Origin of the sequence: Anabaena sp. 54, from assembly GCF_017355725.1 — a bacterium.
GTDB classification, from domain to species: Bacteria; Cyanobacteriota; Cyanobacteriia; order Cyanobacteriales; family Nostocaceae; genus Dolichospermum; species Dolichospermum heterosporum.
Genome location: NZ_JAAVWA010000014.1, coordinates 1 through 57,671 on the forward strand (window position 1 = coordinate 1; position 57,671 = coordinate 57,671).

At 39.9% G+C, this 57,671-nt stretch carries 45 protein-coding genes and 2 pseudogenes (1 of these 47 running past the window's edge); 22 read left to right on the plus strand and 25 right to left on the minus strand.

Going from position 1 to position 57,671, the window contains the following annotated elements; genetic code table 11:
- Positions 1 to 3,398, plus strand: a 3,398-nt coding sequence (locus HEQ36_RS14175) for a hypothetical protein (RefSeq protein ID WP_290707940.1), incomplete at its 5' end; no start/stop codon positions are given.
- 674 nt (positions 3,399 to 4,072) lie between these two features.
- Here the strand turns inward: HEQ36_RS14175 and HEQ36_RS14180 are convergent.
- Positions 4,073 to 5,245 carry an FAD-binding oxidoreductase gene (locus HEQ36_RS14180; protein WP_168636159.1) on the minus strand — a complete coding sequence of 391 codons (1,173 nt, stop codon included), beginning with the start codon at positions 5,243 to 5,245 and terminating at the stop codon, positions 4,073 to 4,075.
- 114 nt (positions 5,246 to 5,359) lie between these two features.
- The gene (locus tag HEQ36_RS26020) at positions 5,360 to 5,674 is read right to left on the minus strand and encodes a DUF4089 domain-containing protein (RefSeq protein WP_168636160.1); all 315 of its coding nucleotides are present in this window, start codon (positions 5,672 to 5,674) and stop codon (positions 5,360 to 5,362) included.
- A 549-nt stretch (positions 5,675 to 6,223) separates the two neighbouring features.
- On the opposite strand from HEQ36_RS26020, the gene moaA reads away from it, so the two are divergent.
- Positions 6,224 to 7,210, plus strand: coding sequence for a GTP 3',8-cyclase MoaA (gene moaA / locus HEQ36_RS14190; protein WP_168636210.1), 987 nt, complete (start codon positions 6,224 to 6,226; stop codon positions 7,208 to 7,210).
- Between the two features lie 74 nt (positions 7,211 to 7,284).
- On the opposite strand, the gene rpsD is transcribed toward moaA, so the two are convergent.
- A complete protein-coding gene (gene rpsD, locus HEQ36_RS14195; RefSeq protein WP_027401392.1) occupies positions 7,285 to 7,893 on the minus strand; it encodes a 30S ribosomal protein S4 in 609 nt (202 codons plus the stop codon).
- Between the two features lie 379 nt (positions 7,894 to 8,272).
- On the opposite strand from rpsD, the gene HEQ36_RS14200 reads away from it, so the two are divergent.
- Complete coding sequence (locus HEQ36_RS14200; RefSeq protein ID WP_053538821.1) at positions 8,273 to 8,824, plus strand: hypothetical protein; 552 nt, start codon at positions 8,273 to 8,275, stop codon at positions 8,822 to 8,824.
- 94 nt (positions 8,825 to 8,918) lie between these two features.
- Here the strand turns inward: HEQ36_RS14200 and hetR are convergent, their stop codons facing one another.
- The 3 genes from hetR to HEQ36_RS14215 all read right to left on the minus strand — a co-directional run bounded on the left by hetR (position 8,919) and on the right by HEQ36_RS14215 (position 14,297).
- Entirely contained in the window at positions 8,919 to 9,818 is a 900-nt protein-coding gene (hetR, locus tag HEQ36_RS14205) for a heterocyst differentiation master regulator HetR (protein ID WP_027401391.1), read from the minus strand.
- Positions 9,819 to 10,438: 620 nt separating this feature from the next.
- Positions 10,439 to 12,733 (minus strand): DMT family transporter, encoded by a 2,295-nt coding sequence (locus HEQ36_RS14210; RefSeq protein ID WP_168636161.1) that lies wholly within the window; start codon positions 12,731 to 12,733, stop codon positions 10,439 to 10,441.
- Between the two features lie 319 nt (positions 12,734 to 13,052).
- On the minus strand, positions 13,053 to 14,297 hold the full coding sequence (locus tag HEQ36_RS14215) for an inorganic phosphate transporter (protein ID WP_027400600.1): 1,245 nt from the start codon (positions 14,295 to 14,297) through the stop codon (positions 13,053 to 13,055).
- 136 nt (positions 14,298 to 14,433) lie between these two features.
- Here HEQ36_RS14215 and HEQ36_RS14220 point away from each other — a divergent pair, with 136 nt between their 5' ends.
- Entirely contained in the window at positions 14,434 to 15,495 is a 1,062-nt protein-coding gene (locus tag HEQ36_RS14220; protein WP_053538819.1) for a class I SAM-dependent methyltransferase, read from the plus strand.
- Positions 15,496 to 16,011: 516 nt separating this feature from the next.
- Here HEQ36_RS14220 and HEQ36_RS14225 read toward each other — a convergent pair.
- The 3 genes from HEQ36_RS14225 to queC all read right to left on the minus strand — a co-directional run bounded on the left by HEQ36_RS14225 (position 16,012) and on the right by queC (position 19,036).
- Positions 16,012 to 16,248, minus strand: coding sequence for a hypothetical protein (locus HEQ36_RS14225; RefSeq protein WP_027401389.1), 237 nt, complete (start codon positions 16,246 to 16,248; stop codon positions 16,012 to 16,014).
- Between the two features lie 107 nt (positions 16,249 to 16,355).
- Positions 16,356 to 18,098 carry an FAD-dependent oxidoreductase gene (locus HEQ36_RS14230; protein ID WP_168636162.1) on the minus strand — a complete coding sequence of 581 codons (1,743 nt, stop codon included), beginning with the start codon at positions 18,096 to 18,098 and terminating at the stop codon, positions 16,356 to 16,358.
- 221 nt (positions 18,099 to 18,319) lie between these two features.
- Positions 18,320 to 19,036 carry a 7-cyano-7-deazaguanine synthase QueC gene (gene queC, locus HEQ36_RS14235; protein ID WP_168636163.1) on the minus strand — a complete coding sequence of 239 codons (717 nt, stop codon included), beginning with the start codon at positions 19,034 to 19,036 and terminating at the stop codon, positions 18,320 to 18,322.
- Between the two features lie 14 nt (positions 19,037 to 19,050).
- Here queC and HEQ36_RS14240 point away from each other — a divergent pair, with 14 nt between their 5' ends.
- The 4 genes from HEQ36_RS14240 (at position 19,051) to HEQ36_RS14255 (ending at position 22,651) form a co-directional block, all read left to right on the plus strand.
- Positions 19,051 to 19,191, plus strand: a complete 141-nt coding sequence (locus tag HEQ36_RS14240; RefSeq protein WP_168636164.1) for a hypothetical protein — start codon at positions 19,051 to 19,053, stop codon at positions 19,189 to 19,191.
- Between the two features lie 418 nt (positions 19,192 to 19,609).
- Positions 19,610 to 20,692, plus strand: coding sequence for a Gfo/Idh/MocA family protein (locus tag HEQ36_RS14245; protein WP_053538816.1), 1,083 nt, complete (start codon positions 19,610 to 19,612; stop codon positions 20,690 to 20,692).
- A 316-nt stretch (positions 20,693 to 21,008) separates the two neighbouring features.
- The gene (locus HEQ36_RS14250; RefSeq protein WP_053538815.1) at positions 21,009 to 22,172 is read left to right on the plus strand and encodes a ParM/StbA family protein; all 1,164 of its coding nucleotides are present in this window, start codon (positions 21,009 to 21,011) and stop codon (positions 22,170 to 22,172) included.
- A 5-nt stretch (positions 22,173 to 22,177) separates the two neighbouring features.
- On the plus strand, positions 22,178 to 22,651 hold the full coding sequence (locus tag HEQ36_RS14255; RefSeq protein WP_053538814.1) for a hypothetical protein: 474 nt from the start codon (positions 22,178 to 22,180) through the stop codon (positions 22,649 to 22,651).
- Positions 22,652 to 22,807: 156 nt separating this feature from the next.
- Here the strand turns inward: HEQ36_RS14255 and HEQ36_RS14260 are convergent, their stop codons facing one another.
- The gene (locus HEQ36_RS14260) at positions 22,808 to 24,121 is read right to left on the minus strand and encodes a WD40 repeat domain-containing protein (RefSeq protein ID WP_053538813.1); all 1,314 of its coding nucleotides are present in this window, start codon (positions 24,119 to 24,121) and stop codon (positions 22,808 to 22,810) included.
- 148 nt (positions 24,122 to 24,269) lie between these two features.
- On the opposite strand from HEQ36_RS14260, the gene HEQ36_RS14265 reads away from it, so the two are divergent.
- Positions 24,270 to 24,587 carry a hypothetical protein gene (locus tag HEQ36_RS14265; RefSeq protein ID WP_168636165.1) on the plus strand — a complete coding sequence of 106 codons (318 nt, stop codon included), beginning with the start codon at positions 24,270 to 24,272 and terminating at the stop codon, positions 24,585 to 24,587.
- 410 nt (positions 24,588 to 24,997) lie between these two features.
- Here HEQ36_RS14265 and HEQ36_RS14270 read toward each other — a convergent pair whose 3' ends face one another.
- The 8 genes from HEQ36_RS14270 to HEQ36_RS14300 all read right to left on the minus strand — a co-directional run bounded on the left by HEQ36_RS14270 (position 24,998) and on the right by HEQ36_RS14300 (position 30,651).
- Positions 24,998 to 25,579, minus strand: coding sequence for a CPBP family intramembrane glutamic endopeptidase (locus HEQ36_RS14270; RefSeq protein WP_053538811.1), 582 nt, complete (start codon positions 25,577 to 25,579; stop codon positions 24,998 to 25,000).
- Positions 25,580 to 25,585: 6 nt separating this feature from the next.
- Positions 25,586 to 26,647, minus strand: coding sequence for a DUF3326 domain-containing protein (locus HEQ36_RS14275; RefSeq protein WP_168636211.1), 1,062 nt, complete (start codon positions 26,645 to 26,647; stop codon positions 25,586 to 25,588).
- 51 nt (positions 26,648 to 26,698) lie between these two features.
- Positions 26,699 to 26,869 (minus strand): hypothetical protein, encoded by a 171-nt coding sequence (locus tag HEQ36_RS14280; RefSeq protein WP_168467300.1) that lies wholly within the window; start codon positions 26,867 to 26,869, stop codon positions 26,699 to 26,701.
- A gap of 63 nt (positions 26,870 to 26,932) precedes the next feature.
- Positions 26,933 to 27,253, minus strand: coding sequence for a 2Fe-2S iron-sulfur cluster-binding protein (locus tag HEQ36_RS14285; RefSeq protein ID WP_053538810.1), 321 nt, complete (start codon positions 27,251 to 27,253; stop codon positions 26,933 to 26,935).
- Positions 27,254 to 28,247: 994 nt separating this feature from the next.
- Positions 28,248 to 28,523, minus strand: a complete 276-nt coding sequence (locus HEQ36_RS26025; protein ID WP_367272410.1) for a DUF3800 domain-containing protein — start codon at positions 28,521 to 28,523, stop codon at positions 28,248 to 28,250.
- A 146-nt stretch (positions 28,524 to 28,669) separates the two neighbouring features.
- On the minus strand, positions 28,670 to 28,984 hold the full coding sequence (locus tag HEQ36_RS14290) for a hypothetical protein (protein WP_168636166.1): 315 nt from the start codon (positions 28,982 to 28,984) through the stop codon (positions 28,670 to 28,672).
- A 228-nt stretch (positions 28,985 to 29,212) separates the two neighbouring features.
- Positions 29,213 to 29,449, minus strand: a complete 237-nt coding sequence (locus HEQ36_RS14295; RefSeq protein WP_168636167.1) for a hypothetical protein — start codon at positions 29,447 to 29,449, stop codon at positions 29,213 to 29,215.
- Positions 29,449 to 30,651 (minus strand): AAA family ATPase, encoded by a 1,203-nt coding sequence (locus HEQ36_RS14300; protein ID WP_168636168.1) that lies wholly within the window; start codon positions 30,649 to 30,651, stop codon positions 29,449 to 29,451. The genes HEQ36_RS14295 and HEQ36_RS14300 overlap by 1 nt, the downstream gene beginning before the upstream one ends.
- A gap of 304 nt (positions 30,652 to 30,955) precedes the next feature.
- Here HEQ36_RS14300 and mnmG point away from each other — a divergent pair, with 304 nt between their 5' ends.
- The 6 genes and pseudogenes from mnmG to HEQ36_RS14330 all read left to right on the plus strand — a co-directional run bounded on the left by mnmG (position 30,956) and on the right by HEQ36_RS14330 (position 39,981).
- Positions 30,956 to 32,869, plus strand: coding sequence for a tRNA uridine-5-carboxymethylaminomethyl(34) synthesis enzyme MnmG (mnmG, locus tag HEQ36_RS14305; protein ID WP_168636169.1), 1,914 nt, complete (start codon positions 30,956 to 30,958; stop codon positions 32,867 to 32,869).
- A gap of 143 nt (positions 32,870 to 33,012) precedes the next feature.
- A complete protein-coding gene (locus HEQ36_RS14310) occupies positions 33,013 to 33,156 on the plus strand; it encodes an excisionase family DNA-binding protein (RefSeq protein WP_233455482.1) in 144 nt (47 codons plus the stop codon).
- A 530-nt stretch (positions 33,157 to 33,686) separates the two neighbouring features.
- Positions 33,687 to 35,262 (plus strand): annotated as a pseudogene (locus HEQ36_RS14315) (group II intron reverse transcriptase/maturase).
- A 26-nt stretch (positions 35,263 to 35,288) separates the two neighbouring features.
- Positions 35,289 to 35,837 (plus strand): annotated as a pseudogene (locus HEQ36_RS14320) (IS607 family transposase); the annotation flags it as partial.
- 799 nt (positions 35,838 to 36,636) lie between these two features.
- On the plus strand, positions 36,637 to 37,896 hold the full coding sequence (locus HEQ36_RS14325; RefSeq protein WP_053538803.1) for a hypothetical protein: 1,260 nt from the start codon (positions 36,637 to 36,639) through the stop codon (positions 37,894 to 37,896).
- Between the two features lie 420 nt (positions 37,897 to 38,316).
- A complete protein-coding gene (locus HEQ36_RS14330) occupies positions 38,317 to 39,981 on the plus strand; it encodes an alpha/beta hydrolase (protein WP_168636324.1) in 1,665 nt (554 codons plus the stop codon).
- 398 nt (positions 39,982 to 40,379) lie between these two features.
- Here the strand turns inward: HEQ36_RS14330 and HEQ36_RS14335 are convergent, their stop codons facing one another.
- Positions 40,380 to 40,529 (minus strand): hypothetical protein, encoded by a 150-nt coding sequence (locus HEQ36_RS14335; RefSeq protein WP_199924414.1) that lies wholly within the window; start codon positions 40,527 to 40,529, stop codon positions 40,380 to 40,382.
- Between the two features lie 233 nt (positions 40,530 to 40,762).
- Between HEQ36_RS14335 and sbcC the strand changes: the two genes are divergently transcribed.
- On the plus strand, positions 40,763 to 43,789 hold the full coding sequence (gene sbcC / locus HEQ36_RS14340) for an exonuclease subunit SbcC (protein ID WP_168636325.1): 3,027 nt from the start codon (positions 40,763 to 40,765) through the stop codon (positions 43,787 to 43,789).
- Positions 43,790 to 43,845: 56 nt separating this feature from the next.
- Positions 43,846 to 44,526, plus strand: a complete 681-nt coding sequence (locus HEQ36_RS14345) for an HAD family hydrolase (RefSeq protein ID WP_027401373.1) — start codon at positions 43,846 to 43,848, stop codon at positions 44,524 to 44,526.
- A 390-nt stretch (positions 44,527 to 44,916) separates the two neighbouring features.
- Here the strand turns inward: HEQ36_RS14345 and HEQ36_RS14350 are convergent, their stop codons facing one another.
- Positions 44,917 to 45,540 (minus strand): CPP1-like family protein, encoded by a 624-nt coding sequence (locus HEQ36_RS14350; protein WP_027401372.1) that lies wholly within the window; start codon positions 45,538 to 45,540, stop codon positions 44,917 to 44,919.
- A gap of 751 nt (positions 45,541 to 46,291) precedes the next feature.
- Here HEQ36_RS14350 and HEQ36_RS14355 point away from each other — a divergent pair.
- Complete coding sequence (locus tag HEQ36_RS14355) at positions 46,292 to 46,990, plus strand: response regulator transcription factor (protein WP_053538799.1); 699 nt, start codon at positions 46,292 to 46,294, stop codon at positions 46,988 to 46,990.
- A 156-nt stretch (positions 46,991 to 47,146) separates the two neighbouring features.
- Here the strand turns inward: HEQ36_RS14355 and HEQ36_RS14360 are convergent, their stop codons facing one another.
- Complete coding sequence (locus tag HEQ36_RS14360; protein ID WP_027401370.1) at positions 47,147 to 47,341, minus strand: DUF2811 domain-containing protein; 195 nt, start codon at positions 47,339 to 47,341, stop codon at positions 47,147 to 47,149.
- Positions 47,342 to 48,213: 872 nt separating this feature from the next.
- On the opposite strand from HEQ36_RS14360, the gene HEQ36_RS14365 reads away from it, so the two are divergent.
- A complete protein-coding gene (locus HEQ36_RS14365; protein ID WP_290707947.1) occupies positions 48,214 to 48,945 on the plus strand; it encodes a TerC family protein in 732 nt (243 codons plus the stop codon).
- Positions 48,946 to 49,024: 79 nt separating this feature from the next.
- Here the strand turns inward: HEQ36_RS14365 and ndk are convergent, their stop codons facing one another.
- The gene (gene ndk, locus HEQ36_RS14370) at positions 49,025 to 49,474 is read right to left on the minus strand and encodes a nucleoside-diphosphate kinase (protein ID WP_027401368.1); all 450 of its coding nucleotides are present in this window, start codon (positions 49,472 to 49,474) and stop codon (positions 49,025 to 49,027) included.
- A gap of 311 nt (positions 49,475 to 49,785) precedes the next feature.
- Between ndk and speA the strand changes: the two genes are divergently transcribed.
- Entirely contained in the window at positions 49,786 to 51,801 is a 2,016-nt protein-coding gene (gene speA, locus HEQ36_RS14375; protein WP_168636327.1) for a biosynthetic arginine decarboxylase, read from the plus strand.
- Positions 51,802 to 51,920: 119 nt separating this feature from the next.
- Here the strand turns inward: speA and HEQ36_RS14380 are convergent, their stop codons facing one another.
- The 3 genes from HEQ36_RS14380 to HEQ36_RS14390 all read right to left on the minus strand — a co-directional run bounded on the left by HEQ36_RS14380 (position 51,921) and on the right by HEQ36_RS14390 (position 55,224).
- Positions 51,921 to 53,090 carry a sugar phosphate nucleotidyltransferase gene (locus tag HEQ36_RS14380; protein WP_039201385.1) on the minus strand — a complete coding sequence of 390 codons (1,170 nt, stop codon included), beginning with the start codon at positions 53,088 to 53,090 and terminating at the stop codon, positions 51,921 to 51,923.
- Between the two features lie 130 nt (positions 53,091 to 53,220).
- Positions 53,221 to 54,012: a segregation/condensation protein A gene (locus tag HEQ36_RS14385; protein WP_053538796.1), complete on the minus strand. Its 792-nt coding sequence runs from the start codon at positions 54,010 to 54,012 to the stop codon at positions 53,221 to 53,223.
- Between the two features lie 117 nt (positions 54,013 to 54,129).
- Complete coding sequence (locus HEQ36_RS14390; protein WP_053541235.1) at positions 54,130 to 55,224, minus strand: AI-2E family transporter; 1,095 nt, start codon at positions 55,222 to 55,224, stop codon at positions 54,130 to 54,132.
- A gap of 337 nt (positions 55,225 to 55,561) precedes the next feature.
- Here HEQ36_RS14390 and pdxH point away from each other — a divergent pair, with 337 nt between their 5' ends.
- Entirely contained in the window at positions 55,562 to 56,206 is a 645-nt protein-coding gene (gene pdxH, locus HEQ36_RS14395) for a pyridoxamine 5'-phosphate oxidase (protein ID WP_168636328.1), read from the plus strand.
- A gap of 682 nt (positions 56,207 to 56,888) precedes the next feature.
- Positions 56,889 to 57,671, plus strand: partial view of a glycosyltransferase gene (locus HEQ36_RS14400; RefSeq protein WP_168636329.1) — the 5' portion only. The gene runs 309 nt beyond the window's last position; 783 of the gene's 1,092 nt are visible here — the first part of the coding sequence; its start codon is at positions 56,889 to 56,891; its stop codon lies off the right edge, out of view.

Consider the following 57,671-nt stretch of genomic DNA (forward strand, 5'->3'; position numbering starts at 1 on the left):
CCAATGTGACTGGTTTAGATATGGCTGGAAGTATTACCTACAGCAATGCGGAAACTCTGAATATTAACTTAGGTTCAATTGCAGACAACTTCACCATTAACAGTACCCACACAAATCAAACCAATCTGAATACTAATGCGGGTGCTGATACAGTCCGCATTAAGACTATTAGTGGTGCAACAACAGTAAGTTTGGGTATAGAAAACGATAATATCCAGATTTATAACGACAGCAGCACGGTAGATAATATTGCTGCTTCATTAACAATTAGTGGGGATGCTGGGACTGATACCATCACTGTTAGTGATTCTGGAGATACCACCGCTAATATAGGCATATTAACTAACACCAGTGTGACTGGTTTAGATATGGCTGGAAGTATCACCTACAGCAATGCGGAAACTCTGAATATTAACTTAGGTTCAGTTGCAGACAACTTCACCATTAATAGTACCCACACTGGACAAACCACCCTGAATACCAACGCAGGTGCAGATACAATCCGCATTAAGACTATTAGTGGTGCAACCAACGTTTCCACTGGTACAGAAAACGATAATATCCAGATTTCTAACGACAGCAACACGGTAGATAATATTGCTGCTTCATTAACAATTAGTGGGGATGCTGAGACTGATACCATCACTGTTAATGATTCTAGTGATACCAACAATAATACAGGCATATTAACCAGCACCAATGTGACTGGTTTAGATATGGCTGGAAGTATTACCTACAGCAATGCGGAAACTCTGAATATTAACTTAGGTTCAGGTGCAGACAACTTCACCATTAACAGCACCCGCACTGGACAAACCAATCTGAATACTAATGCAGGTGCTGATACAGTTCGCATTAAGACTATTAGTGGTGCAACCAACGTCTCCACTGGTACAGAAAACGATAATATCCAGATTTCTAACGACAGCAACACGGTAGATAATATTGCTGCTTCATTAATAATTAGTGGGGATGCTGGAATTGATACCATCACTGTTAATGATTCTAGTGATACCGACAATAATACAGGCATATTAACCAGCACCAATGTGACTGGTTTAGATATGGCTGGAAGTATTACCTACAGCAATGCGGAAACTCTGAATATTAACTTAGGTTCAGGTGCAGACAATTTCACCATTAATAGTACCACTGCCAATGTCAGTAACTTAGTCATAATTAACGGTGGTGCTGGTAACGATAACCTGCAAGTAACAAACATCAACGGCTTGAATCAGCTAGTCGTAGTCGGGGGAATCGGAAATGACAACCTCACAGTTCAGCAATCTACCAACACCCACACAATCCTAGTAGGAGATGAAGCCACCATCCAATACACAGATAGTTGGCTGAGTCAAATTACCAGTAACAGTGGTAATGGCAACGACACCATTACACTAAACAGTGGCAAAAATACAGTCCTCGCAGGCGCAGGAACCGACACCATTACGACCAACAACGGCACAAACCGTAACATTCTTCTAGGAGACAACGGTATAGCCAAATTCAGTGCCGGGAACCTCACTCAAATTACTAGCACTGATAACGGTAGCGGTGGTCAAGATATCATCCAATTGAATGGAGGATTAGAAAACCTAGTCATCGGTGGGGCTGGCAGCGACACAATTACAAACGCTACACCAGGTAACAGGGGCAACAACGACAGCGATGTCATCTTCGGCGACGAAGCCGACCTCACCGTCACCAGCGACGGCTACGATATCACCTCCATTAACCCCAACAACGGTGGTAACGACACAGTACAAGCCCTAGACAATGCCCAAAAAGTAGTAGTAGGTGGCATAGGTGATGACAACATCACCACAGGTAAAGGCAACGACCTAATCACAGGAGGTAACGCCCGCATCCGTCGCATCTTCAACGGTGTTTGGAACTCCTTGATCACCTTCATCTCTGGTACAGGAACAGACAACGATATTCTCAGAGGAGGGGATGGTAACGACACAATCTATGGTCAAGCAGGAAATGACAGCCTCTACGGAGAAGCCGGAGACGATGTATTAAGCGGTGATGAAGGATCTGACTTTATTGATGGTGGTGCAGGAACAGACCGCATGAGTTACCAAAGCTCTACCAGTGGCGTAATCGTCAATATAGATAGCACCAAAGGCTATCAAGGTACGGATGGTATCACCTTTACCTCACTCACCCAGTCCACACCACTGGTTACCAACCTAGAACCAGTTTTTAACATAGCCGCTAACACAGCCCAAGACAGCTTTGGCAACCTTGACCAACTAGCCAACTTTGAAAACATCACCGGTTCAAACTATAACGATATCCTCATTGGTAATGCCCTTAATAACAAAATAGAAGGTTTGGCCGGAGACGACATTCTCATTGGTAACGCCGGCAATGACAGCTTAGAAGGCAACGAAGGCACTGATACCGTCAGCTACCGCCGCGACCCACTAGCAGTAATTGCTAACCTCACCACTGGCATTGCTACTGATGGCTTTGCCAATACCGACAGCCTCACCAACATTGAAAATTTAATTGGTAGTTCCTATAACGACGAATTGACAGGTAATACAGTCAAGAACCGGATTTACGGCGGTGCCGGCAATGACACGATTTTAGGTGGAGCAGGCAACGATGAACTCTATGGTGAAGATGGTAATGATACGATTACTACTGGCGCAGGTGATGACATTATCTATGCTGGTGAAGGGACTAACATCATTAATGCTGGTGACGGTAATAACACCATTTACGGTGGTAGTGGCAACGATACAATCACTACAGGCTCAGGTAATGACGTGATCTACGCCTTCGGGGGTGATAACATCATTAATGCTGGTAATGGACTAAACACAATTACTACTGGTGCTGGTAGTGATACCATCACATCTGGCAATGACAAGGACATCATTCAAGCTGGTGATGGCAACAATACGATTAATGCTGGCAATGGCGATAATGAGATTACTACTGGGGCTGGTAATGATAGAATTACCACTGGTATTGGTAAGGATATAATCTTCGCTGGTAATGGTTACAACTACATCACGACTGGGGATGGTAATAAAAATATTACTGGTGGTGATGGACGTGATGATATCTTTACTGGTAGCGGTGATGATGTTATTATTGCTGGCAATGGTGACAATAATATTAATGTCGGCAATGGTGCTAATAATATCAAGACTGGTTCTGGTATTGACAGTATCACTTCTGGAAGTGGTAATGATATAATTGATGCTGGTAATGGTAATAATACTGTTAATGCTGGTGATGGCAATAATACTGTCACTACTGGCTCTGGTAATGACAGAATTACCACTGGTTCTGGTAATGATACGATTTACTATGGCGACGGTATTGATGTGATTAATGCTGGTCTTGGTACTAATGTTATCAAAAAGTCGAAGTCATAAGTGAGTCGATAAGAGTAGGGATATTATTGTTCTGGTGGGCAATGCCCACCCTACATAGCGCTTGCTTGCTGAATAAAACTGAAACCTTTTATCCCACATTCAGCATGAGTAAATATACTCAAAATATTTTTCCCAGCAGGTTATTTTGTCAAAAAAAGAATTTCATAAAACAGCTAAAACCCAATCATAATAACCACTTCATGCTTTTTGCCATCTAGGTCGGTATTCAATGAATTTAATCTCAAACCAACTAATTTATTGACATTATTCTCAATAAGCTTGATTTGAGATTTAGATAGAGATGCGATGGCTGCGCCGCGCCGAAGGCATCGCCCTAGTATAGAATTGCGTGTCATTGTCTGAAAGCCTTGTTATCATTGGGTTATGGGGATAATTCCGAAAATTCAAAAAACACCTGCGGAATGTGGGATCTAAAAGTGCAAGAACAGGAAATAGCAACGTTTAGCGGAAATTTCCCGTCGTTTAGAAGTTATTCATCAACAACAACAATCACTAAGTAGTGAGACAGAATTAATTACACAATGTCATTGCGTAAGCGTTGCGTGGCGTTAGCCATATGGAACGAAGTGAAATGAAGCAATTCCAAGGGTTGTGATTGCTTCCCTTCGCTCGCAATGACTCTAAACTCATGAAATCAGATTCACAAAATACTATTAATCATGCCAACGGTGAGGAGACATCTGTTTAATTATCTCATCTTCATAACCAGATACAAACTTAGCAAACCGGACAGCTAAAGGAGGAACAAAAACAAAAGAACTAGTAAAACCAGAAAATAGATGCAGTCCTGAAAATTCAGAAATAGCACCAATTAAAGGTAATTTATCCTGAGTAAATGCGACTAAACAATGATGCCATATTCCTGGTACATTTCCTAAACTTGGTAATATTTTCGTGATGCTTTCTCGTAACCATTGTTCACTTGCTGCTGAGTTAATTTCTGCTTGCGGATTTACTAAAAATCGGCTAACTTGACCTAAGCGCAAACTACCGTCCAAAAATTGTACCACACCAGCATCTAAAATTGGTGGTAGTATTTCAGTATCTGGGTTATCCCATAATTCATCAATTTGAGTAGATTCTGCTTCTAATTGAAATCTTTGCAAATTTGCTGGTGATACTAAGGTATGTAATTTAATATCCAAAGGTGGTGTTTCAATGATTTCTGCATGAGAAAAATATATTTTCGCAGCAATACCCATTGATTTTAGTAATTGACGATTAATTCCCCCAGCACAAATAACAACATTATCACCATGAAAGGTAGTGGTATTTGTTTTCACACCTGTACATTTTTTAGAGGGTGTCGTGATTAATTCTAAAAAATTCCCAAATTCAATTTCTCCTCCTAAATTTACCATAGCTTGAATGTAAGCTTGAGTAATTTTTTCTGGGTGAACATGACCATGTTTAACAGTTAATGCACCAGATATTACTTCAGGATTTAATAAAGGTTCTAATTCACAAGCTTCTTGAATAGTAATTAACCGCGGAGAAATCAAAACTTCTTGATAGGATTGAAGGATAATTTCAGGATTCATATCCACAGGAATAGTCATTAATAAATCTAATTTCCGAAATTGAGTATCTGCATTTAATTCCTGTGATAAGATACGGTGACGGGTAATACCTTCCTTACATAATTGTTGTGTAATTGGTGTTTTTCCTGACCAAAAACTAATTCCACCATAACTATAACGAGTAGCATTTTGAGATATTTCATATTGTTCTAACAAAAGGACAGAAAATCCGATTTTTCTTAGTTCATAAGCAAGTGCAGCACCAGTAATTCCCGCACCAATAACAATCCAGTCGTAAGTTTTCATAATTTCGATATTTAAGATTTAAAATAAATTACACCACAATACAGTTAAGTTAAAAATGCTTTTTCTCTGTGTCCTCTGTGCCTCTGTGGTTTGTTTTAAAAAAGAGTTTTATTCCTAACAGAAACCTATTGAATTATACCATGTTTTTCTAAGGGACTTCCAACAGATAAATTGTCCCAAGAAATTTGTACATTTGTCGGGGCGGAAGGTTTTACGACTTGGAGGTGGGATGTTTTTTAAATTGGAAGTCCCTAAAATTGCTGCAACCCGTAAAATTAAAGCTTCATTATAATTGACGATTTCAGCGATATCTTTGATTTTCTCAAAATTGGCAATTACTCCATCTTTAGATTCTTCATCTATTGGTAAATCCAATAATAAAGACATTTGATGAACATATTCTTGAATCCAAAAATTATTATTTTCCATTTTTGTAAAGTAAGCATTGCTTACTAAAAAAATATATAATTATCCAAGATAAGTAATTGGACAAAAATATTTACAGTCATTGCGAGGGAAGGGAAGCAATCACAACCCTTGGAATTGCTTCATTTCACTTCGTTCCATATGGCTAACGCCACGCAACGCTTACTCAATGACATTGTGTAATTAATTCTGTCTCACTACTTAATTATATATTAAAATTGTATTTTATTTTTAACAATAAATAAGATATTAGATCCCCGACTTCTTAGAGAAGTCGGGGATCTGACTTTTGACTTTTGCAATGTTTACAAATCAAATAGCATTGCTAAGTAATTAGACAAAAATATTTACAGTCATTGCGAGCGAAGGGAAGCAATCACAACCCTTGCGATTGCTTCATTTCACTTCGTTCCATTCGCAATGACATTGTGTAATTAATTCTGTCTCACTACTTATATATTTGATTATAAATGGCTCATTTTATAATGAAGGCTCTATAATAAAATAGTTTGAATTATAACCCCTTTTTTCAATATGACAACTAGCGATATTATAACCAAGGTGGACTATCTCCGCATCAGTTTAATTGATCGCTGTAATTTTCGTTGTCAATACTGTATGCCATCAGGTGCAGAACTTGATTATATTATCAAGGAACAATTGTTAACTGATGAAGAACTGCTTACCCTCATTCAAGAAGTATTTATCCCTGTCGGTTTTACCCGCTTTCGCTTAACTGGTGGTGAACCTTTACTCCGTCCCCACTTAGTTGATTTAATTGAAAAAATTGCTCATCTTCCCCAAACCGAAGATTTAGCAATGACCACAAATGGGTTTTTACTCGCTCCTATTGCTCAAAGCCTCTATGATGCAGGTTTAAGAAGAATTAATATTAGTTTAGACTCTTTAGATCCACATATATTTGAAGAAATTAGCGGTAATCATGGGCGTGGACGTTGGCAACAAGTATGGCAAGGTATCCAAACTGCGTATAATGTAGGATTTGACCCATTGAAATTAAATGTGGTAGTAATTCCTGGTGTTAATGACCATGAAATTTTAGATCTAGCTGCTTTAACTATTGATAAACAATGGCACGTCCGATTTATTGAGTTTATGCCTATTGGTAATGAAGACTTGTTTGGCGATCGCGGTTGGGTATCTTCAGCCGATTTGCGTCAATCAATCCGTGAGCGTTGGGGATTGACAGAATCCCAAATTCGTGGTAACGGACCGGCTGATGTATTTCAAATTCCTGGGGCTAAAGGTACAATAGGATTTATTAGCCAAATGTCAGAATGTTTTTGCGATCGCTGTAATCGGATGCGTTTAAGTGCCGATGGTTGGCTACGTCCCTGCTTATTAAACGAAACAGGTCAAATTGACTTAAAAACTGCTTTACGTGCTGGCATTAGCACCACCGACTTACAATCACAAGTCAGACAAATTTTAAATATCAAATCAGAAATCAACTTTAAGCAACGCGACTCTGGTACTGTCGGCACATACACCCGTACCATGTCGCAAATTGGCGGTTAGTCATGAGTCAGTTGTTCGTTGTCAGTTGTTGCTTTTTTAATAACCACTGACCACTGACCACTGACCACTGACTATTACGCTTGACGTGAGTAGTATTCCACCACGAGTAGTTCATTAACTTGTAGTGCTACCCATTCCCGTTCAATTACACTATTGACCTTACCAGATAACTTGGTTTTATCAAACTCTAGATGACTAGGCAAGTTAGCTAAACCGGGATATTGCAAGTTAGCTTCCACCAACTTCTTAGAAGCTTCTCTGTTTCTCACAGCGACTTCTTCACCAGGACGGCATTGATAGCTGGCAATATTTACTGGTTTGCCATTAACAGTTACATGACCGTGATTTACCAATTGACGGGCGGCAGGGATTGTCGGAGCCATACCCATGCGGAAAACCGTATTGTCCAGGCGCATTTCTAACAATTGCAGCAACACCTGTCCTGTAGAACCAGCTACTCGTCTAGCTTTACGGACATAACGCAGCATTTGTTTTTCAGTTAAACCGTAGTTCATGCGGAGTTTTTGCTTTTCCTCTAAACGGATAGCATACTCAGAGCGCTTTTTACGGTTTTGACCATGTTGTCCAGGGGGATAAGCACGTCTAGCACTCTTGCGAGTTAAGCCTGGTAATTCGCCTAAACGACGGACAATTCTGAGGCGGGGTCCTCTATATCGGGACATGAGTTTCCTTAATTTAATCCTTCTAAAATTTTATTCAGACTTACCATTATGGCATAGTTCCCAAAAGCATAGACATTTTATGGCTAAATTGTCTTTTAAGTAGTGAGACAGAATTAATTACACAACGTCATTGCGAATGGAACGAAGTGAAATGAAGCAATCGCCAGGGTTGTGATTGCTTCCCTTCGCTCGCAATGACTGTAAATATTTTTGTCCAATTACTTATTTACCGCTAATATTCACAAGAAATCAATCCGTTGAATTCACCACTTTTCGGTGATTGCACTGACATTCCTTGATGGTAGAAAATTGGGACTAGATTCTACGGTAGCATAACCTTGGTGGAATCGAAAACGGTTATGTTAACAAGCGAAAAAAAATGAGTAACTTTGGGAACAAAAAAAACAATTATTCCTTCAGAGGATTTACAGCATCATTTATAACTATAGGTGGATTACTAATCGGTAGTTTACCTACTCTGGCTGTTACCGATTCCTACGAGAATGACTATCGAGTTTGTGCTGCCCAACTTTTGAGTGTGGGAGTTACAGCTACATCAGCATCTCAAAGTTGTGCTTCGGCAATTCGCCCACGAGAGTTATCCTCATGTGTAGCAAAAATTCATAAGCTTACACAAATCACACCTGTGGATGCCCTTTCTTCCTGTCGTCAGAGTCGCAGTCCACAGGATTTAGCAACCTGTGTAGTTAGCATTAGTAAAAGTTATCAGGGTTCAGAAAATCTAGCTACCTTAACATCCTGTGGTCGCAGTTTGTTACCAGTAACCTTTGCTGAGTGTGTAGTTGGTTTACGTCGGGAAATTGATTTGAGTCCTGTTCAAGCATTAACTACTTGTATTAGTGCCAGTGAAGGATCTAGTGGTTTTGGTGCCGTGTCTACAAAGCCATTGGGTTTTAACCCCAAGCCGTAGACTTTCGCCTTGACCCTCAACTCCCATGAGTAAATAGATTTACAACGTAGGGTTGGTAAATATGCCACCCTACGCAACATAAAAATTTTGTTTTCTATTCATCTTTATTACCAACAACCATCTGTAGGATCATCGGAACTCCGCCTTCTTTGTGATATTTATCACCCCAAGACCGAATAATTTCATCTAGTTCCTCCATTGCTGGCTCAATCCAATCAGGTGGAATATCCAATTCTTCCACAGCCCGCATTGTGTTTGGTTTGCGCTCCGCCCAATATTTCATCATGCGGAAATACCGAGCCGTGTCCTCGACCATTGTGTATGTACGTTCTTGGTCATCGGCTGGAGCATAGAACGGACGGGTGAGAGCATAAAAGGGCATTCCCCAGGGACAATCAATGCGTGTTACCGTTCCTGAATACAGTAGACGACGCTTAATATGTTCGGCTAATGCTTCACTCAAGGGCATCTGATGGCTAGGGGGTAGGTCTTCCTGCGATCGCTTATGAAGAAAGTCAATTAACTCCATAAATTCAAAGGAGGAGACTAACTTCGCATCAGGAAGATTGTCTGGGAGCTTTTGCTCAATTTGTTTTTTCTCTTCACTGGTCAAACTCGTACCGGGGACGCGGGATCTTCCTGGTATCCAAGGATACTTTTCCATCCAGACATAGGGAAGTTGGATCAGATAGCGCGGTTCTTGAGAACCCAGCATTTTTAGCAGTTTGCCTTCGGTTAAAGCAAGTCTTACTTCTTCAACAATGATTTTTACTCGTTTTGGCTCAAGGTGGTGCAAATGACCAGTCATTCGCAGATTTTGTCCTTGCTCTAGATAAGTCATGTAAATTGCACACTTGGCTGCTGTTGCGGCTGCATCTAAAAATGCTCCATGCCTATGGCCACTTGTACGCATGGCACTAAATGCCAGATAAAGCATGATCTGATCCATCGCACTAGGTCCAAGACGCTTGATCAGATCGATGTCGTTGGTCATATTCTACAGACGGATAAATGGCTTGTTTACAAGTGTGATATTGAAATCAAACTAAGAATTATACACCCAGTTGGATACAAATATTTTAAATCTAAACCTAAAATTGCTGTTTGACTCGGGAATTTTTAGGCGGTAAATACTGAGGGTGTAAATTGATGGTTTCTCACATCGGACTAACTAGCCCCTTCCCCTGGTAAACTCAAAGACTTTAGATACTCAGGGTGTTGGGATGCAGGGGTATAGGGTAAGACGGAGGAACGTTAGATTGATTTACATTTTGTATCTTAATAACCTATTATAACTGCCTATTCCTGAAATATCTACATATTTTCCAAGAATTTTTCCAGAAGTTTTTTGCTGATAACTTTATATAACAGGAGTCAGAAGTCAGGAGTCAGAGAAAAAAGAAAATTCCCCACTCCCCTCCCTACTCCCCCAGCCTCCTCAACTCCCCCAACTCCCCCAGCCTCCTCAACTCCCCCAACTCCCCCAACTCCCCCAACTCCCCCAACTCCCCCAACTCCCCCAACTCCCCCAACTCCCCCAACTCCCCCAACCTCCTCCACTCCCCCAACTCCCCCAACTCCCCCAGCCTCCTCCACTCCCCCAACTCCCCCTACTCATTTAGTAGGTTGTAGCTGATTAGGTGTTTTTTTCCAGCTAATACTTGCTGCACCCAGGGTCACTAAGATAACTCCTATAACTTGGACAATATTTAGGGATTCTTGCAGCATGATCCCGGCGAAAATTACGGTTAAAATCGGGACTGTAGCTCCAATTAAAGAGGAGAACGGAGAGCCTAGTTTACGAATGCCAAAATTATTGAATAAGTAACCGCACAAAGTTAAAACACCTAATATAAACGCACTTAATACCAGTTCAAGGATGTTATATGAACTAATTGCTACACTTAAATTACCGGGTAATGGAATTATTAAGCAGATAAGACTTAATAACAACATGGTGGTGAAGTTAATTAAAGTCAAAGATACAGGATGTAACTTGAGTTTAGTAGCACATATCCTGGTGAGAATGACGTAAATTGCAAAGGCGATTCCAGATAGAATGGCTGTGGTGCTTCCCAATGAGGTGTTATTCACCCCTGTAGACTGACTACCTAAAACTAATAATTCACCGCAAAAAATTGCTGCCATTGCTCCAGTCACTAGTGAATTAGGACGTTCCTGAAATAGAAACCAGGACAGAAACACGCTCATAACTGGATAGACAAAGAAGAGGGCGATCGCCATTCCTGTTGTTACTTCACCAATAGCAATGTAAATAAATACCTGTGATACAAATAATAAACAACCGCTAATTACTGACAAAAATAGAGCCTGTTTAGTTTTATTCTGAGTAGGCGTTGCATTTGCTCCCAATGAAGCAAATAAATTTTCTAATTCTTGCCAAATAGGAGGATGTAATATAGGTGATAAAAGTAACATTAATGGCACAACCACTAATAAGCGCAGCATCAAAATCAAGAAAATATTCCCCAATGTCGGAAAGATTAACTGCTGTGTTGGCAATCCTGCCAAGGGGTTAGAAGCTGTAAAGAAAATCGCTTTAATTGCTACGTTGTAAAGAGACGAAACCACTGTAGACAAAGCAATAAAAAGGAAACCTATCTGCAACTGTGACCAATTAGGAGATGTCCGGGATCTTTGTTGTCTGGGAGTTATTTGTTGTTGAGGTGTAATCGGTTGTTCAGGTGTTGTTGGTTGTCTAGGAGTTGTTTCCCGTCTTAATTTTGGTGTTGGCGGTCTTCCTGTGGGTAAATTAGGAGTTAAAACAGAAAGTGGTTCAGGTTTTGGATCTCCCAGGGATGGTGCTGTTAATACCTTAGAAGTCAAAATAGCGCCAAGTTCAGAATTTGGATCTTCCGATGGTGTATCTAGACTTACAAAAGAACTAGGTACAGATGCTTTATCTGCTGCTGATGTATCTGGATTTACGAAAGAACTGGGTTCAGGGGTTTTATTGTCCGGTATTACTGTTGGTAAATCTGGATTTACGAAAGAACTGGGTTCAGGGGTTTTATTGTCCGGTATTACTGTTGGTAAATCTGGATTTACAAAAGAACTGGGTTTGGAAGTGTTATCTATTGGTGAAGATAATATAACCGCATTGGCTGCTGATGTAGAATCACTGTGTGCTGATTCATGAGGAATAAAAGCAACTGGTTCAACCATGATTCTTTGTGGGGATTTTTCCGAAGAACCATTTTGATGAGTTATGGCTTCACCACGCAGATTATCAGATAGTTGTAAAACTGTAGGTGCGCCTCCTGTTGTTGTTTTGACGGAGTTAGCATCTCGATTTTTTTCTACTTCACTTCGCAGACGATTGACAAATTCTGCTAGTATGGCTTCCCCTTGCTGTTGTTGGCTATACATCCGTGATAACTGCTGGGAAAGATCACCTTGATAGTTTTTGAGTTCTTGTAATAGTGAATTAAAGGCAATAGTTACCGTCCCATCCAGACTGTCTAGCATATTAGTGACATTCTGTCCGATTTCATTAATAGCATTATTGTTTAACTGAGTATTTTGCAGCGCAGATGAATCAGAGGAGTTATGCTCTACGGATTGAGTAGCTAAAGTTTTTAGTGACGATTGTAATTGGGAAGATATATGTTTGGCTAGAACTTCTGCTAATTGACGGATTAACACTTGCTGTTCAGTGATTTGCCGCGATTGTTGTAGATTTTCTTTTTCCTCAATTAACCTTTGAATATCGCCAGATAAGCGATTTTTTTCAGTTTCTAGCCGTTTTACGTCTTCCTGCAACGACCTCAGCAGATTTTGTTGAAGATTTTCTAAATCTTCAACTACATCCCATAGAGCATTTTCTGCGGCTCTGGATAGCTCACCTCTAATGCGTGGGTTTTCTGGTCGCTTCTCAAATCGCCCCATCGGTTTCTAGCCTCTAACACCTTGATGATTAAGTTACTCGGCACTTTGCGCGAACAACACCTGTATTAAGTTTCCTGGAGAAAAGGCAGGAAACTGAACAATTTCACCGAACTTATCAATTTAATTAACTTATAAAAGCCTTACAAATGAATACCTAACTACAAGCATTAAATCCGTGCGGAATACCTATTGCTTGATAGTTGCCATCATGATCGCAAACTGCTGTAATTTATAGAAGGCGACAGGGAATAGGTTTTGGGAGATTCTACTTGTTACATAACATATTTTGTTTTTTCATGTCTACCTATCTAGTGCCAGTTTAGTGCCAGTTTAGTGCCATAATGGTAAAAATAGTGGCACTCAGGGCGACGCTGATGGGAATGGTAATTAACCAAGCGGCGGCGATATTTTGGATAGTGGCAAATTTTATTGATTTAATATTTTGTACCAGTCCAATCCCCACAACTCCACCGACAAGGGCATGGGAGGTAGAAACAGGTAAACCTAAGCGGGAGGCTAATAAGATAGTGATGGCTGTGGCTAGTTCGGCGCAAAATCCGCTACTAGGTTCTAAGGAAATAATATTTTCGCCAATGGTGGCAATAACTTTTTTACCCCAAACTGCTAATCCTGCCACAATGCCGATCGCACCGAGAACCAGAATCCACAAGGGGATGGTGAGTTCATCACTGGGAACTTTACCTTGTTGGTTGATGTAGGCAATTACTGCTAGAGGAGCGATCGCATTACCAACATCATTAGAACCGTGAGCAAAAGCCACAAAGCAAGCGCTCAAAACTTGAAATCTGGCAAATAAACCTTGAATTTTGTTTTCAATTTGACTATTTACCAATTGTCGCCAACTGATCAAGGTCAAGCTAATTACGGCGATTCCACCAATGAATAGGGTAATGTCGTGAGCGGGAACATTAAATTTTCCCTCTGTGAGTAAGAACTGGCTCAAGGGTTGAGTGATTGTCGGGAGAACGATAATACCAAATACACTCAATAGCAATGCACTTAACCAGGGAATCCATTCTTGTAGCTGGGAGAGAGGTTGGGGTTGGTTAAAAATCCATTGTTGAATCAAACTATACAAACTAGCGGCGATCGCTCCACTAATTATTGGTGTTAAAATCCAGCCTATGGTAATTAAACCAATGGATGACCAATCCATTGCTTCTACTCCCAATGCTACCCAACTAAAGCCAGCGATCGCTCCCACAATGGCATGAGACGAAGACACCGGTAAACCCCTAGCTGTGGCAATTTGTAGCCAGATCCCAGCCGTGAGCAGTACCGAAATCATCCCCATCACTAAAGTTTGTGGTATCGTCGCAAATAAAACCGGATTTGCAATTTTCGTGCCGAGGGTAGACGTTACCTCTTGTCCAAACAAGACAGCACCAAGAAACTCTAACACGCCAGCAATCATGATCGCCTGTTTGAGAGTAATAGCCCCAGAACCCACAGAAGTTCCCATCGCATTAGCAACATCATTTGCACCCAAATTCCAGGCGACATAGAAGACTAAAAGAGCGACTATCGCAGTTTGCAGTTCCATAAAATAAACCATTCACACCTGTTAACAGGTAAAAATTGTCATGAATGATTTACATTTTCCATTTTTTTGGCTATAAAAATCTGGACGAGCCATGAAACTCGACACAATCAACAAAACCTAATTTTATCTTTTATCTATGTTTGATATTTTCACAAAATCAAGCTACCAAGCCCTGCAATCAGGGAAGAATTACTTTGCTTTTGCTCACAAAACCGTAAGTTCACAGATCAAAAACCTAATTTATCCATCACTTCAGCCAAATATCAGTCCTTTATCCCAGAAATTGCTCACACAACTTCAAGACAATATGAACCAGTTATTGGCAAGAGACTGGGAAGATAGTCAAGCAGGTGTGTATCCACAAAATTTATTATTTGATAATTCTTGGGAAGATTTCTTCTGTTACTATCCATTAATATGCTTAGATTTACCAAATATCTGGGAACGAATTAAAAATCGGAGATATCAAGAATTTTCCCAGGAAATATCCACAGATAACTATCCCAGCTACTATGTACAGAACTTCCATTACCAAACAGATGGCTATTTGAGTGAACTGTCCGCCAATTTATATGACTTACAGGTGGAAATTCTGTTTGGTGGCTCAACTGATGCTATGAGAAGACGCATCCTCTGTCCTCTCAAATCCCAACTGACAGCATTTGACCATATTCCCCAAGAACAACTCCGAGTCATAGATATTGCTTGTGGTACTGGACGAACACTGAAGTTAATCAGAGCAGCTTTACCCGACGTATCTTTATTTGGTATAGATTTATCCCCAGCCTATTTGCGGAAAGCCAACGAACTATTATCCCAAATTCCTGGAGAATTACCGCAACTCGTACAAGGAAATGTCGAAGAGTTGCCTTATCGAGATAATTATTTTCATGGTACAACTTGTATTTTTCTGTTTCATGAGTTACCAGCGGCAGTTCGTCAAACTGTAATTGAAGAATGTTTTCGGGTCACAAAACCAGGAGGCATTTTTATTATCTGTGATTCTATTCAGGTAAATGATGTACCGGAGATGGAATTAGTTGTCAAAAACTTCTCAGAGACTTTTCATGAACCTTATTACAAGCATTACATTACAGATAACCTGGTAGAGCGTTTAGAAAAAGCGGGATTTGAGCAAATAGAAACCCAAGTTCACTTCGTAAGTAAATATTGGATTGCTCACAAGCCAAGTTACTAGAGATTCAGCATTCACAATGACGGTTGATAACTAAGAAAAGTTTTCTGTACCCTCACTTCGGGTAATTATTCCCACCTACTAACGCCCAATGTGTACTGGACGCGATTACCACAGGTGAGATTGGTGCGTGTATTAGTGACTTGGTCACCAATACACGCCAAGGGTTGAGCAATTACCGGATGTTTTGATGAAATATTGAACAATTTTCGAGAGATGAAGTGCTGTAACTGTCTATGTTTTTAGCAGAGAAATGGCAATACTGATAGCTTGCGTGATGACGCGAGAGCCATGCAACTGATTAAAGATATAGTGCTTGTAACTATCTATATCTGGTGTCAGTCAAAGAGAAATTCACAAACGATAAAATCAAACAAGTGTAGTGCTGTAACTGTCTATATCGTTTCAATTCAAGAAGTGGTATGTAGGATTTAAAAGATCCAATAATCCGGTAACATCATTTCTGGGTTGGCAGGTATTGCGCTCCAACGATTGAATAACAGAACTGAAATTGCCAACTTATCCATCTAATCCTCTACGACCACTACCTCGATGAGGATTGGGCTTTTCGGGTTGATTGGGGCTAGGTTTGGAGTTATCAGCCAGGTTGAAACTCTGGTTTAACACCAAAGGTGAAAGCTGGTAATCGGACTTAGCCATTGACAGAGCGGAAAAACGAGTCTGTACTGCTTCGCAGTTAAAAGCTAAGGAGCCAAATACCAGACTCGATACTAAAAGTGAAATGGCAGCACGCATAGTAGATGTCTATTTTAGAACTCTCTACTTCACTAATACTTAACTCTTATATGTCTATCCGGAAAATTTGCGAAAAAGTATTGTATTTTACTGAATAAATGTTCATTTTATACTTCTTCAATATATTCAACAAGTAACCAATTCCCAGACAAATTTGGCCGCCCCCAAATCTTGAGTATTTTTTCTGGGGGTAACGCTTGTAGTTGCTGATCTATATCAGGTATCAACGTCACAAGCTGCCAATTTGTTGTAGTAAAATTGGTTTCATTTGTAATATTAAATTGGTAATTTTGCTCACTTAGTCGTTGGAATTTGCCTGTAAAGCAGTTGAGGTTTAATTTATTATCTGGTCTCACCACAATACAAGGGCTGTTACCATCAGCAGGATAAGCTTCTGGATGGTCTAAATAATAAGTTTGCCAGTACAACCAATCGGGATGATTAGTTAATAAGTTAAACAGGGGAACAATTACGCTAGGTGCATCGTCATCTGTCAGTAATGCAGCCTGCAAACTCTTCACTGGTAAATCCCTGGGCTGACATTCTAGCATAATACAAAGAGAAGCTGCCATACCTGCCGCTTGTCCAATTCCCATGACTACTGGTTGAAGTCTAGTAGCGCCGTTAGCGATGTGAGAAACGGAAATGTTTTTTTCACAAACTAGCAAACCATCTGTGGTGGCAGGAACAAGAGCGCGATAGGGGATAGTGAAGGGTGTTCCTGTCCATCTTCCACCCCAACGGATAGATTTAGGTTGCAGTGAGAACTCTACACCAGGATAATGATGATCGTTGGCATAGTTACCGACGGCGATCGCATCATGAAATGGTAATGCGGTTTTACCGTTGGCTAAGGGCAGGATATTCCGTTCACAAACAGTTGTCAAGCCTACTAGACGGCGACTTTCCCGATAATAGGGATGGAGGGCAAAGGCGGAGTTAGGATGGGGAAACAGGTTTTCTGCTAATCCGTAACGCCTACCAAACTGACTTTGAATGTGATGGGCGAAATTCTGACTATGCCAATAACATTCTTGCATAAATTCGCGCTTTTTCTCCCCTACATCTAGCAACCGATTGGCATTTTGGCAGTAATCATTGCCCGCAATAGGCCAGTTAATCATAAATTGATTCGCTGGTAAGCGTCCATAGTTCAAAAATTTTTCTGAGCCATAGTTATCCCAAGCTCCTGTAAACTGGGATGGGTGATAGTTGGGGGCGGGGAGAATTTCTGGGGCGGTATTTTCTCCAAAGTCTTGCATGACTACTACCCAAGTTGGTGCTTGGAGTGGATAGGTTTGGGTCAGGGAGTTAAAATTAGTTGGTGCGCTTGGTTCTTGCCATTCTGATTGTAATTCCCAACCCCAACGATGAGGGATTGCTCCTAAAGCTAATAGGTCTCCTAATTCTGTGCCGTCGAGAATGATTTTGGCGTTGATGGTAAAGTCCGCAAAGCGTATACCTGTGATCTGGTCTTGGGTTCGCAATACTTCTAAGGGAACTTGTCCAGAAATCCATTGCAGGTTAGGTAGTTCTCGTACCCAGTCGACAAATATTTCTGCACCTATCCGCGGGTCATAAGTAAAAAAACTGACCCAACTATTATCTAATCCGCCTGGTTGTCTGCGTTGTAATTCTTGGAGGAAAGCCCCCCATAAACCTGTTTGCCAGGCTTGTAATTCGTTGCCGTCTGGTGCAGATACACCGGCTGAGGTGAGCATTCCTCCTAACCAGGGAAATTCACTCACGAGGATTGTGTTTACACCTCGTCGCGCTGCTTGGATAGCCGCAGCAGTTCCGCCGGTGCCTCCGCCAACAACTAGGACATCGGTTGTATAGATTTGATTCATCGTATTTTATAGGATTAAGTATGGTTTTATAGTTTATCAAAGGGCGATCGCTACCTGATTATACTCAAAACGGCTAGAAGCTGGACTTTTTTATCATACAAAGAACAAGTTCAAAGCCTCTCCAGTATTAAATATTATTCCTTTTCCCTCTCCTCTTAGGAGAGGGTTAGGGAGAGGTGCAAAGGAGAGGTTTACCAGAGGGGGTTTCATATTTGGTTAAACTATGAACCGTTTTCAGTATAAGTGACATAATCAATGGGATCTTCTAAACCCAATTCGGCAAAGGCTGCTAACCGCAATTGACAGGAATCACAAACACCGCAGGCTGAATCACCACCGGCATAGCAGGACCATGTGAGATCCCAAGGTACTCCTAATTGATTACCTAGTTGGATGATTTCTGTCTTTTTCAAATTAATTAATGGGGCGATAATTTTAATAGCTTCTCCCTCGCGTCCTTGTTTTGTCCCCAACTGGAAAACTTGCTGCATAGCTTCGATATAGTCAGGACGACAATCTGGGTAGCCGGAATAATCTAGGGCATTAACGCCAATATATACTCTTTGGGCGGCGATCGCTTCGGCATAGCCCAAAGCAAAACTTAAAAAGATGGTATTACGGGCAGGAACATAGGTAACAGGAATATTATCTGCCATTTCGTCGAGGGATAGCGAAGCGCTCCGCAGGAATCGCCCTTCAGGTAAATCAATCTTGTTGTCTGTTAGTGCTGAACCACCCCATTGTCGTAAATCAAAATTGACCACCTGATGTTGAACTACTCCAGCCGCTTTAGCGACTATATAAGCAGAATGCAACTCTTTGCTATGACGCTGTTGATAATTAAAAGAAATAGCGTAACATTCACAGCCATCAGCCTTTGCTTGGTAAAGAACAGTAGAAGAATCTAAACCACCAGATAACAAAATTACAGCTTTCATATTCAGAAGAGGAAATGGGAGATCAAGAAATAGCAGGAGGAGAGGGAAATTTTCACAATTACCAATTCCTTCATAAATTGCATCCAAAAGATGGGAAAATTAACAAAATACAACCAACAAAAATTAAATATGGACAAAAAGACTCTCAGGAATGAGAACATTAATTGTATAAATCGCCTAAAACATTATACTCTGAGTATTAACTATGTAATGACTTGTAATTTTACTTATAGAAAGGGTGATTAATTTACCTCTATAAAAACCAAGTATGTATTGAATTTAGTTAATTTCCTAAATACATACCTGATAATTCCTGTCAAGAGTTACAAAAATTACAGAGTTAAAGAAAAAACACATAATTTTTCTAATAGATGAATAAAAACAGGATAATTAACAACTGTTAACGGAAAAGATCACCAGATGGCGGGAACTGAACCCAAACTTTGAAATTCTTCATAAAGATAATCACTATGTTACCATCTGGATGGTTTAAGACAAATCAGACCTGGCGTTTAAGTATAAAAGCCAACGACCTTAGCGTCTCTAAATTTGGTGGTTGAGGAGAGAACAATAGTGCAAGATAGCATATCAGTGTCAGAGCCAAATCTTTATTCACAGCGCAGCCAGCCGCACCATATTCGCATAGGCGTAATTGGGGTTGGTAACATGGGACAACATCATACCCGCGTACTGAGTTCCATGAAAGATGTGGAATTAGTCGGCGTTTCTGATATTAATGTCGAACGTGGTCTAGAAACTGCCAGCAAACACAAAGTCCGGTTTTTTGAAGATTACTGCGACTTACTACCCCATGTAGATGCCATCTGTGTTGCTGTGCCTACAAGGTTACACTATGCAGTGGGTATAAACTGTTTGTTAGCAGGAATCCATGTTTTAATTGAAAAACCGATAGCAGCTAGTATTTCCGAGGCAGAATCCCTAGTTAATGCTGCTGCTGAATCCCAGTGTATTTTGCAAGTTGGTCACATAGAACGATTCAATCCCGCCTTTAGGGAACTTAGTCAAGTCCTCAAAACCGAGGAAGTTTTGGCTTTGGAATCTCACCGTATGAGTCCTTATTCGGCGCGGGCGAATGATGTTTCCGTAGTGCTGGATTTAATGATCCATGACATTGATTTACTGCTAGAATTAGCCGCCTCACCAGTGGTGAAACTGACTGCTAGTGGGACTCGTTCTTTAGACTCAGGTTATTTAGATTATGTAACGGCTACCTTGGGTTTTGCTAATGGGATTGTTGCCACTCTAACAGCCAGCAAAGTTACCCACCGGAAAATTCGCCGTTTAGTTGCCCATTGTAAAAATTCATTTACAGAAGCAGATTTTCTCAATAATGAGATTTTGGTACATCGGCAAACCCCTGTTAATCCTCTGATTGACCATCAAAAAGTCTTATATAGACAAGATGGTTTAATTGAAAAGGTTTATACCACGAATGTTCAGCCTCTCAGTGCAGAGTTAGAGCATTTTGTCAACTGTGTTCGCGGAGGCAATCAGCCTTCTGTCGGTGGTGAACAAGCTCTCAAAGCTTTACGCCTGGCTAGTCTAATTGAGCAAATGGCTTTAGAAGAGAGAGTTTGGAACCCATTAGAGTGGTCTTCGGAATCCAGAGTCCAATCTTTGACATCAACCATTTAGCAAAATTTAGCTAAAACTGGTAGTGGGAGAAATTTAATGATTTTTCTCCCGCCAATATGACGGGTTAGGAGTAGGGGCAACCCCCTGTGGCTGCCCTGTGCTTATTCTGTGCTTGGATGTCAAGAGGGGGAAGAAAAAAGAAAAGCTTGACTTGACATTTCCCAAGACTGACATCAGAAATACTAAATCATAAAAAATTGACGATCGCCTGTTATGAATTTTGACGTATTTCTAGTTACACTTAACCCAACCTAAAATTTTTTGTAGCTCACCTTTTTGTAAGATGAGCATGATAACTTTTTACAGAGGAGATTTCATGACAGATCAACCGCCCGTAGCTAATCCCATGAACGCTGCTGCTATTCCTATGAACCGGACTACAGCAGCAGCATCAGCAGCCACACCAATGAATTCTGGAAATTCCGGCAAGCCAACCAATATTACGGGTAAAACTATTCTGAGTGTGGATTTAGGTAGAACCTCCACAAAGACTTGTGTGAGCCGTGAAACCGCTAATGTGGCTTTCATTCCTGCTAATGTGAAGCAAACATCAATTGAGCAGATCCGTGGTGGTGTGTTTGAAGCTAAGGCTACTGACCCACTAATGGATTTGTGGTTGGAGTATCAAGGTAGTGGCTATGCTGTAGGGCAATTAGCAGCCGATTTTGGGGCTAATCTTGGCGTTGGCCAATCTAAGGTAGAAGATGCGCTGGTCAAAGTTTTATCATCTGCTGGTTACTTTAAGCTCAGAGATGAAATTTATGTTGTCCTGGGACTGCCTTTTTTATCTTTGGAGCAATTTGAAAGAGAAAAGGAACAGTTAACTAGCTTGGTAACTGGACCTCATGTAGTAAATTTCCGAGGTGAATCCATAACTTTGCATATTGCCAAAGTCTGGGTAATGCCAGAAGGATATGGTAGTTTGCTGTGGTCAGAAACTCAACCGAATAAAGCAACAGCAGTTCCCGATTTTACGAAAATATCTGTGGGGATTGTGGATATTGGTCATCAAACCATTGATATGATCATGGTGGATAATTTCCGCTTTGCTAGGGCTGCTTCTAAGAGTGAAGACTTTGGGATGAGTAAGTTTTATGAACTGGTAGCTAAGGAAATAGATGGTGCTGTTGATAGTCAATCATTGGCACTAATTTCTGCGGTTAATAAGCCTAAAGGCGATCGCTTTTACCGTCCCAAAGGTGCTAGTAAGCCCAGCAATTTAGATGATTTTCTGCCTAACTTAACAGAACAGTTTTCACGGGAAATTTGCTCTCGTGTGTTAGCGTGGTTGCCAGAGCGGGTAACTGATGTGATTATTACAGGTGGTGGTGGAGAGTTTTTCTGGGAAGATGTCCAACGTCTACTCAAGGAAGCTAAAATCAATGCTTACTTAGCTGCACCTTCTCGGCAAGCTAATGCTTTGGGGCAGTATATTTATGGAGAAGCGCAATTATCTGCTGCTGTTCGCGCTAGGTCATAAAACTGATGTTCCAATGGTCAAAAAAGGTAGTTAAATCCGTTACGTTCAATCCAGAAATTGCTGATGAGAGTTTGTTAGCGCAGGTGGAAAACTCCTTAGAGACACAGCCAGATAAAACTTTCAGTGACCTGTGTAAGGAGGCTCTCTGGAAATTTTTGTGTGTCCCAGAAACTGTACAAGCAGTTGCTAAGACAGCAAATATAACTACGGTTGAACAAAAAATCGGTGAGATGCAAAATCAAATAGCTGGTTTTGAGGAACGTTTTTTGGCGAGGGAGTCTCATCGTTTGGAGGCGATAGAAAGTCAAATGTTGCAACTTACTCAACAAGTGGCAAATTTGGCAATTATCCTGAATCAACAACCACTTACTTATATTCCTCCTGATAGCGTTAGCGTGGCGCAAGCCATACCTGAACCTGAACCTCAAGAAATAGACCCCGTAATTAATCGGATTGGTCAGTTTCTTGATGATTTCTAAGCAATAACTAGGTTTTTCCTGGTTTTGACTTTGAGAAAAACTCTTAACTAAACTATCCTCAGTCCCACCAAATAATGCTGAAATGGCTTATAGGTGGGATATTTTGTGTAAAAATTAAAAGCATTTTCGTATTAACAAGATTAGAATCAGCCTGTTCTAATTTCTATTGGCATTAGTAGCACCTAGAGCGATTATTGTTTCTTTTTGAGCTTGGTTAAGACCTGTGGCATGGTTGATGTTCATACCTTCGTATAATCTGTGAATTTTCAGAGTTTTTCGACATTCACCTCTTTGTAAATCCCAAATTTTAATTGTTTCATCTTCGCTACTACTAGCTAAAACTGGATCTTGAGGACTGAAAGAAAGTGATTCTACACCTTGAGTATGTTCTGTGAAACTGACGGTATTTCTGAGTGTGAAATCCCATAATCTAATAGTTTGGTCGTCACTACTACTTGCTAATAGTTTATCATCAGGACTATAGGCGATCGCTCTCACAGCACGAGAATGTCCCTCAAACTCCTGTAAAAATTGACCCGTATTCACATCCCAAAGCTTCACCATGCCGTCATCACTGCCACTTGCTAGAGTTTTACCATCATGACTAAAAGCTAAGGCTTGTACACGCAAAGAATGTCCTATACAAATATGGTGGCATTGTTTACTGTCAATATCCCATAACCTGACTTGATAATCATCATCACCAGTAGCCAAAATCTTACCATTAGGACTCAATGCCATAGACCAGATCCAACTACTTAAAGGTTGCCATGTTTTTAGACATTCTCCACTATTAGCATCCCATATTTTCACCGTTCTATCATCACTACTACTGAACAAAATTTCACCATCAGGACTGAAAGTTACCCACCATATCCAATCTTTATGTCCAATTAGGGTTTTGAGACATTTTCCCCTAGCAATATCCCATAACCTAATAGTTTGATCATTACTTCCACTGGCTAACTTTTGACCATCTGGACTAAAACTAACAGTCCGTACCCAACTGCTATGTCCTCTTAAAGTTGTCAAACATTCCCCTGTGTGAATATCCCATAACCTCACTGTTTTATCATTGCTTCCACTGGCTAATTTTTGACCATCTGGACTAAAACTAACAGCACGTACCCAACTTGTATATCCCCGTAAAGTTCTCAGACATTTTCCAGTATTTGTATCCCACAGTTTTAAAGTTTGTGTATCACAACCACTTACTAATATGGTTTCATCAGGACTAAATGCCACACAACGAACTCGATGATGATTGTCGTGTAAATTTGCTAATAAATCCCCGGTAGCAGTATTCCAAATTTTCACGGTTTCATCACCACTACCACTAGCCAATTTATTACCACTAGGACTAAAAGTAACAGACCAAATTCTCCCACTATGCCCTTTTAAAATATGCAAACATTTTCCATTATTAATATCCCATATTCTAATTGTCTGGTCATCACTACTACTAGCCAATATTATATTCAAGTCTTAACAAAGAAAACAGAAAAGCTGTAAGGATGGCTTTAACTTTTCTCGGTGTAAACCCAAATATATTCGGTTAACTAACCCAAGAATAATATATAACACCATAAATTTTAACGTAAATCAATTTGGAGTAAGTATGTCATACATTCAACGAATTGCAACATTAGAAGACACAAGTGCGCTCGTTCCCCTATGGAAAACCTTTGCGGAAGCGCGATCGCTTGCTGACCAATCAATGCCAATCATACCCGATTTTGACTATGAGCGGTATGTGGCTTATCAATTAGGAAAACCCCTATCTTTCTGTTTTGTTTTGGAATACGAAGAAGAGTTAGTCGGGTTTATCTCAATGTATCTCTATGATGAAGCACCTCCACCGAATTTACCCTCTGATTTAGAGGTATTAGAAAATCCTTTTAAACCCCGTCGCGTTGGTGCAGTGTTGGGGTTATAAGTAGGTGAACACAATAAAACCAAACTGTGTAAAGAAACGTAAAATCGCCCAAAACCTCTTTACTCTTGCCTTTTGCCTCTTGCCTCTTGCCCTGCCATAACGACAATTTTCAACGCCAACCTACTTATGTTCAGGAACTTCATCGCAAACTGGAAACAATCAAACTATTAATTGATGTGGCAACTAAGAAAGCAGAGTCCTTCAAAATTACTGACATTGATGTATTAGGCTCTTGCGTCTCTTTTATGGTGATTGAGGATTGATGATAACAAAACCCTTACGGGACAAGGGTTATAAACAATTATTTCCATATTTTCAATGAAATGCCTACACAATAGGGCTTTCAATGATTTTGAACCAGGTTTTCCATAAAAATAACCAAAGAACCTCAACAACTCAGCCAACCATATCTAAAGTTTTTGAATTTTCCATAAATAGCTAGATAGCCAATTTGTCACCATATGAGCAACTATTGGTAATAACAAGTTGCCACTTAATAGGGTGCTACAACCTAAAATAATACCAACAATGGTTGCCCAAATTACATAAGGCCATTGTTCGGGACCGCTAAGGTGTAGGACTCCAAAACAAAGACTGGATAGGATCACAGCGGTATAATCTGCGCCTAAAGCGGGTAGCATTACACCTCGAAATAATAATTCTTCACTTAAACCAGGAAGTAGTCCTAACCAAATTAAGTCTGGTAAAACTAACGGTTTAAGAACCATTTCTAGATAATAATCGGCACTTCTGCGGTAGGAAGGGGAAAGACGATAAGCTAAACCACTTAATATGGTAATAATTACACCTAAACTAATTCCTAATAATAAATCTTGTTCTTGCCAGTGCCACTTAAAAAGCGCGATATTACCCCAGCGTAACCATAATTTAGCAACTATCCAGAGAATAATTGCGGTTACACCCATTGCTACTAAGACTTGGGTGCGTGTTAAATAGGGTATTTCTGGTTCTTGGTTTTGTTGTTCAATCACAGGATTTTAAAAAATAATTGGTAATTGGTGATTGTTAATTGTTAATGAGGAAGGATTGATACCTGCTTTATGAGCGACTAATACACCTACTGCTTCTAAATATGAGTTTACCTGCAAGGTGGGAATTCTTAACATGGATGCAGGAACTTGCATCAAAGTTTTATTTTCTGCAACTGTAATTATTTGACATTGTTTCTGGCTTAAACTCAATAAAGCACTACTTCCACAAGCTGTAGCAGGAATGATTAAAGCATCAACTTGATTTGCCCAGATGTCAGTGGATAAAGAATTGTGATTTTCTGTATTAATGATAAATTGCGGGGCGTTACTCAACCCAACTAAAACGCAAGGTAAGAATGTGTAGCCCAATTCTTCCGCTGCTGCAGGGGGGGATAAATTTGCGTCTGGTGGGGTGCTGGCAAGGGCAGGAGCATGGGCGCAGGGAATTTTAAAGGTACGAACTAATAAATGGCTAATGACGGCTTCTACACCGGCTATAGGATCTACTCCTTGACCTTGATGATAGTTTTTAATTGCGGTTTCGTCCATATCGTCGGGTAAACGGGCAACAACAGCGATCGCTTCGGCTTTTTCTTCTATAATTAATTTTTCAGCAGCCCGTAATAAACTATCAGGATTACCGATTGTTCCCCAACTAGCACCTGATGGAGAAGTTCGTAATTCTACGTTTAGCGGTGCATCAGTAATAACATGATTTGTAATATTTAATCCTAGAGTGGCTCTAGCTGCATCGGCTACCTGCAAGTGTCGCAGCATTAATTCCGGTTCGATACCCTGGTCTAAAAGCAAACCGACTCTATTACTGCGAACCGGACGTAAACCCCATTCTCCAGCCGCAAATTTATCTAAACCATATCCTTCGACGTAGAAGCCATTGGGAATATTCCAGTATAGACTTGCCCCGTTCATAACATTGGGGTGAGTAATCAAGCGATCGCATACCTGTGATATAACTCTAGCTACTGGTAACGCATCACCAGCATAACCGCCAATCGCCGCCCCAATGCCGGTAGGTATAATTAAAATTACTGTGTATGGTTTTTGGATGGGTATCACAGGTTTTTTTCGCGCAAAGAGGCAAAGATGCAAAGAAGAAATTTAAGCGGTAACTACGGCTTCTACTGTTACGGTTTGTGCTTCTTCATTAACAGCGGTAATAGCCCAACGCAGGGGTTCACCTTGTTTCTCCAATTCTACTGTAATCGCTTTTTCTAATTCTGTGGGAGTTTGTTGCAATTCGATTTCAGCGGAAATAAAGTGAGTTGTCATAATCCTAAATCCTTTGCCTTGATGATTTTGAGAATACAGAAACTTTTTGGTGATTGGTGATTATTATCCACCTTTCCCAAATTGCGCTTTATAAACAATCTCTTCTTTTTCTGTTTCGATTTTTAAATCAGAAAGAGGTTTAGCAACACAAAGCAGCGCATAGCCTTGTTTTTGCAAATCTAGACTTACACCCATACCATCTTCTTGATTTACAGTTCCTTCTGTAATCAAAGCCGCACAAGTTGTACAAACACCAGCACCGCAAGAAGTTGGTAAGTCTAAACCATTAGCTGAGGCAGCGTCAAGAATATTTTCATCTTCAGAAACTTGCAGGGTATGTTTTGTACCTTGGTGGTTAATTTCTACGGTGTAAATTTTGGACATATATAGCAGCAGTGTTTGACAACAGACAAATATTCTATTCTACTTGTTGACATTATTCGGATAATTCTACCACATTTATTATTAAATTTGACTTAATTTTCCAGGCTTTTGGCTGTTGTTGAATTTGGTTAGCTTGTTCATATTCATGGGGATACCTCAAACTGTGCTGCTAGTCATAAAATCTAGAGTTTAGGATACAACTTATAGATACACAAATAAAAAATTATGCTATTATAAAATATATAGTCTAACAAGGTGTCCCGGACTGCACGGGAAGGCATGGTGCGGTTGAAACGCCGTGCGCCTGTTAGAAGACAAGGTATCCCGAACTGCACGGGAAGGTATGGTGCGGTTGAAACGCCGTGCGCCTGTCAAAACGCTTATGTAACAAAACAGAGGCAACAGCAAAACAGACAACAGCAAAACGGACAAATTTTCTATTTTTAGAAAAAGTCAATCTAATTAACGCCCCTAATTGGGTCGAGGCGGTCTTGTAATCGTCTACCAAGGGATGAACCCACGACTATTGCAGCCGTGGGTTCGCCATTAAGTGTTCTAGTTTTCAGGAATTTCAACTAAGTCAGTAACTCAGCCCTAAAGGGACTGAGCTTGTAAGAAATTGCAAGCTGTACTGACCAGTCTAAGTCTTCACTGACTACGTTTTTTGAGTCACGACACCCCGGAATGCGTAGCTAGTTCCCTGCTCTGTCATTTGCAATTAAACAGTTTTAAAGTCACTGAAACAGTGTTGCAAGTCTAAAAAGCTCTTAAAACATTGACGAAGCTAACATTACCCCAGAAATGGGAGGCTCTTCGGAGCAACACATTATGCGTACAGAGTTGGGAATTTTGAATCGGTAATTGTCCCGTTGAAAGTACATTACAAAAGTACACCGAATTTACCAACTCCAAGGCGGTAATGAAAAAATATTCAAGGCGGTTAAAACCGCACGAGTCGTTTCCCTCTCAGCACTGAAGTGTCTGAGTTTCCCACTTACCGGGTATTTTTATGAATTTTATCCTTTAAAATATCGAAAGCTTCTAAAAATTCAAAATTACGATCATCTTTTTGTATATTTTGTGTCTTCAAACTAATCAAGTAAGCAACGTAATCTGCTAATTGTAGACCTACATAAAATTGTGAAGCACCTAACCAAGGCTGTTCTACAAAATTACAATCATGTTTTCGTGATTTTACCCACTCTCTGTAAGCCCTGACTAAACGATCATCTTGTTTACCTGTACTGTGTGTTGAACGTGAGTCCAGTATTTTGTAATGTTGTCAATAGACTCAGTCAAACTAATTATACCCAACATGGTTGAAATATGGACTTTTGGCAAATTACGAAAAACCTAGATTTTTAGGGGTCTAGCACTGCCATTGGTAGCAGGAGTTTGACCTTGCATTAGTTATTTTCACAACCTTGATTTAATCATATTACAAAATTCTATGAAGGTTTGAAAGGTAGGTAAATGTTCAGTTTCATTTTGAACCCTGGCTATTAATTGTTCTAAATATTCTTCTTTTATGACTTCATTTGTAATTTTATAATGTTTAAGATTGTTGATTTTAAACATTTCTTTTAAATAATCTTTATGAAATTGAGCATGAGTATTAAAATTTAGTTTACCCATAATTTCTGGACAATTAATTGAAACATCATAATAATTTGTATAATCTAATAATGGACTAATTTCTGCTTGTAAAGGGTAAATTCCTTTATTTCCCAAGCACCAAGTATCAAAGCAGCGATTTTGAACAATGATATGAAAGTGGATATTTACTAAATCAATGTTATTAGACTTTAAACATTTATAAATTTCTTGTTTTTTATAATCAATAGTAACTTCTTCCGCATCTAAACAAATAACAAGATAATTATATTTAGGAACGCAAATTTAATAACCTGCAATTCTGATGTAACCTGGAATGGTGCGTTACGCTGTCGCTAACACACCCTACTTTTGCACCTTATTTAATTCACATTCCTTACTATACTCTTGAATATTTGCAATAGCATCAGGTAAATGTCTATCAATTATTCCCGGTTGACCTTTTGCATTAAAAAGATAATAGTTATTATTATCAACTTGATGGGGTAGTCCAATTCGTGTTAATTCTGGTAGAAGATACTTAAGCCAAGCTTTATAAACTTTTTCTTCAGTATCTCCCTCCACAAGAAAATAGATATTCATTATGCTGATATGCCTTCATTATATTCATCGAGATTAATCAATTGCATAAATGCTTCGTGTCTGGATTTACCTAGTCCAAAATCTTTTGCATCTTTAGCAGTTACTACACCACCTTTGCGAGTAACTATTTTCCAATGTTCCATTCCAACTTTATTGATAATATAAGGATGGTGACTGGTAATTATAAATTGTAAATTCCTACTTTCAGATAGTAAATCACTTAAAACATTAATACAATTTACGCCTAAACTATTTTCAAATTCATCAATCAAAATCACAGATCCTTCAGCAGCTAAATAACATTCGCTGATTTGTATTAAGGTTTTATACATACCAGATGATATATATTTTTGACTAATCCAATGATTTATTCCTCTTTCTTTTATTTTAATTGTTAGAAGAGCTTTTTTTTGAATAGAAATATTAAAATTGGTTTCTTCATTTTCATCTTCTTCATCTTCTTCTATCTTTATATCTTCTATTTGTTCAAATATACTGATAAATCTTTCTTTTATTACTTGAAATATTGGATCTTTTTCGTAAAAAGCAAGTGTTAATTTCGACTGAACTGGTAAATTAGATTGATAATATTTTTGAATAATACCACTTCTATGATTTTTATCTGTATATTCAGGAATGAAATCAGTTAGTTTCTTAATACTATCTTGATCAATCATCAAACTAGTAAGAATTTCGGAGTATTTTGATAATTTATTAGCAAAAATGATTTTATTTAAGCCATGCCTAACTGGTGATATATCTCGTTCTTCACTTAATATTTTAGCCACACTTTGAATTGGTGAAAGCTTGATTGGTAATGTATTATTCTTAAACTTGATTTCGCTTCCATTTCTGTCTATGATTAATTCTCCATTTTTAGATAAAGACTCATTTTTAATACGAAAACTACTATTATTAGTGAATTTATCTTCTCTGTCTTCCCAGATTAAAGTAGCTGAAATATTACACTCAAACTGACCACTCCAATGATATTGATTATTTTCATGAGTAAATTGTATATCCCATTCAATTCCGTTGAGTGATTCACCCTCAGATATTTTTTGTAAATCAAGTATTGCTTTTAAAATTCTAGTTTTACCAACACCAGAAACACCTACTAGAAGATTAAAATCAGAAAACTGGATTGGCTCAATTCGCCATTGTCTTTTATGGTCATAATAACTTAGTTGATTAATTTTCATGTTTTTAGATCTAAATGATATTTTCAAAAATAAACCTGACACAGTGTATTTTAACTTAATCCTTTTAGCTTAAATAAAAATTTATAACCATAAATTTAGTAATTATAAATAGTTGGTAAATTTTCTTACCCATTACTACAGTTCAACCCTCAATAAACCTTATATCTGCTACAACTAAACAATAACTCTCTCGTTGCTACTTCTGTAACTGAGAGAGCAAAAACTGAAATCGCCCCTAAATATAGGCTAAAATACTGAATGTAACTAGCTTTTTAAACTTTTAATTTTTAATTCTTAATTGGTTATGACCATGCACAATTCCGCTGAATTCCGAGACGCTTATGATGTGATTGTCGTCGGTGCAGGTCACGCCGGTTGCGAAGCAGCGCTTGCCACTGCCCGCCTCGGTTGTCGGACTCTGCTATTGACCCTAAATTTAGATAAAATCGCTTGGCAACCCTGTAACCCCGCAGTGGGTGGTCCTGCTAAGTCCCAATTAACCCATGAAATAGATGCTTTGGGTGGGGAAATTGGCAAAATGGCAGACCGGACATACCTACAAAAACGCATCCTCAACTCTTCACGGGGTCCAGCGGTATGGGCATTACGGGCGCAAACTGATAAGCGGGAATATGCAGCGATAATGAAGGGAATTGTCGAAAATCAGGAGAATTTGACAATTCGGGAAGGCATGGTGACGGATTTAATCTTAAATGATAGTAATGAAGTTATTGGTTTAGAAACATATTTTGGCGTATCTTTTCACTGCAAAGCGGTAATTCTCACCACCGGCACATTTCTAGGTGGTAAAATTTGGGTGGGGAATAAATCAATGCCCGCAGGACGCGCGGGAGAGTTTGCAGCGGAAGGATTAACACAAACTTTGAATCGTTTGGGATTTGAAACCGGCAGACTGAAAACTGGGACACCGGCACGGGTTGATAAGCGTTCCGTTGATTACAGTCAAATGGAAGTGCAACCGGGAGACGAAACTGTGCGGTGGTTCAGTTTTGACCCCGAAGTGTGGGTAGAACGGGAACAAATGCCTTGTCACATGACCCGGACAACCAAAGAAACTCATCGTTTAATTCGGGAAAATTTACATCTGTCCCCGGTGTATGGTGGTTGGGTGGAAGCAAAAGGACCTCGCTATTGTCCGAGTATTGAAGATAAGATTGTCCGCTTTGCCGATAAGGAAAGTCACCAAATCTTTATTGAACCGGAAGGAAGAGATATTCCTGAATTGTATATTCAAGGTTTTTCCACTGGTTTACCCGAAACTTTGCAAATTTTGATGTTGCGGAGTTTGACTGGTTTGGAAAATTGTGTGATGTTGCGTCCGGCTTATGCTGTAGAGTATGATTATTTGCCCGCAACTCAGTGTTTTCCCACGTTGATGACCAAGAAAATCCCAGGGTTGTTTTGTGCCGGACAGGTAAATGGGACGACTGGTTATGAAGAAGCTGCTGCCCAAGGAATAGTAGCGGGAATCAATGCAGCGCGGTTTGTTAAAGGTGAGGAAATGATTATTTTCCCCCGTGAACAAAGTTATATTGGCACGTTAATTGATGACCTGTGTACGAAGGATTTACGCGAACCTTATCGGATGCTCACCAGTCGGTCAGAGTATCGCTTATTACTGCGTTCTGATAATGCTGATATCCGCATGACACCGTTAGGACGGGAAATAGGTTTAATTGATGACCGACGTTGGGATTTGTATAGTCAAAAACAAGAACAAATTACAGGGGAGAAAAAACGCCTTCATGTTACTAGAATAAAAGAGAATGAGGCAGTGGGGCAAGCGATCGCTCACGATACCCAAGAAGCAATTAGAGGTTCTATTACCCTGGCTGATTTACTGCGTCGTTCAGGTATTCATTATCTTGATTTAGAACGCCACGGACTTCATAACCCTGCCCTCAAACAAGCCGAAAAAGAAGGAGCAGAAATTGACATCAAATATGCCGGTTATTTAGCCAGACAGCAAAACCAAATTGACCAAGTTGCCCGTCAAGCAAATCGCCAACTATCTAGTGATTTGGACTACTCAACCATTGAGACTTTATCTAAAGAATCCCGAGAAAAACTCAACAAAGTTAAACCCCTCACCATTGGACAAGCAGCAAGAATTGGCGGAGTTAACCCAGCCGATATCAACGCTCTTTTGATATATTTAGAACTAGCTAAAAACAAGACGGTAATAGGTAATAGGTAATTGGGAAACAAATTCTCCCTCTTGCCTGAATGGGTAATAGGTAATAGGGAGGAGATAAATATAGAACGTGATTTACCATGACATACTAGACATATCTGGACATCATGTGGTATGGTAGGACGAGTAACAAACTTAGGCTGGCGATGACAGTAAATTATGTACCTCCAAGAGTCGCTGCTACCAGATTGGGAGTCAGCACCAAAACACTTGAAAGGTGGCTTGAAGACGGGAAAATCGAAGGCATCTTTACCCAAGGTGGACAAAGAGTGCGATTCGTTGTTAGTTGAATCACGGTAAACAGTCCGTACATAAACTAACCAACCCAATCCAATCATGGAAAAGGTTGAACTCTCGGTCTGATATGGGTGAAAGTCCCATCTGCCAGACTCAGGTATGACTCCCTACCTGCCCACACTGACTAGACTCGGTTTCTAGAGGGTGAAGCTGGGAACAGGGCGCAATCAGACATCCGTTGTGGGGTGACACTGGTGCTAACGGGGAGTTCCTACGGTGAAACAGAGCCTAGAAAAGCAACCTACCACCAAGCAGGACACAACATCAAAATCCTGACTTCATTGGAGCTAATTCCCGCCGCATCCTCTTTGAATATCGGTAAGAGTCTAGGGAATCCAGTGGTTGAATTGGCTACACCTAACGGAACTAACAATCAACCGAGGGAACGAATAAAAACGGATTGAGGGTCTAGGGGCGGTCGAACCCCATAAGTAGGCTAGACGAGCAGCGGAATCCCTTCAATTCGGGTAGGACAGACCGTAACTGGTCTGAGGTGTTCAGAATACACAGATGGTCGCAGAGCATGATTAGACACAGAGACAACTCTAGTGAATCTTGGAAAACGTTACCCTGGAAGCAATTCCGCCGTAACTTATTCCGCCTACAAAAACGAGTGTATAAAGCGGTTCAAGTTGGAGACAAGCGCAAAGCCAAGTCCCTACAAAAGCTGATTCTGAAATCAACCGCAGCAAGATTACTGGCTATTCGTCAAGTAACACAGCTAAATGCTGGAAAAAAGACAGCGGGAATTGACGGGAAGACCGCGCTCACATTTGAGCAAAGGTTTCAACTGAGTGAAAAGCTTAGAACCGAATGTAACGACTGGAAACACCAGGGATTACGTGAAATACCCATGCCCAAAAAGGACGGTAAAACCCGGATTCTCAAAGTCCCCACTATTGCAGATAGAGCGTATCAATGCCTTATCAAATACGCATTAGAACCAGCGCACGAAGCAACCTTCCACGCCAAAAGCTACGGGTTCAGAACGGGACGTTCAGCGCATGATGCCCAAAAAATCCTGTTTAATAACCTAAACTCCAACGCCAACGGAATAGATAAACGAGTTATTGAACTCGATATTGAAAAATGCTTCGACAGGATAAACCATTCCGCCATCATGGATAAACTCATAGCTCCCAGAAGCATAAGACAAGGGATTTTCCGATGTCTCAAAGCCGGAGTCAATCCAGAATTTCCTGAACAAGGAACACCTCAAGGGGGCGTGGTAAGTCCACTACTAGCTAACATCGCTTTGAATGGGATTGAAAGTATTCATAGATATCATAAGATATCTAATTGCCGAATTACAGAAAAAACCTCAAAGAGAGAAATTATTGAACCAACAATCCGGTACGCGGATGACATGGTAATAATACTCCGACCTCAAGACGATGCCATAGAAATACTTGACAAAATCAGTCAGTTCCTAGCAGAACGGGGAATGAAAGTCAGTGAGAAAAAGACAAAGCTAACCGCCGCGACAGATGGGTTTGATTTTCTAGGCTGGAACTTCAAAGTCCAGAAAAACGGGAAATTTAGATGCGTTCCATCAGTGGATAACTATAAATCTTTCCGCAAGAAAGTAAAATTCATCGTCAACAACTCGAATTATGGTGCTACCACTAAGGCTGAGAAATTAGCCCCTGTAGTTAGAGGTTGGAGGAATTACCACCGCTTCTGCAAGATGGACGGATCGCGTAACTCGCTATTCCACATCGAAACAAGAGCATTCAAGGTATTCAACAAGGAAACCAAACAGAACCGCCACACTAGCAAGCAATTACTAGATAAGGCGTTTCCCCCAGTCCCTTACTCCGAAAATAAACATATCAATGTCAAAGGTGAAAAGTCGCCTTACGACGGAGATTTGAGTTATTGGAGCGAGCGCAACAGCAAGCTCTATGACAGTCATACCTCTAAAGCCCTCAAACGGCAAAACCATAAATGTGGTCATTGTGGGTTAAAAATGCTCAATGATGAGAAGGTACATTTACATCACTTAGATGGAAACCACCAAAACTGGAAAACTAAAAACCTTCTAGCCATTCACTTTCATCTGCCACGATTATCTTCACATGAGCAAAAGCGAAAGCTAAGAACGTCGGAAGCTGGGTGCAGTGAAAGCTGCACGCCCAGATTTAACAGAGAGGGGCGCGGGATAGTACCCGCCCTCGACTCTACCAGATATAACCTCGATTCAATTATCCCTGTTCGACATGGTAATCCATCAGACGAGCGAGCCACTGTTCTATATGCCAGAGTTTCAAGCCGCAGTCAGAAAAACGACCTTGAGCAACAGGTTCAGTTTCTCCAGTCTCGTTACCCTGACGCAGAAATCATCACTGACATCGGCAGTGGACTCAACTTCAAACGAAAAGGTCTTCAAGCCTTACTGGACAGAGTTCTCGGAAACACTTGCAAACTTGTTGTCATTGCCCACAAAGATCGGCTTTGTCGCTTTGGATTCGATCTTATCTCATGGCTCTGTGCTAGGCAGCAAACTCAAATATTGGTTCTCAAGCAAACGAACCTCAGCCCAGAAATCGAAATGGTTGAAGATATCCTTGCCATTATCCATGTCTTCAGTTGCCGATTGTATGGACTTAGAAAGTACAAAAAACAAGTCATTGAAGACAGCGAGTTACCGAGTGTACCCAGCAAAGGAACTTGAGCTTATTTGGAAAAAATGGGTTGCTGCTGAACTATTCTAGTATGGAAAATTTTCTTCTTCCTTATTCCTTCTCTTAGAGGGTGTTTGAAAAGTCATGATTGCTGTATCAAATGTTTTACCCCTCCCTAACCCTCCCCTTATAAGTAATTGGACAAAAATATTTACAGTCATTGCGAGCGAAGGGAAGCAATCACAACCCCTGCGATTGCTTCATTTCACTTCGTTCCATATGGCTAACGCCACGCTACGCTAACGCAATGACATTGTGTAATTAATTCTGTCTCACTACTTAAAGGGGAGGGAACTGGATTTTTATTGTTTCCCCCCTTTACAAGCTATCGTGTACACACAAGTTAAATTACCCCCCTTAGTCCCCCCGATGCTTTGGGGGGAAACCGGAAAAATTAGTTCTCTCCCCAAAGCATCGGGGAGGGTTAGGGTGGGGTAATTTGAGGAATAATGGTAATTAGATAACTTGTGTGTACACAGTAGCCTTTACAAGAGGGGACTAAGGGGGGTAAAAATGTGATAAAAATTACGGGATACCACTTTTAAAACATCCTCTAAGATACAAGGTTGGGTTGAGCGATCGCGAAACCCAACAAAATCCTTGATAATGTTGGGTTATGGCTGATGCCTCTGGCACGCTACCGCAGGAATATGCCACACTCCGTAAACGTTACATTGCTCCGCAACGCTGACATTTCACAACTCAACCTACCATATAATGACTTTGCTTAACCGAGCAGTATTGCCTCTTAGACAACTGACAACTGACAACTGAAAACCGAAAAAGCCTATGTTACCCAAATCCAGCACTGATTTATTTGTTTCAGAAGCGTCCGATAGCACCAGTATGTCTTTAGCCATAGATTTCGTCAACAACGAGCCTTGGACAATAGAAACCTATGCTGAAAGCTTAATGGACGAACTTTTTCATGATATTGACAACATTCTTGATGGTCGAAACAAGCGAAATCATCATAGAGGCAGAAACGAATCTGTCCCCGTGCAAACTATGACATTTCAAATGCCAGATGTGGTTTTACCATCAAAACTTAATCGTCCATTACAATCTACTGCACCCATTAAAAACGTCCAAACCACTACACTAGTAGTTAATCATCCATCTATCAAAGCAATTGCAACTACTGAACAACAACAAACCAGTGGTTTAGGTAAACTAATATTTATGGGATTAAGCCTAACCGTCGGGACTTTGGGTATGGTCTACTTAACTGAGTCTGGTTTATTAAATACAATAAATGCCCAATTAACTTCCCAAAGTTTGCCAAATCACCAGACACCATCACCTGCATCTGTAATCACAGATCCTCAGTTAGACTTAGTAAATTATATGTTGGAAGCCTTAACTGTGATAGAACAGCAAGGGACAACCAATGGTAAAACAATTGCTAAACCAGGATTTCCCACTGTTAATCTGAATCAAACCACTGCCTTACCTTTACCAAATACCCAACTAACAGAAACTCCACCATTACCTGTAGCAGCAACCAATATGCTACCTGCTAATAATCGCTTGACTACCCCTAATGTGGTTGAGCGCATATATATTCCAGTTTATCAGTCTCCCGCACTCAAATATCAAATACCAATTGTTCCCACAGTCCCAGTACCACCTACCTTACCTTCATCTTTAACAGTTAATAATTCTCCTACTATTAATACTATACAACCAGCAATTAAGCCGATACCCAAAACAACACAGGTGAATCTCAAACCAGCAGCCGTTAATCCTCAACCGCTGAAAGTCGCACCACCGAAATTACCAACAATTGTTCCCCCAGCACCTGTAAAAGAAACTAAGAATATACCACAACAGGTTGCAGCACCTAGCTATTCTGCACAATTAGAGGGACTATTGGAGTTGGGTAATAAATCTGTGGCTTTGTTTAAGGTAGATGGTATTAGTCGCCGAATTAATATAGGTGAAAATATCGGTACTACAGGTTGGACACTAGTAGAAGTCAGTAACGGAGAAGCTATTGTTCGCCGTAATGGTGAAGTTCGCTCTATCTACACAGGACAAAAGCTTTAATACAACTGCATGAGTCAAACAAAAATTGAATATCTTCTGAAAAGCCTGTGTAATCAGCTTCTTTAGTTTTTAGTACCGTAGTACGGCACTAACTTTTACACTTATTTTTTATACTTCTATCTGAGAAGCCTACTGATATTAAGATAGTTGGCGTTGCTGATAGCCTGCGTGGCGTAGCCATATTGAGGTATGAAATTCCCAAATTGAACCTTGAAAACTCAAACCTCAGTGCGTCTTTGCGCCTTTGCGTGAGACTAAAATTCATACCCTTAATCAGCAACGCCAGATAGTTATTTGATAATAGGGTTCTGTGTACTATCTGTTAGCTATTGCACCTATGGGAGTTGCTGATTCAGAAATGGGGTAGGATAAAAAACGTAAAATCAGGTAGAATCTCCTAAGTTGAGGGGCAATATAAAGATGTTCACAGAGAAAAGCTGGAAGAATTTTAAGGTATTTACAGGGGCATTTTGTGTTGTCGCGCTGACACCGTTTTTTGGAATTAATTCTTCTGTCCACGCAGCAGATACGGTTGTGATTCGTTATGGACCCATAGAGGAATCTGTATCCTTGGAAGAGTTAAAAAAATCTACGGAAACTGGCAAATTACCAGATAGTTTGGGAACTTATACCAAAAGAATGACTGAAGAACAACGTCGTTTTTTGGTAGAGGGACTAAAAATCCGAATTCCCATAAATGTTGCTACTTTAGATAGATTAATCAATACCCAAATTGGGACTACAATCCTTAGCGATGTCTCTACAGCTATTACCCGTCGAGATCAATCGGGATTACAAGCTATGAAAGGGGGATTGGTTTTAGCTGCTAATTCTCCACAGGGTTTATCTATACTAAGTTTTATTGCTGCCTATCCCAGTAAACGCCTAGAAATTAATTTACCCCAGGCTTTAACTGTGGCGGGGAGTTTAAATGGTGCATTTGTCCGCACTCAGCGGTTTATGTTTGGTCTTTCTCCCCAAGTTAACCCTAAAGATATCAAAGTTGCGTCTTCTCTAGATCCTACTCAAGCAGGAAGCGCACAGGTACAGACACTCAAGTTAAGTTTCAATGACCAAAAGCGTCAACGACAAATTCCCCTAGATGTTTACTTCTCTACCGCTGCAAGTGTAAATAAACCTGTAATTGTCTTGTCTCATGGTTGGGGTTCGGTGCGGACTGACTTGCGTTATTTAGCCGAACATTTGGCTTCTCATAGTTATGTTGTTGCGGCTTTGGAACATCCTGGTAGTAATGAAACTACTTTTAAGGCAGTCAGTAAAGGTAGAAAACAACTTGTTGAACCCCAAGAATTTTTAGACCGTCCCAAAGATGTTAGTTTTATTGTTGATGAATTGGAAAAAGTTAACCAAACTGCGAATAGTCCTTTACGGGGAAAATTAGCAACTAACAATGTGATGGTTGTAGGTTATTTCTTTGGTGGGGGAACGGCTTTAGCATTGGCTGGGGGCGAATTACAAATCGAAACCCTCAAACAACGCTGTCAGCAAAACTTAGCTAATGCTAACTTGGGTGAAACTCTTCAATGTGTGGCTCAAGCATTACCAGAAAAAACCTATCAATTGCGAGATGGGAGAATTAAACAGGCGATCGCCCTCAATCCTACCACCTCTTTAATGTTTGGGGAAACTGGGTTAACAAAAGTACAAATTCCCACATTAATCCTCTCTAGTTCCGCAGATAAAATTACCCCTGCATTAACTGAACAAGTTATGGGTTTTGCGAAAATTCCCTCCCCAAAGTGGTTGGTGGGTGTGGTTGGTGCTTCTCATTTGAGCATTATAGATCCTAGTCTGACCCCATATCAAATGGGGAAATCAAATACACCTATCTTGAACAAAGAAGTAGTTGGAGAACAAGCTAAAGATGTGCGGAAGTTTCTCAAAGGTATTACCCTAGCAATGGCAGCACAGTTAACTCCTGAAGCTAGTCAATATGCTCCTTTTCTGACTGCCGACTACGCTCAAATTTCCTCAACTCGTCTATTTCCCTTTCGCACAGTGCGAGAACTTTCTCCTGAAATGATACAAGAAGCACAAGGTCCAGGTATGACAGCCAATAAATAATAGGTTGAAGGACGAGCAAATAAATAAAAAGGCTTGGAGGGTAAACCAAGCCCAACTTCACTCAGGGTAAAATATATAATCCATCCTATAGATTCTTTATATTTTCAGAATCCTTCTCAAGAGAGAATATTCAATCCAAGACTAATTTAAGCGTGAAATATGATGAGTTTCTTCACTAGTACAGGTTGGCGTAAATAATATAACTATTAAAAGCTCTGAAAATTTGATAGATTACAAGGCTTGAAAATGGTTCATTCACTTAAGCTGCACGGTACTAAGTAGGTGAACACAATAAAACCAAACTGTGTAAAGAAACGTAAAATCGCCCAAACCCTCTTCACTCTTGCCTCTTGCCTCTTGCCTTTTGCCTTGCCATAACGACAATTTTCAACGCCAACCTACTTAGTAGATTCTGACCATGAAAAATTCAGAAAGTAGGGGCGCAGGGTCTGCGCCCAGAGGCTATTAACTGCTGTTTGCACTATGGCAGGAGTAATATATTTAGTACAGATGTCACGTTCGCTGAAGGCTTTTTTGTCAAAGTCCATAGAATTAAGTATGATTATAGTTTCAGCACAATTAATTGCCTATTGTATCAACAAAAACAGAATATCTGACGATGGCATCAGATGGCATTTGAAAAAAGTTGTCTTGATATTGTAAATTTTTGTAAAATTGATGTCTTCAAGACTAGAAACCTGCTAATTACATGACTAAACTAAAAACTAAGTGCATCTGTACTGTTAACAATCAAAATTCTAAATTTGGCACTATAGCCTGAATGATCCCAGTCCAACTTATCATTAAAAACTTTCTCAGTTACCGTGATGCAAGTTTAGATTTTAGCGGCTTGCATACGGCGTGCATTTGTGGTTCTAATGGTGCGGGAAAATCTTCCCTTTTAGAAGCTATCACTTGGGCAATTTGGGGTGAAAGCCGTGCTACTGTTGAGGATGATGTGATTCATGCTGGTGCGAAAGAAGTCCGAATTGATTTCACTTTCCAAAGTGGTCAGCAAACTTATCGGGTGATTCGCAACCGGGTTAGGGGTGGAACTAGTATTTTAGAATTTCAAATTGAAACTCCTACTGGGTTTCGTCCTTTGACGGGTAAGGGATTAAAAGCCACTCAGGATGTCATTCTCGAACATATTAAGCTAGATTATGAGACTTTTATTAATTCTGCTTATTTGCGTCAAGGAAAAGCCGATGAATTTATGCTCAAACGTCCTGCTGAACGCAAGGAAATTTTAGCAGAGTTATTGAAACTAAATCAGTATGATGAGTTGGAAGAACGAGCCAAGGATAAAGCTAAACTTTATAGAATCCAAGGAGAAGAGTTAGAAAATTCTTTAGCAAATATCAAAATTCAACTCCAACAACGGGAAATAACGGAAACTCAACGCACTGAGTTAGAATCGCAACTAAATAATCTACAACAGGTGCAAGCTTTTGAAAATATTCAGTTACAAAGTTTACAGGTTATCCAACATCAAAGACAAAGTTGGGAACAGCAATTAAATTTTCTGCGGCAACGATATGATAATCTTAGTCAAGATAGCGATCGCCTACAACAAGAACAAATAGCCGTAAAATCCCAACTAGCAGATTTAGAAAAGATTATCAATCAACAAACTGACATTCAAGCCGGTTATACTCAATATCAAAATCTACAATCTCAAGAAGAAATCTTTGCTGCTAAATTTGAACAACATACCCGCGCTACCAATTTAAAACAACAAAAACAACAACAGCTATATAAACAAACTCAAGATTTAGAACGTCAATTACAACAAGCCCAAGCCCAATTATCAGCTTTAGAACAGCAAGAACAGGAAATTAATCAAACCCTGAGTAAATCTGGGGATATCGAAACAGCTATATTACAATTAAATACCGCCCGTCAGCATTTGACTAACTTAGATAAATTGCAAATGCAGGTAACACCATTATTACAACAAAGAGCCAGTTTACAAACTCAATTAGATCGCACTCATGCTAGTTTAGTCGCGCGATTAGAGCAAATGCAAGCCACAGAAAAACAATTACAAAATCAACATCACCGGCAACCCCAATTACAACAAGCAGTAATAGAGATAGGAACGCAAATTGAAGAATTAGAAAAAAAGCGCGTTTATCTGCAAAGAGTCCAGGAAAAAGGACAGGAAAGACGACATTTTATTGAACGTTTGCAAGCCCACCAACGAGATTATGAAAGGTTGTTGGCAGAACTAGAACAAAAATTGCAAATGTTACAAAATCCCGATGCTAGTTGTCCTTTGTGTGAACGTCCTTTAGATGAACATCATTGGGGTAAAGTTATCGAAAAAACCCAATTAGAATATGAAGATACTCAAGGACAATTTTGGGTAGTGCGGGAACAACTCGCAGTTTCAGATCGAGAAATTCAGGTACTCCGACAAGAATATCGAGAAATATCCCAAAAATTATCAGGTTATGATTCATTGCGAGAACAACGGGGACAATTAGCCGCACAGTTAGAAGCTACAAGTGATGTCCAACAACAGTTATTACAAATTATTGCCCAAAAAGAACATTTAGAACGTTCTTTAGAGAGTGGTGACTATGCCCCTGAAAAACAAACAGAAATTCAGCAATTAGATCAATCTCTTCAACAACTTAATTATAGTGAACAAGACCACGCCCTTGCCCGCAGTGAGGTGGATAAACTACGGTGGGCAGAAATTAAACAAGGACAAATTAAAGATGCCTTAAAACGCCAAGCACAACTAACAGCTAAAAAGCCAGAATTAACAGGGAATATTACTCAATTACAATGGCAACTGCAACAGGGACAAACTGATTCTGATTGTGCCAAAGAAATTGCTAATTTAGAACAGCAAATTGCGGAAATTGCCTATAGTTCTGAACAGCATAATTATTTGCGTCAAGGTGTGCGACAAGGGCAAGTTTGGCAATTACGCCATCAACAATTATTATCAGCACAAGCACAATATCCGCAATTACTTAATAAAAGTCAAGATTTAGAAGATTCATTGCAAAGAATCCTGAAAGAAAGAGAAATATCAACTCAAGAAGTTGATAATATTGTTAAACAATTATCTGATAGTGCCAACCCCACAGCCCAAATTAATAATTTAGAACAACAATTAGCAAACCGCAGACAGGAACTAGATAATAAAATATCTCAGTTAGGACAATTAAAACAAATGTCCCTGCAATTGGAAACTTTACAAAATCAGTATGAACAAGGAATACAACAATTACAAAATTGTAAACAACAACAGCGTGTGTATCAGGAATTAGCCCAAGCTTTCGGCAAAAATGGGATTCAAGCTTTAATGATTGAAAATATTTTACCTCAACTGGAAGCAGAAGCCAATCAACTACTTTCTCGATTGAGTGCGAATCAATTTCACGTCCAATTTATTACCCAAAAAGCCGGACGCAGTGGCAAATCCAGTAAGAAAAATGCCAAATTAATAGATACTTTAGATATTTTAATTGCTGATGCCAGGGGAACGAGATCCTATGAAACTTATTCAGGAGGGGAAGCTTTTAGAATTAACTTTGCCATTCGTTTAGCACTGGCAAAATTATTGGCACAAAGAGCAGGAGCATCATTACAATTATTAGTAGTAGATGAAGGTTTTGGGACTCAAGATGGGGAAGGATGCGATCGCCTAATTGCCGCCATTAACGCCATATCCGCTGATTTTGCCTGTATACTTACTGTTACCCATATGCCCCACCTCAAAGAAGCCTTCCAAGCCAGAATCGAAGTGAGTAAAAATCAGCAAGGTTCACAGTTACAATTATTGATGTAATACCCAGATCCCCGACTTCTCCAAGAAGTCGGGGAGCTATATCCAATTATCTACTCATGCTGAGATTAATTACTGACTTTGACGGTCCAATCATGGATGTTTCGGAACGCTATTACCGTGTTTATCAATTGTGTCTAGAGAAAACCCGATATCCTCAACAAACAATTACGGAACTGTCTAAAGCCGAATTTTGGCAACTCAAGCGATCGCACACTCCCGAACTCCAAATTGCCCTAAAATCAGGTTTAGATGCCCAACAAGGGCAAGAATTTTCCCAAATCCGTAAACAAACAGTCCACACCCTCCCTTATTTCCAGCATGATGTTCTTGTCCCCACAGCATTAGCCGCACTCAGTCAAGTTCAAGCCGCCGGTGTTGATTTAGCCGTCATGACAATGCGAAGGGTACGAGAACTAGACTATGCCTTTAATCAACATAATTTAAGCCAATTTTTCCCAGAAAATCGCCGTTATTGTCTGAGTAACGACTATGTAAAAACCCGTGATGTCGAAGATAAACCATTGTTAATGGCTAAAGCCTTAGCCGAACTCCCCCCCGCTGCTGATAGTTGGATGGTGGGAGACACAGAAGCCGACATTACCGCCGCCAAAAAACATAATATTAAAATTATCGCTGTTGAATCTGGTATCCGCGATCGCTCACAACTAGAATCTTATCAACCTGATCTGATTATGCCAGACTTAAAAACCGCTGTAAATTTCATCCTCAACGAGTAAAAACAAAAATAATGGGTAATCGGCAATAGACATCTCCGAAAATTAAATGTGCGTCGTTTGAAACCCTTGTAGAGACGTTCCATGGAACGTCTCTACAATCTTTACTGGAGAAGTCTAATGAACCAAACGTGAGTTCGACCAATAATTTTTAACCCCCCTGGTAAACCTCTCCTAAGAGGGTGTTTAAAAAGTCATGATTCATGTATCAAATATTTTGACCCCTCCCTAACCCTCCCCTTGCAAAGGGGAGGGAACTAATTTTTCCGGTTTCCCCCCAAAGCATCGGGGGGATTAAGGGGGGTAATTTAACTTGTGTGTACACGATAGCTCCAACACGGAGAGGTGTTGGGGTGAGGTTCATCGAATTCACGTTAACCAATTACCCATTACCTAACGTAAAAAACTACTTACTAACCACAGCAAGATAAAAGTCAACAACGTAGAAAACTGATTCGCCGTCATATTTATCAATGGCAATGGTAATATCAAGCCAGCAATCAGACCACCAGCAATTAAACCAGCAATTAAACTCACCAGCGTCAATAAAACTGCTCTACCAAACTTTCCTTCCTTACGATTGAGAAAGTAAATACCAATACCGACCCCAACTACCAAGGACAGTTGCAAAACCTGTCCACCACTACCGGGATACAATAAACTCGTTGCACCCAAACCTAGATACCAGGCACCTGGTAGCAGGACATCAGTTAACGTGGGCTGATCTAAACTTCGCTGTAGCCATGCAGGAGACTGCTGACTAAGAGACTGACTTGTTTGAGGAGAAGATGGAACTCGCATTTCTGGAAATCGGATGCGCTCAGGCACTTTAATCTTACCTTCTTGGCGCATCCGCAGGCGTTCCATTAAAATCGCATCATAAGCGGCTTCAATAACTTCTCGGACACTGCCATCACCACCATGTTTTTCTAACAGGCGATTCCGAACATCCTGGATTTCATCGAAGCTTGCGTCTTCCGATACCCCAAGTTTTTCGTAGGGACTTTGATCACTCATGGGAGGTTATTACTTTAGCCTTAATCAGCGGCACTTTTTATTTTACAGAAAAACAACTTTAGATTTTATAGAAATAAAGACAACAACTAGATCAGTAACTATGCGACATACTCCACACACTCCCTTTCAGGTGAGTGTGGGCAACGAGCGCGACTCTTCTATGAAGACATTAACTGAGCTTTAAGACCGTGTGTCACACGGTTCTTTGGTTAAGCCAAACAATTAGCTTTTATTTTGATAGGCTGCTTTTGGTGCATTTAATTGAGTTACACCTACTGTTGAAAATTATATCAAATATTTGAAAAAAAATCAAGAAAGTGTTCATTCCGCACTTCGTGCCGCTTTGCTAACATCGCCCAACAACACTGATTAAGCTGCGCTTAATTTTGTTCGTTGGGGAATTCCTCACTCGCGCGTATTGTATTCATCTCATCACCTCCCTATCGGGTAGGTGAGAGGCTTCTACTGTCTAAGCTAAATTATATGTCTTAGGCAATTTTATACATCTACTAGAATCATAGCACGAGTCGGGTCAACCGCACACAAATTCAAAAAGACTGAATTACTCATAACTTTTGCTATACCAGCATATTTACCTCTTGCCTATCCATAATAAAAATCACATTTTATGGAAATAATCAGGATAATCATTGCTCTCCCCTGTAAATTTTGAATTAGTAACAAAGTAGAACCTGCGTCCCTACGCAATCATGTTTGTTAATCCTATGCGCTTTTATAAAAAGTAATCCCTATGGCTCTTGCTAAGATTCTTGTAGTTGACGACGATCCTGCGGTTCGGAATTTAATCCAACGCTTTTTGCTCAAACAAAATTATCAAGTTGAATCTGCCGAAGATGGGAAGACTGGTATGAGTATGTTTGAACAATTTAATCCCGATTTAGTAATTTTAGATGTTAATCTGCCGGATGTAATTGGTTTTAACCTTTGTCAAGAAATGCAGAGTCGTAGTGGCGTATTTGTACTACTCCTGACCAGTAGAACCGACGAAGGTGATAAAATTCGCGGTTTTGCTAAAGGCGCTGATGACTATCTGACTAAGCCATTTGGCTTGGGAGAGTTGGAGGTAAGAGTAGGGGCTATTTTAAGGCGGCAGCGAGTTGTGACTAATGCCGAACAGCAACGCTTAATTTTTGACAAATTAACAATTGATTCTATGCGGCGGGAAGTAATGATTAACAGCGAACCCATTCCCCTAACTGCGCTGGAATTTGACTTATTATATTTTCTTGCTAGTCATCCAGCTAGAGTTTGGCGACGATCCGAACTCATTCAAGAAGTTTGGGACTATGAATATGTTGGGGATCAGCGGGTTGTGGATGTTCATATCGGTCAAATTCGTAAGAAAATTGAAATAGATCCTACTCAATCAACATTAATTCATACTATTCGTGGTGTAGGGTACAAATTTGAATGCGCTACTTCTGCCTAAAATTTGACTACCACCTGTAAACCCCCGCCAATCCCACGCAATAAAGATTTGACACTCTCCGGTCTAAAGACGCGAAGCTCCCAACGCTACCGCGTTCCTCTTGTGGGATCAAATAAATAAACTTGGTTTATGAATTTAATCCAGTATTTTTATGGATTATTGATGAAATAAAGTTTCTAAGTAAACACGCGCCGCTCGGCGATCGCTCTCACCATTTTGCAGCAAAAATAATGATAAAGCCGCTGTTAAGACACGGGTTTGATCCCAATCAGGATGGGTTTCTAAGTAGTTGTTCATGGATTCCTGTAATGTTTCGGGAATTTCCGTAAAGATAGGGACTGTGGTGTTCATAAAATTTTCCTGTAGATCAATCAAGAGAAGTTATTGGTGTTCAGTTTTACTGAGGGCTGATTCATGCCCTGTGAGGGACGTAGGGAGAAATTAAAATAAACCAGAACACAAAATTCAGATGCTGAATGAAATCAAACTAAGACTCATTATTCTGCGCTCACCAGGGGTGGATTTGTCAATGCTGCGAAATGTTAACAATTAGCAGTCAAAAATAAATCTTGACCAAATAATCAGGCTTACAACTATATTTTTGTTATATAACTTTATAAAAACTCGGTTATCCACCCTGTTAGTAGTGAACAATTAACAATCCCCAATAAGTCAGCAATGACTGATTAACTCGTAGAACGTCTGTGGAAAAGTCCAAAATCACCTGTGGAAATCCTGTGGAATCAATGAGGAAAAAGGTTGTTAATAATAAGAATTACCATAATGTCAGGAAAATATGACATATCAAGCAATTGACACTCTCAGGTTTTCAGATACTGAATTTGACGCTTACCAAAAAACTCGTAAGGTGGTAAAGTATATAGCAGGAGTCAGGAGAAAACCCCTTTGGTAGCAAGAGTTTGACTGTTAATTAATGTCCTAACCGCCTTGGCGATTGCTATATTTGTAAATACAATTTATTTTATAAAAATTTTTGCTTATAGACATTTTGACGGGTCATGATCAGAAAAAAATTATCTTATTGCCCTGCTTGCTTGCTTGTTAGTTTGATAGCCTATACAGTTGGTGATAAGAGTTACTCATTAAGAGTAGGCTAAATGCACGTTAAAATAGATGGAAGTAGTAATTTATTGTAGTTTCGACAATAAAAACCTCTAAATCCCATATCCTGTAGATTCTGAATTTTTGCCTGAGAAATTGGAATGTTAGACCAAATATTTGATTACTTAAATTTTCATTTCAGTGTTGAAGCTTCTATAGTCCTCTTAATATTAGTGATTTTAGAAGCGGTACTGTCGGCTGATAATGCGATCGCTCTCGCTGCGATCGCCCAAGGACTAGAAGACAAGAAACTAGAACGTCAAGCCCTAAATATTGGGTTAATCTTCGCTTATGTTCTCCGCATTACCCTACTGTTAACAGCTACCTGGGTACAGAAATTTTGGCAATTTGAACTATTGGGTGCTGCTTATCTGTTGTGGCTGGTCTTTCAGCACTTTAGTTCCCAAGAAGATGAAAACAATCACCATCATGGACCACGTTTTAAATCTCTGTGGCAAGCTATACCCGTAATTGCCTTTACAGATTTAGCCTTTTCCTTGGATAGTGTTACCACAGCGATCGCCGTTTCTCAAGAAATATGGTTAGTAATCACAGGTACAACCATTGGGATTGTCACCCTCCGATTTATGGCTGGATTATTTATCCGCTGGTTAGATGAATATACAAACTTAGAAGACGCAGGTTACATCACTGTAGCCTTCGTAGGTTTACGTCTCTTATTAAAAGTCATCAACGATGATTTAGTCCCACCAGAATGGCTCGTAGTGACTGCCATTGGGATCATCTTAGCCTGGGGCTTCTCTAAACGCAACGTTGTGGAATTAGCCCCAGAAGAAAAGGAAAAAGCTGAAGTATCCGAAGTAACAAAGTAATTCAGCAAAGATCAGAAGCAGAGGAGATGAGGAGAAATTAATCTTGCCTCTTGCCTCTTGCCTCTTGCCTCTTGCCTAACTACTCACTTAACCAAGGTGTAGAATGAGGTTGCCAAGCAACTAACTCCTCTTCCTTAAACCACAGCGCAATTTCTGTTTGAGCGGTTTCTTGAGCATCAGAACCATGAATGAGGTTACGACCGACATTAACACCAAAATCGCCGCGAATTGTTCCTGGTTCTGCTGTTAAAGGGTTGGTTGCGCCAATAATTTTTCTGGCTGCTGCCACAACGCCCTCACCTTGCCAAACCATTGCTACCACTGGACTAGAAATGATAAATTCCACTAAACCAGGGAAAAAAGGTCTTTCACGGTGAACATCATAATGTTTTTCCGCTAATTCCTTACTGACTTTCATAAACTTTAAACCCACCAGGGTAAAGCCTTTGGTTTCAAATCGGCGGATAATTTCACCCACTAGTCCGCGCTGGACACCGTCAGGCTTAATTGCTAAAAATGTGCGTTCCAAATCTGTCTCCAAAAACATAATCTAATTTTGATGGGTTAATTGTCAGTTGTATTGATGTCTTTTGTCTAGTAGTTTTGCGAATTTTCCCGAAAAATTTGCAGAGATCAGGAAATTAAGCAAAGATAGTTTTCTTTTCTTTCTGGTCAAAACCTAGCAAGGCTTACTTACCCCTCTACGGGTAGCGCAACATGGTATTAACCATACTTCTAATTACTAATTCTTAATCAGAAATTATTTCTAGTTGTATATCCGTTACCAGACTATTTTGTTAAATTGTTATTTCGTGGGCGCAATACAGAGGTCAGGAAAAAATGGGTGTCGAGTCAACCGCTGATGAGATTGTGAAAATGCCATCTAATGGGCATAAATCCGAACTAAAACGCCAAAAAAAGAAACAACTGTTAGTACCTAGTACAAGTACAGGAGATTTACCTTTGCCTTGGAAAATTGAGAACAGTGAAGACCTTTACCGCATTGAAGGTTGGGGACAGCCTTATTTTTCGATTAATGCGGCTGGTCATGTCACTGTTTCTCCCAAGGGTGAACGCGGTGGGTCATTAGATTTGTTTGAGTTGGTAAATGCTTTAAAGCAGCGCAATTTGGGTCTGCCCATGTTAATCCGGTTTTCTGATATTTTGGAAGACCGAATTGAGCGGTTAAACGCTTGTTTTGCTAAAGCGATCGCTCGCTATAACTATCCTGGTGTATATCGGGGAGTATTTCCAGTTAAGTGTAATCAACAACGCCACCTGATCGAAGATTTAGTTCGGTTTGGTAAACCTCATCAATTTGGTTTAGAAGCAGGTTCTAAGCCAGAATTAATGATTGCTCTGGCTTTGTTGGATACACCAGGATCATTGTTAATTTGCAACGGCTACAAAGACCAGGAATACATCGAAACAGCGATGTTAGCCCAAAGACTAGGACAAACACCAGTTATCGTCCTAGAGCAAATTGAAGAGGTGGATTTAGCCATTACGGCTAGTCGTCAATTAGGCATTAAGCCCATCTTAGGAGTAAGAGCGAAACTAAGTACCCAAGGAATGGGACGTTGGGGAACTTCCACAGGCGATCGCGCTAAATTTGGGTTAACAATTCCTGAAATTATGGAAGCTGTGGAAAAATTAGGTGCAGCCGACTTACTCGGTTCTTTGCAATTATTACACTTCCACATTGGTTCTCAAATCTCCGCGATCAATGTCATTAAAGATGCCATCCAAGAAGCCAGCCGCATTTATGTAGAATTGGCAATGTTAGGGGCAGATATGAAGTATTTAGACGTTGGTGGTGGCTTAGGTGTAGATTACGATGGCTCTCAAACCAATTTCTACACCTCGAAAAACTACAATATGCAAAACTATGCTAACGATATCGTAGCAGAGTTAAAAGACACCTGTGATGAAAAGCATATTCCTGTACCAACGCTAGTTAGTGAAAGTGGTCGGGCGATTTCTTCCCACCAATCGGTTTTAATCTTTGATGTTCTCAGCACCAGTGATGTGCCTCTTGATCCCCCTTCTCCTCACCAAGAGGGAGAATCCCCAATCATTAAATATCTCTGGGAAACCTACCAATCCATTAATAAGGAAAATTACCAAGAGTTCTATCACGATGCTGCTCAATTTAAAGAAGAAGCCATCAGTCGTTTCAACTTAGGAATTTTGCGCCTCAACGAACGCGCTAAAGCCGAGCGTCTTTACTGGGCTTGTTGTCAAAAAGTTTTAACTCTTATCCGTCAGGAAGAATACGTACCTGATGAGTTGGAAGACCTGGAAAAAATTATGGCTTCCATTTACTACATCAATCTCTCTGTGTTTCAATCAGCACCAGATTGTTGGGCGATAGATCAACTATTTCCCATTATGCCCATACATCGCCTTGATGAAGAACCAACTCGCAGAGGAATCTTAGCGGATTTAACCTGTGATAGTGATGGAAAAATAGACCGCTTTATAGATTTACGGGATGTCAAATCAGTTTTAGAACTGCACAAATTTGAGCCGGGGAAACCCTATTATCTAGGAATGTTCCTGAATGGAGCGTACCAGGAAATTATGGGAAATTTACATAACCTCTTCGGTGATACTAACGCTGTTCACATTAATTTAACCCCCAAGGGTTATCAAATTGAACACGTTGTCAAGGGCGATACCATGAGTGAAGTTTTAAGCTATGTCCAGTATAATTCTGAAGACATGATAGAAAATATTCGCCAACGTTGTGAGCGAGCTTTAGAAGAGCAGCATATCACCATAACAGAGTCCCAACGACTACTACAAACTTACGAGCAAAGTTTACAACGGTATACTTACTTGAATAGTCATTAGTCATTAGTCATTGGTCATTGGTCATTGGTCATTGGTCATTGGTCATTAGTTAGTAGTAAATTACAGCCGATAGCTGACAACTGACAACTGACAACTGACCACTGACAACTGACCACTGACTAAATTGAGTTTGTTCCCAATAATTCGGCGATCGCTTGGTGTTCTAAAGGCTTTTGAGAAGGTGGAGTTTGACGAGCATCAGTAATTAACCAATCTAAAGCCGCAGCTTGGACATCAATTGATGCCCCCGTCTTATCCACACAATAACGTCCAAACACCAGCTTATCTACCAAACGCACACCTGGAGCTAAACGCGACCATTCAAAAATCACACTGTTATCTACAGTTGCACCACTGCAAATCCAACAATTTGGACCAATCATCGCCGGACCAATGATTTTTGCGCCATCCTCAATTTTAGTCATTCCCCCGATATAAACAGGTCCAGTAATATCTACTTTGTCCCAATTTACAGATACATTTAATCCAGTAAAAATACCTGGCAAAACTTCATGTCCAGGGATTTGCACATTTTTAATTTCCCCTGATAAAACACCACGAATTGCTCGCCAATAATCGGGAACTTTACCAATATCTACCCATTCAAAATCCATGGGAATGGCGTAAAAAGGGGCATTATCTGCCACAAGTTGGGGAAATAATTGGCCACCAATGTCATACTCCATCCCAGAGGGTATATACTTGAACACTTCTGGCTCAAAAATATAAATACCTGTATTGATATTAGTGCTAAGAGCTTCTTCAACAGTTGGTTTTTCTTGGAAAGCTTGAATGCGATTATCGTCGTCCGTAACTACCACACCATAACTAGAAACTTCTTCCTTGGGAACTGATTTGGTAATAATAGTAGCGATCGCCCCTTTGGATTTATGCCACTTTACCGCAGCAGTTAAATCTAAATCAATTAAAGCATCACCACACAACACTACAAATGTATCGTCAAAAAATGGGGAAAAATCTTGAATCCGACGCATACCCCCAGCCGAACCAATAGCCTCACCGACGAGTTTACCGTCATCATCAATTTTACCTTCAAAAGAATAGGCAATCTGCACTCCAAACCGCTGACCATCTCGGAAATAACTTTCTATTTCCTCCGCCAAATGGCTGACATTGACCATAATTTCGTCAAAGCCATGTTGACGTAATAACTCCAGCAAAAATTCCATAACCGGCTTTTGCAGTATAGGAATCATCGGTTTGGGAATTGTATACGTAATGGGACGGATACGAGTACCTTTTCCCGCCGCAAGAATCATCGCTTTCATAAAATTTTATTTCCTTTGTCAGTTGTCAGTTGTCAGTTGTCAGTTGCACAAGAATATTTCTCCCCTTTTACTTCCCCCACCTCCCCCACTTCCCCAACTCCCCTTACTCTCTACTCCCTGCTCCCTGCCTTTAAGTAAGTAAGCGGATTTGAATTTCCTGGTAAAATTCTTGTTGAAATAGTTCTACCTTAGATTGAGCCGATAGCAGTAGTAACGCCCAAAAAACGCTAACTAAGTTACCGTGTTCTGATTCATGATGAGAAGCTTTTTTCTCTGGTTGTTTTGTCTTTATCCACAAATCTATCAGTTGTTCTAAATTCCAGCATTGTTCCTCTAAATTTTGCCCTTTAGCAGCAGAATTTAATACTTGCTCTAGTTCTAACGCGACTTCCGTTAGATTTTCTTGGTGTGCTAACTCTAGGGCTTCCCTCATAGTTTGCACACTAGGTTGACGTTTCAGTCGCTTAGGTTTATCTACTGTTTCTACCAGCTTTAGTTGGCTGGCCATAATTTGTAACTGGTCTATTAACTCTTGTAAAGTTACCCGCCGTTTTGGGGGTGGCATAGCTGCCGGACGACGGCGTAAGTGTTGCTCCAGTTGCAAACGATGGGCTGGATATAACAATCCATCCTCAATTTCTAATAGTGTATCATCTACAACTTCTTCTGAGATATTATGTACTGCCGACAACTGCATTAATGTATTAGCTTTAAATAATACAAGCATTGATGCTGATAAAAAAGCCTGTCCAGATTGAGACAAGTCACTTTCATAGCCTCTGATAGTTCTTGCTTCTGGAGCCATCAATTCTAAGTAATGGTCAATCACCTCAATAACTCGCACGTCCCAAGGGTCAATTTCCCCTTTTTCAGCTTGCTCAATGAGGTGTGTAATTGTTTCTAATAGTTCGACTGCATCCATTTAATTCAAAATTTAATATACCAGGAGTCAGGAGTCAGGAGTCAGGAGTTCGGAGTTCGGAGTTCGGAGAAAATTACCCAATGACCAATGACCAATGACTAATGACCAATAACCAATTTATTCATCTTGTTCAAATTCCGAGCCGTAATTAGCTCGAAAAGTAGAGACAAAATCACTGTGATCACTGCCTTTAATGGCATCAAAAGTGCCTTTGATAGTTCCCGCAATTGGCACAGCAACGAGTGTTCCTAATAATCCAGCAATTTCAAATCCCATTAAAATGGCAATAAAAATCCATAAAGGGTTAAGTCCAATAAAATTGCCCATTAATTTTGGTGCTAACAAATTGTCTTTGATTTGTTGCATGATAACTGCCATTGTAGCGACTGGAAAGGCTAACCACCAATTTTGGATTAATACCAACAATGTGACTAAACCAATGCCTAAAGTTGCGCCAACAACGGGAATAAGCCCAGAAATACCGATAATAATAGCAAATAACAGGGCAAATGGAATTTTCAGAAATAAGAAAATGGGTGTAAGGGCTATGACCATAAATAGTCCTAGCAATAATTGGCTCAAAAAAAAGTTTTGAAAATTTAACTGTAATGAGCGGCTAAAAGGAAGACCAATATTAGACGGGAGAATGTTAACTAAACCAGACCAAACGCGATCGCCATATATGAGCATATAAAAAGCTAGAACAATGACCAATACTACGTTCAGTATTCCTGATAACAGTGTTCCTGCAAATCCTACCGCCCCTGAAGCTATTTGCTGTACTAAATTCTGAATATTAGCATTTATTTGGTTTGTTACCAGCTTTAAATCTATAGATAACCGCCGCTGCTTTGCTAAACTTTCTAAGTGATCCAAATTAGCTTGACTAGTCGCTAACCAATCAGGAATCTTATTTAACAATTGAATGGTTTGGTCAATGACCATTGGTACGAGGGTAACACCCAAAACAATAAACAAAGTTAAAGTCAGCAGTAAAACAATAATTACTGCTTGAGTACGGGTAACTCTGACTTTCTCCAGTAACTTAACCGGGTAATTCAATAGAAAAGCCAGAATTGCAGCAATACTGAGAATAGTAATTGGATTCTGGAAAAAATGGAATAATACAGACAGTAGCCAGATATTGAGGGCGATAATTGGTCCACTGAGTCCGTAAATTAACAGAGTTTGCAGAGAAGCAAAACGGCGCATCTGATTTAATGTATAAGCAAGGACTTCAGGTGTAAGAGAGGAATGATCACCTAGTGTGGCGGAAGCCATACTTTTGTAATTTCCATTTCCTATTGTCAATACCTTGTCCAAATTGGAAAAAGCCTTGATTTGTAAGGTTGGGTTGTGGAACGTAAACGTATCCCTGCGGGACACTGCGTGAACGCCAAGCAATCAGCATGAAACCTAACGCATTTGTTGGGTTGCGCTGTCGCTTAACCCAACCTACGGAAAATGGACAAGGTATTACTATTGTCTAAACTATTTACTGATTTTGATCATAAATTTTAGCTGATCTAAATTTGAGGAAATAACAAAAATGGATACTAGCATAGCTGATCTTCGCAAAGACTACACATTACAAGATTTAAATGAGAAACAAATTGATCCAAATCCATTTATACAATTTAAAATCTGGTTTAGTCAGTCCCTGTCAGCCCAGCTACCTGAACCTAATGCTATGACTTTGGCTACTTGTACATCCGATGGTCAGCCTTCGGCGAGAATGGTATTACTCAAAGATTTTGATGAACGGGGGTTTGTCTTATTTACTAATTACAATAGCCAAAAAGGACAGGAATTGACAGTAAACCCCCATGCTGCTTTGGTTTTTTGGTGGGCGGAATTAGAACGCCAGGTCAGAATTGTGGGAACTGTGGAAAAAATTTCCGCAGCAGAATCTGATAGCTATTTTGAAATCCGCCCTACATATAGTCGGTTAGGTGCTTGGGCTTCTAATCAAAGCGAAGTAATTGCGAGTAGAGAAATTTTAGAATTACAATTACAAGAATTTCAGCGCAAATATGAAACTCAGGAAGTTCCTCGTCCTCCACATTGGGGTGGTTTTCGCGTGATTCCCCAAAAAATTGAGTTTTGGCAGGGAAGATCGAGTCGTTTACATGACCGCCTGTTATATACTCGTGTAGATAATGGCGGCTGGGAAATCGAGCGTTTATCACCTTGATTTAATATTTGATGTCAGCATTCAGCTATCAGCAGTAATAGTGGAGATGAGGAAGTAGTTATTTCCTGAAAGTTATACACATTTAACATTCTGTATTTCCGTATTGAAAACTGATAGCTGAATACTGAATGCTTAAATGATAATTAATAGGAAGATCCTGATCAGAGTAAAAACCGATGATTATTAATTAATAATTCAGTATAAGTTAACTACCCCAAATTATCTTTGATATATGTTTCTTAATGTACAGTTAGATTATACTGGATCTGTATATATTAAGCATGACTTATCAGAAAGACCGACATAGATATAGTAGTTATCAGGTCATTAAGTAGGTTGGCGTTAAAAATTGTTGTTATGGCAAGGGAACAGAAAAGAGATTTTGGGCAACTTGACTTTTCCTTACATATGTAGTTTTTTTTCCATTCACTTACAAAAGAAGGGAACAGGGAACAGGGAGCAAATAAGAAACACTCATTTGCACCAGTTTAAAGCTCAGTCAAAAAAAGGATGTTTTTAAAAGATGCGTAGCACGAAAAAAACAGTGTCATTATTTCAATCTCATGTTTTTAAACATGAGTTTTTCCTGTTCCCTGTTGCCCGTTCCCTGTTCCCTTTGAATTAGATGATTAATCTTTCTTTGCTGAAATGTATTTAAGTTTTGATACACATTTTTAACTTTATGCGAATCATACATATATTAAATCATGTCCAGGAAATCGGTAATGGTATTGTCAATGTAGCTGTGGATTTAGCTTGTTTACAATCCCAATCTGGCGATGATGTGGCGGTAATTTCAGCGGGAGGGGGATACGAAAAATTATTAAATCAATTTGGTGTTAAACATTACGAAATTAACCAAAGTCGTCAGCCAATAACAATGATGAAGGCGGCGATCGCTTATCGGAAAATTGTGCAAGAATTTCAACCAGATATAGTTCATGCTCACATGATGACTGGTGTGGTATTAGCGCGGGCTTTGAGATGGGAAAATAGATATATTTTAGTGGCTACTGTCCATAATGAATTTCAACCTAGTAGCCTATTGATGGGTTTAGCAGACCGAGTAATTGCTGTTAGTAAGGCTGTCAAAAATTCGATGGTACAACGGGGAATCCCCAAACAAAAATTACGGGTAATTTGTAATGGGACATTGGGTAGTCCTCGGACTCGGAAAATATCCGATTATCAACCTTTAAGTTTACAAAGTCCAGCGATAGTCACCGTAGCAGGAATGTATAAAAGAAAGGGCATCACTGAATTAATTGCGGCTTTTGAAGAAATTGCTCAGGATTTTCCCGAAGTACATTTATATTTGGTGGGAAATGGTCCAGATAAACAAATATTTGAGTCTCAAGCCCAAGCAACGGCTGTTAGTCATCGGATTCACTTTGAAGGGTTTCAGCCTGAACCCCAACGTTATTTACTAGCCTGTGATATTTTTGTCTTGGCTTCCCACCGTGAT

Coding starts and splice junctions, on each gene's coding strand:
- HEQ36_RS14180 (WP_168636159.1), bottom strand. CDS start 5,245: ATGAAAACTTACGACTGGATTGTTATTGGTGCGGGAATTACTGGTGCT.
- HEQ36_RS26020 (WP_168636160.1), bottom strand. CDS start 5,674: ATGGAAAATAATAATTTTTGGATTCAAGAATATGTTCATCAAATGTCT.
- rpsD (WP_027401392.1), bottom strand. CDS start 7,893: ATGTCCCGATATAGAGGACCCCGCCTCAGAATTGTCCGTCGTTTAGGC.
- HEQ36_RS14200 (WP_053538821.1), top strand. CDS start 8,273: ATGAGTAACTTTGGGAACAAAAAAAACAATTATTCCTTCAGAGGATTT.
- hetR (WP_027401391.1), bottom strand. CDS start 9,818: ATGACCAACGACATCGATCTGATCAAGCGTCTTGGACCTAGTGCGATG.
- HEQ36_RS14210 (WP_168636161.1), bottom strand. CDS start 12,733: ATGGGGCGATTTGAGAAGCGACCAGAAAACCCACGCATTAGAGGTGAG.
- HEQ36_RS14215 (WP_027400600.1), bottom strand. CDS start 14,297: ATGGAACTGCAAACTGCGATAGTCGCTCTTTTAGTCTTCTATGTCGCC.
- HEQ36_RS14220 (WP_053538819.1), top strand. CDS start 14,434: ATGTTTGATATTTTCACAAAATCAAGCTACCAAGCCCTGCAATCAGGG.
- HEQ36_RS14225 (WP_027401389.1), bottom strand. CDS start 16,248: ATGCGTGCTGCCATTTCACTTTTAGTATCGAGTCTGGTATTTGGCTCC.
- HEQ36_RS14230 (WP_168636162.1), bottom strand. CDS start 18,098: ATGAATCAAATCTATACAACCGATGTCCTAGTTGTTGGCGGAGGCACC.
- queC (WP_168636163.1), bottom strand. CDS start 19,036: ATGAAAGCTGTAATTTTGTTATCTGGTGGTTTAGATTCTTCTACTGTT.
- HEQ36_RS14240 (WP_168636164.1), top strand. CDS start 19,051: ATGGGAGATCAAGAAATAGCAGGAGGAGAGGGAAATTTTCACAATTAC.
- HEQ36_RS14250 (WP_053538815.1), top strand. CDS start 21,009: ATGACAGATCAACCGCCCGTAGCTAATCCCATGAACGCTGCTGCTATT.
- HEQ36_RS14255 (WP_053538814.1), top strand. CDS start 22,178: ATGTTCCAATGGTCAAAAAAGGTAGTTAAATCCGTTACGTTCAATCCA.
- HEQ36_RS14265 (WP_168636165.1), top strand. CDS start 24,270: ATGTCATACATTCAACGAATTGCAACATTAGAAGACACAAGTGCGCTC.
- HEQ36_RS14280 (WP_168467300.1), bottom strand. CDS start 26,869: ATGACAACTCACTTTATTTCCGCTGAAATCGAATTGCAACAAACTCCC.
- HEQ36_RS14285 (WP_053538810.1), bottom strand. CDS start 27,253: ATGTCCAAAATTTACACCGTAGAAATTAACCACCAAGGTACAAAACAT.
- HEQ36_RS14295 (WP_168636167.1), bottom strand. CDS start 29,449: ATGAATATCTATTTTCTTGTGGAGGGAGATACTGAAGAAAAAGTTTAT.
- HEQ36_RS14300 (WP_168636168.1), bottom strand. CDS start 30,651: ATGAAAATTAATCAACTAAGTTATTATGACCATAAAAGACAATGGCGA.
- mnmG (WP_168636169.1), top strand. CDS start 30,956: ATGACCATGCACAATTCCGCTGAATTCCGAGACGCTTATGATGTGATT.
- HEQ36_RS14310 (WP_233455482.1), top strand. CDS start 33,013: ATGACAGTAAATTATGTACCTCCAAGAGTCGCTGCTACCAGATTGGGA.
- HEQ36_RS14325 (WP_053538803.1), top strand. CDS start 36,637: ATGTTACCCAAATCCAGCACTGATTTATTTGTTTCAGAAGCGTCCGAT.
- HEQ36_RS14330 (WP_168636324.1), top strand. CDS start 38,317: ATGTTCACAGAGAAAAGCTGGAAGAATTTTAAGGTATTTACAGGGGCA.
- HEQ36_RS14335 (WP_199924414.1), bottom strand. CDS start 40,529: ATGGACTTTGACAAAAAAGCCTTCAGCGAACGTGACATCTGTACTAAA.
- sbcC (WP_168636325.1), top strand. CDS start 40,763: ATGATCCCAGTCCAACTTATCATTAAAAACTTTCTCAGTTACCGTGAT.
- HEQ36_RS14345 (WP_027401373.1), top strand. CDS start 43,846: ATGCTGAGATTAATTACTGACTTTGACGGTCCAATCATGGATGTTTCG.
- HEQ36_RS14350 (WP_027401372.1), bottom strand. CDS start 45,540: ATGAGTGATCAAAGTCCCTACGAAAAACTTGGGGTATCGGAAGACGCA.
- HEQ36_RS14355 (WP_053538799.1), top strand. CDS start 46,292: ATGGCTCTTGCTAAGATTCTTGTAGTTGACGACGATCCTGCGGTTCGG.
- HEQ36_RS14360 (WP_027401370.1), bottom strand. CDS start 47,341: ATGAACACCACAGTCCCTATCTTTACGGAAATTCCCGAAACATTACAG.
- HEQ36_RS14365 (WP_290707947.1), top strand. CDS start 48,214: ATGTTAGACCAAATATTTGATTACTTAAATTTTCATTTCAGTGTTGAA.
- speA (WP_168636327.1), top strand. CDS start 49,786: ATGGGTGTCGAGTCAACCGCTGATGAGATTGTGAAAATGCCATCTAAT.
- HEQ36_RS14380 (WP_039201385.1), bottom strand. CDS start 53,090: ATGAAAGCGATGATTCTTGCGGCGGGAAAAGGTACTCGTATCCGTCCC.
- HEQ36_RS14385 (WP_053538796.1), bottom strand. CDS start 54,012: ATGGATGCAGTCGAACTATTAGAAACAATTACACACCTCATTGAGCAA.
- HEQ36_RS14390 (WP_053541235.1), bottom strand. CDS start 55,224: ATGCGCCGTTTTGCTTCTCTGCAAACTCTGTTAATTTACGGACTCAGT.
- pdxH (WP_168636328.1), top strand. CDS start 55,562: ATGGATACTAGCATAGCTGATCTTCGCAAAGACTACACATTACAAGAT.